This is a genomic window from Thioalkalivibrio sp. ALJ7 (assembly GCF_000376865.1).
In the GTDB taxonomy this organism is placed as follows: Bacteria; Pseudomonadota; Gammaproteobacteria; order Ectothiorhodospirales; family Ectothiorhodospiraceae; genus Thioalkalivibrio.
This window is the reverse complement of the sequence record NZ_AQXQ01000012.1, coordinates 571,343-615,000: the sequence shown is the minus strand read 5'-3', so window position 1 is coordinate 615,000 and position 43,658 is coordinate 571,343. Positions and strand designations below refer to the sequence as shown.

The 43,658-nt window shown below is 63.0% G+C and carries 48 protein-coding genes and 2 rRNA genes (2 of these 50 running past the window's edge); 36 read left to right on the top strand and 14 right to left on the bottom strand.

Annotation, left to right across the window (positions count from 1 at the left end; translation table 11 throughout):
• The 3 genes from D002_RS0111545 to D002_RS0111535 all read left to right on the top strand — a co-directional run.
• Positions 1-2,178, top strand: a 23S ribosomal RNA gene (locus D002_RS0111545) (it extends 701 nt beyond the left edge of the window).
• 111 nt (positions 2,179-2,289) lie between these two features.
• Positions 2,290-2,405 (top strand): 5S ribosomal RNA (gene rrf, locus D002_RS0111540).
• 146 nt (positions 2,406-2,551) lie between these two features.
• On the top strand, positions 2,552-2,758 hold the full coding sequence (locus tag D002_RS0111535) for a hypothetical protein (protein WP_018142083.1): 207 nt from the start codon (positions 2,552-2,554) through the stop codon (positions 2,756-2,758).
• 30 nt (positions 2,759-2,788) lie between these two features.
• Here D002_RS0111535 and D002_RS0111530 read toward each other — a convergent pair whose 3' ends face one another.
• Genes D002_RS0111530 through dapA form a run of 3 tightly spaced genes read right to left on the bottom strand, consistent with a single transcriptional unit; the run spans position 2,789 to position 5,637 of the window.
• Complete coding sequence (locus tag D002_RS0111530) at positions 2,789-3,559, bottom strand: MBL fold metallo-hydrolase (protein ID WP_018142082.1); 771 nt, start codon at positions 3,557-3,559, stop codon at positions 2,789-2,791.
• 24 nt (positions 3,560-3,583) lie between these two features.
• Positions 3,584-4,750 (bottom strand): outer membrane protein assembly factor BamC, encoded by a 1,167-nt coding sequence (gene bamC, locus D002_RS0111525; protein ID WP_026181685.1) that lies wholly within the window; start codon positions 4,748-4,750, stop codon positions 3,584-3,586.
• Between the two features lie 8 nt (positions 4,751-4,758).
• Positions 4,759-5,637 (bottom strand): 4-hydroxy-tetrahydrodipicolinate synthase, encoded by an 879-nt coding sequence (dapA, locus tag D002_RS0111520; protein WP_018142080.1) that lies wholly within the window; start codon positions 5,635-5,637, stop codon positions 4,759-4,761.
• A gap of 250 nt (positions 5,638-5,887) precedes the next feature.
• Between dapA and D002_RS0111515 the strand changes: the two genes are divergently transcribed.
• From D002_RS0111515 to D002_RS0111505, 3 genes are read left to right on the top strand one after another with little or no spacing between them, the layout of a single operon-like run.
• The gene (locus tag D002_RS0111515) at positions 5,888-6,442 is read left to right on the top strand and encodes a glycine cleavage system protein R (protein WP_018142079.1); all 555 of its coding nucleotides are present in this window, start codon (positions 5,888-5,890) and stop codon (positions 6,440-6,442) included.
• A gap of 54 nt (positions 6,443-6,496) precedes the next feature.
• Positions 6,497-6,973, top strand: coding sequence for a peroxiredoxin (locus tag D002_RS0111510; RefSeq protein WP_018142078.1), 477 nt, complete (start codon positions 6,497-6,499; stop codon positions 6,971-6,973).
• Positions 6,974-7,011: 38 nt separating this feature from the next.
• The gene (locus tag D002_RS0111505) at positions 7,012-8,430 is read left to right on the top strand and encodes a PhoH family protein (RefSeq protein WP_018142077.1); all 1,419 of its coding nucleotides are present in this window, start codon (positions 7,012-7,014) and stop codon (positions 8,428-8,430) included.
• Positions 8,431-8,745: 315 nt separating this feature from the next.
• On the opposite strand, the gene queD is transcribed toward D002_RS0111505, so the two are convergent.
• The 4 genes from queD to D002_RS0111485 are packed head-to-tail and all read right to left on the bottom strand — an operon-like array spanning position 8,746 to position 12,297.
• On the bottom strand, positions 8,746-9,129 hold the full coding sequence (gene queD / locus D002_RS0111500; RefSeq protein WP_018142076.1) for a 6-carboxytetrahydropterin synthase QueD: 384 nt from the start codon (positions 9,127-9,129) through the stop codon (positions 8,746-8,748).
• A gap of 42 nt (positions 9,130-9,171) precedes the next feature.
• Positions 9,172-11,073, bottom strand: a complete 1,902-nt coding sequence (gene dxs / locus D002_RS0111495) for a 1-deoxy-D-xylulose-5-phosphate synthase (RefSeq protein ID WP_018142075.1) — start codon at positions 11,071-11,073, stop codon at positions 9,172-9,174.
• 14 nt (positions 11,074-11,087) lie between these two features.
• Complete coding sequence (gene ispA / locus D002_RS0111490) at positions 11,088-12,005, bottom strand: (2E,6E)-farnesyl diphosphate synthase (protein WP_196800124.1); 918 nt, start codon at positions 12,003-12,005, stop codon at positions 11,088-11,090.
• Positions 11,992-12,297: an exodeoxyribonuclease VII small subunit gene (locus D002_RS0111485; protein WP_018142073.1), complete on the bottom strand. Its 306-nt coding sequence runs from the start codon at positions 12,295-12,297 to the stop codon at positions 11,992-11,994. Before D002_RS0111485 ends, ispA begins: the two co-directional genes overlap by 14 nt.
• Before the next feature lie 236 nt (positions 12,298-12,533).
• On the opposite strand from D002_RS0111485, the gene D002_RS0111480 reads away from it, so the two are divergent.
• The 6 genes from D002_RS0111480 (at position 12,534) to D002_RS0111455 (ending at position 17,906) form a co-directional block, all read left to right on the top strand.
• Positions 12,534-12,953 carry a rubrerythrin family protein gene (locus D002_RS0111480; protein WP_017940769.1) on the top strand — a complete coding sequence of 140 codons (420 nt, stop codon included), beginning with the start codon at positions 12,534-12,536 and terminating at the stop codon, positions 12,951-12,953.
• A 156-nt stretch (positions 12,954-13,109) separates the two neighbouring features.
• A complete protein-coding gene (locus D002_RS0111475; RefSeq protein WP_018142072.1) occupies positions 13,110-14,462 on the top strand; it encodes a heterodisulfide reductase-related iron-sulfur binding cluster in 1,353 nt (450 codons plus the stop codon).
• Between the two features lie 58 nt (positions 14,463-14,520).
• Positions 14,521-14,826, top strand: a complete 306-nt coding sequence (locus D002_RS0111470) for an encapsulin-associated ferritin-like protein (RefSeq protein WP_018142071.1) — start codon at positions 14,521-14,523, stop codon at positions 14,824-14,826.
• Between the two features lie 47 nt (positions 14,827-14,873).
• Positions 14,874-15,485, top strand: a complete 612-nt coding sequence (locus D002_RS0111465; RefSeq protein ID WP_018142070.1) for a DUF3501 family protein — start codon at positions 14,874-14,876, stop codon at positions 15,483-15,485.
• A 750-nt stretch (positions 15,486-16,235) separates the two neighbouring features.
• A complete protein-coding gene (locus D002_RS13810) occupies positions 16,236-16,865 on the top strand; it encodes a hypothetical protein (RefSeq protein WP_196800123.1) in 630 nt (209 codons plus the stop codon).
• Between the two features lie 249 nt (positions 16,866-17,114).
• Positions 17,115-17,906, top strand: a complete 792-nt coding sequence (locus D002_RS0111455) for a HEPN domain-containing protein (protein ID WP_018142068.1) — start codon at positions 17,115-17,117, stop codon at positions 17,904-17,906.
• A 206-nt stretch (positions 17,907-18,112) separates the two neighbouring features.
• Here D002_RS0111455 and radA read toward each other — a convergent pair whose 3' ends face one another.
• The 3 genes from radA to D002_RS0111440 form a co-directional block, all read right to left on the bottom strand.
• Positions 18,113-19,459, bottom strand: a complete 1,347-nt coding sequence (gene radA, locus D002_RS0111450) for a DNA repair protein RadA (protein ID WP_018142067.1) — start codon at positions 19,457-19,459, stop codon at positions 18,113-18,115.
• Positions 19,459-20,745 carry an HlyC/CorC family transporter gene (locus D002_RS0111445; protein WP_018142066.1) on the bottom strand — a complete coding sequence of 429 codons (1,287 nt, stop codon included), beginning with the start codon at positions 20,743-20,745 and terminating at the stop codon, positions 19,459-19,461. The genes radA and D002_RS0111445 overlap by 1 nt, the downstream gene beginning before the upstream one ends.
• 99 nt (positions 20,746-20,844) lie before the next feature.
• Complete coding sequence (locus tag D002_RS0111440) at positions 20,845-21,645, bottom strand: inner membrane protein YpjD (RefSeq protein WP_018142065.1); 801 nt, start codon at positions 21,643-21,645, stop codon at positions 20,845-20,847.
• Between the two features lie 173 nt (positions 21,646-21,818).
• Between D002_RS0111440 and ffh the strand changes: the two genes are divergently transcribed.
• From ffh to D002_RS0111325, 23 genes are all read left to right on the top strand, one after another.
• Positions 21,819-23,207 carry a signal recognition particle protein gene (gene ffh / locus D002_RS0111435; protein ID WP_018142064.1) on the top strand — a complete coding sequence of 463 codons (1,389 nt, stop codon included), beginning with the start codon at positions 21,819-21,821 and terminating at the stop codon, positions 23,205-23,207.
• Positions 23,208-23,344: 137 nt separating this feature from the next.
• Positions 23,345-23,605, top strand: a complete 261-nt coding sequence (rpsP, locus tag D002_RS0111430) for a 30S ribosomal protein S16 (RefSeq protein WP_018142063.1) — start codon at positions 23,345-23,347, stop codon at positions 23,603-23,605.
• Positions 23,606-23,642: 37 nt separating this feature from the next.
• Complete coding sequence (rimM, locus tag D002_RS0111425; protein WP_018142062.1) at positions 23,643-24,152, top strand: ribosome maturation factor RimM; 510 nt, start codon at positions 23,643-23,645, stop codon at positions 24,150-24,152.
• Positions 24,153-24,162: 10 nt separating this feature from the next.
• Positions 24,163-24,930, top strand: a complete 768-nt coding sequence (gene trmD, locus D002_RS0111420) for a tRNA (guanosine(37)-N1)-methyltransferase TrmD (protein ID WP_018142061.1) — start codon at positions 24,163-24,165, stop codon at positions 24,928-24,930.
• A gap of 9 nt (positions 24,931-24,939) precedes the next feature.
• Positions 24,940-25,296, top strand: coding sequence for a 50S ribosomal protein L19 (gene rplS / locus D002_RS0111415; RefSeq protein ID WP_018142060.1), 357 nt, complete (start codon positions 24,940-24,942; stop codon positions 25,294-25,296).
• Positions 25,297-25,319: 23 nt separating this feature from the next.
• Positions 25,320-25,886 carry a methylated-DNA--[protein]-cysteine S-methyltransferase gene (locus D002_RS0111410; RefSeq protein WP_026181684.1) on the top strand — a complete coding sequence of 189 codons (567 nt, stop codon included), beginning with the start codon at positions 25,320-25,322 and terminating at the stop codon, positions 25,884-25,886.
• A gap of 447 nt (positions 25,887-26,333) precedes the next feature.
• A complete protein-coding gene (soxA, locus tag D002_RS0111405; RefSeq protein ID WP_026181683.1) occupies positions 26,334-27,143 on the top strand; it encodes a sulfur oxidation c-type cytochrome SoxA in 810 nt (269 codons plus the stop codon).
• 28 nt (positions 27,144-27,171) lie between these two features.
• On the top strand, positions 27,172-27,870 hold the full coding sequence (soxX, locus tag D002_RS0111400; RefSeq protein WP_018142057.1) for a sulfur oxidation c-type cytochrome SoxX: 699 nt from the start codon (positions 27,172-27,174) through the stop codon (positions 27,868-27,870).
• 242 nt (positions 27,871-28,112) lie between these two features.
• Positions 28,113-28,829 carry a sulfur oxidation c-type cytochrome SoxX gene (gene soxX, locus D002_RS0111395; protein ID WP_026181682.1) on the top strand — a complete coding sequence of 239 codons (717 nt, stop codon included), beginning with the start codon at positions 28,113-28,115 and terminating at the stop codon, positions 28,827-28,829.
• 91 nt (positions 28,830-28,920) lie between these two features.
• Positions 28,921-29,832 carry a 23S rRNA (adenine(2030)-N(6))-methyltransferase RlmJ gene (locus D002_RS0111390; protein ID WP_018142055.1) on the top strand — a complete coding sequence of 304 codons (912 nt, stop codon included), beginning with the start codon at positions 28,921-28,923 and terminating at the stop codon, positions 29,830-29,832.
• Complete coding sequence (gene htpG / locus D002_RS0111385; protein ID WP_018142054.1) at positions 29,829-31,739, top strand: molecular chaperone HtpG; 1,911 nt, start codon at positions 29,829-29,831, stop codon at positions 31,737-31,739. The genes D002_RS0111390 and htpG overlap by 4 nt, the downstream gene beginning before the upstream one ends.
• 117 nt (positions 31,740-31,856) lie before the next feature.
• On the top strand, positions 31,857-32,339 hold the full coding sequence (locus D002_RS0111380; protein WP_018142053.1) for a peptidylprolyl isomerase: 483 nt from the start codon (positions 31,857-31,859) through the stop codon (positions 32,337-32,339).
• 178 nt (positions 32,340-32,517) lie between these two features.
• A complete protein-coding gene (locus D002_RS13630; RefSeq protein ID WP_081610852.1) occupies positions 32,518-32,781 on the top strand; it encodes a bacterioferritin-associated ferredoxin in 264 nt (87 codons plus the stop codon).
• Between the two features lie 186 nt (positions 32,782-32,967).
• A complete protein-coding gene (locus D002_RS0111370) occupies positions 32,968-33,699 on the top strand; it encodes a MotA/TolQ/ExbB proton channel family protein (RefSeq protein ID WP_018142052.1) in 732 nt (243 codons plus the stop codon).
• Positions 33,686-34,084 (top strand): biopolymer transporter ExbD, encoded by a 399-nt coding sequence (locus tag D002_RS0111365; RefSeq protein ID WP_018142051.1) that lies wholly within the window; start codon positions 33,686-33,688, stop codon positions 34,082-34,084. Before D002_RS0111370 ends, D002_RS0111365 begins: the two co-directional genes overlap by 14 nt.
• Entirely contained in the window at positions 34,081-34,503 is a 423-nt protein-coding gene (locus D002_RS0111360) for a biopolymer transporter ExbD (RefSeq protein WP_018142050.1), read from the top strand. Before D002_RS0111365 ends, D002_RS0111360 begins: the two co-directional genes overlap by 4 nt.
• Positions 34,503-35,489, top strand: coding sequence for an energy transducer TonB (locus D002_RS0111355; protein ID WP_018142049.1), 987 nt, complete (start codon positions 34,503-34,505; stop codon positions 35,487-35,489). The genes D002_RS0111360 and D002_RS0111355 overlap by 1 nt, the downstream gene beginning before the upstream one ends.
• A gap of 21 nt (positions 35,490-35,510) precedes the next feature.
• Positions 35,511-35,960, top strand: coding sequence for a hypothetical protein (locus D002_RS0111350; RefSeq protein WP_018142048.1), 450 nt, complete (start codon positions 35,511-35,513; stop codon positions 35,958-35,960).
• Positions 35,961-36,193: 233 nt separating this feature from the next.
• The gene (gene bfr / locus D002_RS0111345) at positions 36,194-36,670 is read left to right on the top strand and encodes a bacterioferritin (protein WP_018142047.1); all 477 of its coding nucleotides are present in this window, start codon (positions 36,194-36,196) and stop codon (positions 36,668-36,670) included.
• Positions 36,671-36,715: 45 nt separating this feature from the next.
• On the top strand, positions 36,716-36,922 hold the full coding sequence (gene hemP, locus D002_RS0111340) for a hemin uptake protein HemP (protein WP_018142046.1): 207 nt from the start codon (positions 36,716-36,718) through the stop codon (positions 36,920-36,922).
• Between the two features lie 149 nt (positions 36,923-37,071).
• Positions 37,072-39,408, top strand: a complete 2,337-nt coding sequence (locus D002_RS0111335; protein WP_231362942.1) for a TonB-dependent siderophore receptor — start codon at positions 37,072-37,074, stop codon at positions 39,406-39,408.
• 153 nt (positions 39,409-39,561) lie between these two features.
• Positions 39,562-40,242 carry a Fe2+-dependent dioxygenase gene (locus tag D002_RS0111330; RefSeq protein ID WP_018142044.1) on the top strand — a complete coding sequence of 227 codons (681 nt, stop codon included), beginning with the start codon at positions 39,562-39,564 and terminating at the stop codon, positions 40,240-40,242.
• Positions 40,243-40,449: 207 nt separating this feature from the next.
• Entirely contained in the window at positions 40,450-40,641 is a 192-nt protein-coding gene (locus D002_RS0111325; RefSeq protein WP_018142043.1) for a hypothetical protein, read from the top strand.
• A 70-nt stretch (positions 40,642-40,711) separates the two neighbouring features.
• On the opposite strand, the gene D002_RS0111320 is transcribed toward D002_RS0111325, so the two are convergent.
• Positions 40,712-40,990, bottom strand: a complete 279-nt coding sequence (locus tag D002_RS0111320; RefSeq protein WP_018142042.1) for a hypothetical protein — start codon at positions 40,988-40,990, stop codon at positions 40,712-40,714.
• A 211-nt stretch (positions 40,991-41,201) separates the two neighbouring features.
• Here D002_RS0111320 and D002_RS0111315 point away from each other — a divergent pair, with 211 nt between their 5' ends.
• Positions 41,202-41,882: a tetratricopeptide repeat protein gene (locus D002_RS0111315; RefSeq protein ID WP_026181681.1), complete on the top strand. Its 681-nt coding sequence runs from the start codon at positions 41,202-41,204 to the stop codon at positions 41,880-41,882.
• A gap of 317 nt (positions 41,883-42,199) precedes the next feature.
• Here D002_RS0111315 and D002_RS0111310 read toward each other — a convergent pair whose 3' ends face one another.
• The 3 genes from D002_RS0111310 to D002_RS0111300 all read right to left on the bottom strand — a co-directional run.
• Positions 42,200-42,628: a hypothetical protein gene (locus D002_RS0111310; RefSeq protein WP_018142040.1), complete on the bottom strand. Its 429-nt coding sequence runs from the start codon at positions 42,626-42,628 to the stop codon at positions 42,200-42,202.
• Positions 42,629-42,659: 31 nt separating this feature from the next.
• Complete coding sequence (locus D002_RS0111305) at positions 42,660-42,875, bottom strand: hypothetical protein (RefSeq protein WP_018142039.1); 216 nt, start codon at positions 42,873-42,875, stop codon at positions 42,660-42,662.
• Between the two features lie 91 nt (positions 42,876-42,966).
• Positions 42,967-43,658: the 3' portion of a hypothetical protein gene (locus D002_RS0111300; RefSeq protein ID WP_018142038.1), read on the bottom strand. Its footprint extends 439 nt past the window's final position; 692 of the gene's 1,131 nt are visible here — the last part of the coding sequence; its start codon lies beyond the right edge, outside the window; it ends in the stop codon at positions 42,967-42,969.

Genomic DNA, 43,658 nt, shown 5'->3' with positions numbered 1-43,658 from the left:
ACACCTACTGGAGGCCCGAACCCACTAATGTTGAAAAATTAGGGGATGAGCTGTGGATCGGAGTGAAAGGCTAATCAAGCTCGGAGATAGCTGGTTCTCCTCGAAAGCTATTTAGGTAGCGCCTCATGTATCACTCTCGGGGGTAGAGCACTGTTATGGCTAGGGGGTCATCCCGACTTACCAAACCATTGCAAACTCCGAATACCGAGAAGTGCGAGCATGGGAGACACACGGCGGGTGCTAACGTCCGTCGTGGAAAGGGAAACAACCCAGACCGCCAGCTAAGGTCCCAAAATCATGGCTCAGTGGGAAACGATGTGGGAAGGCAGAGACAGCCAGGAGGTTGGCTTAGAAGCAGCCATCCTTTAAAGAAAGCGTAATAGCTCACTGGTCGAGTCGGCCTGCGCGGAAGATTTAACGGGGCTAAAGCCATGTACCGAAGCTGCGGACCTGCTTTGCAGGTGGTAGAGGAGCGTTCTGTAAGCCTGTGAAGGTGTGCCGAGAGGCATGCTGGAGGTATCAGAAGTGCGAATGCTGACATGAGTAACGATAAGATGGGTGAAAAACCCATCCGCCGAAAGCCCAAGGTTTCCTGCGCAACGCTAATCGGCGCAGGGTTAGTCGGCCCCTAAGGCGAGGCAGAAATGCGTAGTCGATGGGAAACAGGTTAATATTCCTGTACCGACTGTTAATGCGATGGGGGGACGGAGAAGGCTAAGTGATCCGGCAGTTGGTGCCCGGTTCAAGTATGTAGGGAGTGTCCTTAGGCAAATCCGGGGACACAATCCTGAGGTACGATGACGAGCCTCCACGGAGGCGAAGTCACTGATGCCCTGCTTCCAGGAAAAGCCTCTAAGCTTCAGTTAACAGTTGACCGTACTCCAAACCGACACAGGTGGGCAGGGTGAGAATCCCAAGGCGCTTGAGAGAACTCGGGTGAAGGAACTAGGCAAAATGGTACCGTAACTTCGGGAGAAGGTACGCCTCGGCTGGTGATGGGACTTGCTCCCTGAGCTGGCTGAGGTCGCAGAGACCAGGCCGCTGCGACTGTTTATTAAAAACACAGCACTCTGCAAACTCGTAAGAGGACGTATAGGGTGTGACGCCTGCCCGGTGCCGGAAGGTTAATTGATGGGGTTAGCTTCGGCGAAGCTCTTGATCGAAGCCCCGGTAAACGGCGGCCGTAACTATAACGGTCCTAAGGTAGCGAAATTCCTTGTCGGGTAAGTTCCGACCTGCACGAATGGCGTAACGATGGCGGCGCTGTCTCCACCCGAGACTCAGTGAAATTGAAATCGCAGTGAAGATGCTGTGTACCCGCGGCTAGACGGAAAGACCCCGTGAACCTTTACTACAGCTTCACACTGAACTTTGAACTTGTTTGTGTAGGATAGGTGGGAGGCTTTGAAGCCGGGACGCCAGTCTCGGTGGAGCCAACCTTGAAATACCACCCTGGCAAGTTTGGAGTTCTAACCCAGGCCTGTAATCCAGGTCGGGGACCGTGTGTGGTGGGTAGTTTGACTGGGGCGGTCTCCTCCCAAAGAGTAACGGAGGAGTGCGAAGGTACCCTCAGCGCGGTCGGAAATCGCGCGACGAGTGCAAAGGCATAAGGGTGCTTAACTGCGAGACAGACACGTCGAGCAGGTGCGAAAGCAGGTCTTAGTGATCCGGTGGTTCTGTATGGAAGGGCCATCGCTCAACGGATAAAAGGTACTCCGGGGATAACAGGCTGATACTGCCCAAGAGTCCATATCGACGGCAGTGTTTGGCACCTCGATGTCGGCTCATCACATCCTGGGGCTGAAGCAGGTCCCAAGGGTATGGCTGTTCGCCATTTAAAGTGGTACGCGAGCTGGGTTTAGAACGTCGTGAGACAGTTCGGTCCCTATCTGCCGTGGGCGTCGGAGATTTGACAGGATCTGTCCTTAGTACGAGAGGACCGGGATGGACGCACCTCTGGTGTTCCGGTTGTCACGCCAGTGGCACTGCCGGGTAGCTAAGTGCGGAAGGGATAACCGCTGAAAGCATCTAAGCGGGAAACCCACCTGAAGATGAGATCTCCCTGGACCCTTGAGGTCCCTGTAGGGCCGTTGAAGACTACAACGTTGATAGGCTGGGTGTGGAAGCGCGGTAACGCGTGTAGCTAACCAGTACTAATTGCCCGTGCGGCTTGACCATATAACACCCAAAGTGTTGGTGGTCTCGTCTGACACATCACGAAGTACACAAGCCTAGAATGCATTCCGAATTCAGATGATGCGGCAGCAGCCGTGTGATCTGGCCAGTTTGTCTGGCGGCAATAGCGAGTAGGAACCACCCGATCCCATCCCGAACTCGGAAGTGAAACTGCTCTGCGCCGATGGTAGTGTGGGGTCTCCCCATGTGAGAGTAGGTCACCGCCAGGCATTAATCCGAAGGCCCGGTCCCCTTTTAGGGGGCCGGGCTTTTTTTATGCGCGAAATTCTGCAGGCAGACTTTAGACCGGTGGGTTTCACACATGAGGATGCAAGCGCAGGCGGTTGGACGAGATCCGGGGATAGAGGAGGGATGCATGGCGCGAAAACGAACCGATGGGGGGCTGGTACTGGTAGGGCTGGTCCTGCTGGGAGTTGGCCTCTATGCGATCTTCGGGGGCGAAGTGGCATTCACCCCGATTGCGCCGCGGGAAGGGGCAGGTTTTGGCGGTTTCTGGGCGATGTTGATTGGGGTCGCGTTCGTACTGGGTGGGCTGTATTTCCTGCGCGAGTCCAGACGGTAACGGCGCCGCGTGGAGCGGACGTACAACCGTTCAGATGGCGGCGGTGGTGCGCCAAGAAAACCCGTCGTCCTGAGTCGCGATGTCGATGTCGTCCCTTAGGCACCCGAGGCCTGCTGCGAGTGCATCGCGGGCGAGTGACTCACGATTGTTGTCGCTCGACAGGTGCATGCCGACCACGTGCCTCAGTCGTGAGCGATCCATGCGCTGAAGAAGCTCGGTGGCCGCGTGATTCGGGAGGTGGCCGTAGCCCCCGCCGATGCGTCGCTTCAGGGACGGCGGATAACGCCCGGCCTGAAGGAGTTCAGGGTCGTGGTTGCATTCGAGTAACAGGGCGTGGGCACCGTTCGCCATTTCGACCATGTGGGGTGAGATGTGTCCGGCATCGGTCATCAGGACCAGGCGGTGGTCGCCATTCGAAATGGCGAATTGCGTGGGCTCACGACAGTCGTGGGGGACGGTGAATGGGTGCACCCACGCCTCCTCGATTTCCACGGGGGTATCCGCCTGGACCTCCTGGACGCTGGCGAAGCGGTCGTCGCGGGCTGCGAGCTGCGTCCCGGGGCTGGTGTACACCGTCAGACCATAGCGCCGCGATAGGGGCGCGGCGGCTCCGATGTGGTCGGTGTGTTCGTGGGTAACGAGTACGGCGGTGAGGTCGTTCGGACTGAGGTCGATGCGAGCCAGGCGCCGCTCCAGTTCCTGGACCGAGAAGCCGCAGTCCACCAACAGCCGGGTTTCCCCGATCTCGACGACCAGGGCATTGCCCGAGCTGCCGCTGCCGAGGGAGCAGAAGCGGATCATCTAGCCTGGTACTCTGCCGTCGGTTTAGCGCAGAATCTGTTGTTCAATGCGTTCCAGGACGAATTCGGCGTCGCGACGGCTGAGTGATTCGCCGTCAATATCGCGGGCTTCGATGCGCAGGTCGCCGTCACCGGTCTCGCTTAGGCGGATCTGGTAGCGTTCGTTCTCGCGGCGATCACCGCCGCGGCCGAAGATTCGGCTGAAGAAGCCGCCGCGCTCGCCTTCGCCAACCATGTCGGGTCGGTAGGTAACCTCGAACGTACGCGTATTGCGATCCTGTTCATCGACCAGGAGTCCGGCGCGGTCGAGGTAGGTGCCCATTTGTGACCACAGGCGGTCCATTTCGCCAGCGGTCACCAGTACCGGTTGGCCTTCGTGTTCGGCTTGATGCAGCTCGGTGGGGCGGTCCGCGATCGTTTCGGCGACCCGGATCCCGCCTTCTGGGATCTCGCCGGTCGTCAGGAACACCCGCAAACGGTTCAGCATCTGGGCTTCGAGCTCGGGATCCGCAGGGCGCAGGGCCCAGCGCCAGGTTTCACCCTCGGGCTCTTCGGAAGCGCCCCGGTGAGCGATGTAGATCGCCGACCGACCGTTGTCGCGTTCCAGGCGCAGGCGGTACTTGTCCCGCGTGTTGGCGTCGTAGACGTTGCCGAGCGCGCGCGCGAAGATATTCTGGCTCCCACGGAGCGGGATGCCCGCGCGGTCTTCGGCCCACTCGGTCTCCATGATGCCGACCTGTGGTTCGTTGCGCTCCAGGCGGAGGTTCTGGCTGTCCCAGAATGCGGTCAGCTGGTCCCACAGTTCTTCCGGAGGCGTTTCAACGCTGAGCCAGCGGACGCTCCCTTCGCGCCGCATCTCGACCTCGGTGGATTCCGGGAGAACGCGTGCATCACCGCGCACGGCGGGCGCGGTATCCGTTGGCTGGCGCTGTTGCTGCCGCGCCGCGGAATCCTGCTGCATTTCGCGGGCGCTCACGCGCTTGCCCGGCGCATCCGGGATGCGATAAGCACGTTCGCTGTCGGGGGCAATGAGGTCGGGCGGGACCTCAAGATTCTCCATCTGCCGGCTCATTTCATATTCGGGGCCGCTCTGGCGGTCGCCCGAAGTAGAGCACCCGGCGATTGCCAGGCCCGTGGCCAGGGCAAGGGCAGTGTGCGTCGCGCGGCGATGAAGCTTGGCAGACTGTTTCATGTCAGGGATCAGACCTCTATGCCAGCCTGGCGCATGGCGTCCAGGACCGGCGCATGGAAGGGTTCGGACAACGGTGTCAGCGGCAGGCGAATACCTGCCTCCATGAGCCCCATGCGATGCAGGGCCCATTTGACGGGGATCGGGTTCGCCTCAAGGAACAGGGACGAGTGCAGGCCATCCAGATGGCGATTGATCTCGCGCGCCTCGTCGGCGCGCCCTTCACGTACGGCACGACACATGGCTGCCATCATCCGCGGCGCGACGTTGGCCGTCACGGAGATGATCCCGTGGCCGCCGGCGAGCAGGAAAGCCAGCCCGTTGCCGTCATCCCCGCTGTAGAGATCCATGCGGTTGCCGACCCGCGCGACCAGCTCGGCGGTACGCTCGTTGCTGGCGGTGGCCTCCTTGATTCCGATGATGTTCGGGATGTCGGCCAGCCGTTCCACTGTTTCCGGCAGCAGGTCAACCGCCGTGCGGCCGGGTACGTTGTACAGGATCTGCGGGATGTCCACCGCCTCGGCAATGGCCTTGTGGTGCAAATACAGGCCTTCCTGAGTCGGTTTGTTGTAGTAGGGCGATACCAACAGGCAGGCGTCCGCGCCGGCTTCTTTGGCGCAACGGGTCAGCGCGATGGCCTCGCGCGTGGAATTCGCACCGGTACCCGCGATCACCGGCAGGCGCCCGTTGACGGTCTTCACCGTATGGGCGATGGCTTCGCAGTGTTCGTCGAAATCGAGGGTCGCGGATTCGCCGGTGGTGCCGACGGCGACGATGGCATCAGTGCCGGCCTCGATGTGGAATTCCAGGAGCCGATCCAGGGCCGGCCAGTCCAGGCTGCCGTCCGCGTGCATCGGGGTCGCCAGTGCGACCATGCTGCCTTGAAACATCGACTCCTCCAACAACGGGAATGGTGCAGTCTAACGGGCGGGTGACAAGGCATTCAAGATTCCCTTGGCCGGGGTGCCATGGACCTCGCATGAAGGATGGGTCAGGTGGGCCCCGTTGCCTCGCTTTCGCCGTTGGCGCCACCGGGGCAAGGTGGTATGTTGCGAACCATCATGCCTGTTGCCGCTTTCACGCAGAGAACCCCCGAGTGGTCCCCCGTTCCTGGCCCCGGGTGGAGCCGGCAGGTGCCGCATGGCTGAAGTCGCCGGCGCCGGAGCGCACACCCACCTGATCCTCAACCTGATCGGGCCGGATCAGCCCGGCCTGGTATCCAGCGTGACCCGCGTGATCGTCGATACTGGCTGCAACCTCGAGTCCAGCCGCATTACGGTTGTCGGTGGCTACTGTTGCATGGCCCTTAGCACCAGTGGCAACTGGAAGACCCTGGGCACCCTGGAGTCCCGTCTGGAACGCCTCGAGGCCGAGATGGAGCTGGTGGTGGTGGCGCGGCGCGGTCCACTGGACGAGCGGGCCGAGGCCGCCATGCCCTATGCCGTAGACGCAGTGGCGCTGGATGCGCCCGGGCTGCTGAATGCGCTTGCGGATTTTTTTACCAGTCGCGGCGTGAACCTGCGCGATGTCCAAACCCGCGTCTACATTGCCCAGCAGACCGGTGCCCGCATGTTCGCGGCCAACATGATCGTAGATATCCCCGCAGGGCAGCACCTGGCCAGCCTGCGAGGCGAATTCATGGACTTTTGTGACGAACTGAACGTGGACGGCGTGCTGGATCCGATCAAGGCCTGACGAGCTTAGGGCGTACGCCGTTCAAGGCATTCGAATGCAACGGAGAAACGCGTGATGAGTATCGCAATCGACCAGCCCGTACCCGAAGACCTGCGTGTACCGGCCACTGGTGACCAGACGCTGGGCCCGGCCGATTTCCGCGGCAAGATCGTGGTCCTGTACTTCTATCCCAAGGACAGCACCCCGGGCTGCACCAATGAAAGTCGTGACTTTGCGGCCAACAAGGCTGCCTTCGATGCCGCCGGTGCCGTGATCCTGGGGGTCTCGCGCGACAGTGTGAAAAGCCACGAGAATTTCCGCACCAAGCAGGAGCTCCCGTTCGACTTGTTGAGCGATGCTGATGAGCAGCTGTGTGAAGCGTTCGACGTGATCAAGATGAAAAACATGTATGGCAAGCAGGTGCGCGGCATCGAGCGTTCCACCTTTCTGATTGATGCCGACGGGGTCCTGCGCAAGGAATGGCGCAAGGTGAAGGTCCCGGGGCATGTCGACGAGGTGCTGGAGGCGGTGCGCGAAATGGCAGGCAGTTAGACCCGCAGTCTTCGATTCATCCCGGCCCAGGAGGCGCCATGAGCGCAGCACCCGCAGACCCGAAACGCCTGTTCGTGCTGGATACCAACGTGCTGATGCACGACCCGACTGCGCTGTTCCGTTTCAAGGAACACGACATCTTCCTGCCCATGGTTGTGCTCGAGGAACTCGACCGTGGCAAGAAAGGGGTCTCCGAGGTGGCCCGCAACGTGCGGCAGGTGTCGCGTTTCATCGACGAGCTGATGAGCGACGCAACCCACGAGCAGATCGCCGCCGGGTTGCCGTTGCAGGCCGAGTCGCTGAGCGAGTCCACCTTTGCCCCCTCTGGGCGGTTGTTCTTTCAGACCCGCAACCTCGCCTCAAGCCTGCCGGATTCGCTGCCGGGCACGACACCTGACAACGACATCCTGGCCACCGCCCAGGCTCTGAAGACCGAATGGCCGGGTATTCCGGTCACCCTGGTCTCCAAAGACATCAACCTGCGCATCAAGGCCGCGGTCATCGGTCTGCATGCGGAGGACTACTACAACGACCAGGTGCTGGACGACGTCAGCCTGTTGTTCTCCGGCATGACCGAGCTGCCCGCGGACTTCTGGGACACCCACGGCCAGACGATGGATTCCTGGCAGGAGTCCGGCCGTACCTACTACCGCGTGACCGGGCCTTTGGTCTCCGAGTGGCAGCCCAACCAGTTCGTCTACCGCGAGGGCGAGAACCCGCTGTCCGCGATCGTGCTGGAGATCGACCAGCCGAACGAGTCGGCGGTCATCGAGCTGGTGGACGACTACATGACCCCGCGCCACAGCGTCTGGGGCATCAACGCCCGTAACCGCGAGCAGAACTACGCCTTGAACCTGCTGATGGACCCGGAGGTGGACTTCGTCTCCCTGCTGGGCGCCGCGGGTACCGGCAAGACCCTGTTGGCCCTGGCCGCGGGGTTGGCACAGACGCTGGAGGACAACACCTACAAGGAAATCATCATGACCCGGGTCACGGTCCCGGTGGGCGAAGACATCGGCTTCCTGCCCGGGACCGAGGAAGAGAAGATGACGCCGTGGATGGGCGCGCTGATGGACAACCTGGAGGTGCTGGCCAAGTCCGAGGGCGCGGGCGACTGGGGTCGGGCGGCCACCAACGACGTCCTGACCAGCCGTATCAAGATCCGCTCGCTGAACTTCATGCGTGGGCGTACCTTCCTCAGCCGCTACATCATCCTGGACGAGGCGCAGAACCTGACCTCCAAGCAGATGAAGACGCTGATTACCCGCGCGGGTCCGGGGACCAAAGTCGTCGCGCTGGGCAACATCGCGCAGATCGATACCCCATATCTGACCGAGACCTCATCCGGGCTGACCTACGTGGTGGATCGTTTCCGCAACTGGACCCACAGCGGCCATATCACGCTCACCCGCGGTGAGCGTTCGCGCCTGGCGGACTACGCCTCGAATCACCTGTAGACGGCGGGAAGAAAGCCTGGGGGCGGCAATGGAGCGGGAAACGGGCACCGTCATTGCGAGGCCCCGCAAGGGCCGCGGCAACCTCCGGAAGCTGGTGCTGAGCCAGCTATGGAAGCAGATGGTTTCGGACGCAGTTCGCCACGTCGCTTCGCTCCTCGCGAAGACGATACGAGTCCGTGTCGTTGCGAGGCCGAGACAGGGGCTGCGGCAATCTCTGGTGGATGGCGCGGTGACGGGATCTGCTGGTTTCGGACGGAGGTTGCCGCCTTCGGCTCCTCGCAATGACGGTGCCTGTGCTGGCGCCAATGGGTCGGCTCAGCCGTCCTCGCTGTAGCGGACGCAGGCGCGTTCGGTCTCCCACAGGGTCAGTGCGTGCATGCGCAGGCCCGGACGGTTCAGACGTTCGGCCATCTGGCGATAGAACCACTGTGCGATGTTCTCGGCCGTTGGGTTGACCGTGTCGAACGGGGGGACGTCGTTCAGGTAGCGGTGGTCCAGCTGCCCGGCGATCTCGCGGGCGGCGCTCTTGACCACCTTGAAATCCACCGCCATGCCAGCGTTGTCCAGGGTCTCGGCCTCGACCTCGGCTTCCACCTTCCAGTTGTGACCATGCATATTCGCGCACTGCCCCGGGTAGTCGCGCAGGGTGTGCGCGGAGGCGAAGTCGGTCAGGACGCGGAGGGTGTAACGGGCACTCATGGATCGATTCCGGCTAGCGCGACATTCGGGTCGCGGGGATACTCAGCCAGCGAAGCCTAGCCGGCCGCTGCCGTCCGCGCAATTCTCCTGCCCGAAGGCGTGGCGAATCGCGGCCAGTACGCCCTCGGTATCGAGGCCGCAATCCGCCAGGATCTGTTCGCGCGAGCCGTGTTCGGTGAAGTGGTCTGGGATGCCCAGTACCAGGCAGGGCCGGTTCAGGCCCTCGGCGGAGAGCCACTCCAGGACCGCGCTGCCGGCGCCGCCGGCGCGCGCGTGATCCTCCAGTGTGACGAAGCCCTGGTAACTGGCGGCCAGTTGACCAAGGAGATCCGTATCCAGCGGCTTGATGAAGCGCATGTTGACCACCGTCGCGTCCAGCGCCTCGCCGGCCGCCAGGGCCATGTCCAGTAGTACACCAAAGCTGAGGATCGCCAGTCCCTGCCCCTTGCGCACGACCTCGGCGCGTCCGATTGGCAGGGTCTCCAGATGGGTGCTGCCGCCTTCCGGCAGTTCACCGGGCCCGCCGCCACGCGGATAGCGCACCGCCGCCGGGCCGTCGTGGGCGTAACCGGTGGACAGCATCTGGCGGCATTCGCGCTCGTTGGCGGGCGCCATCAGCAGCATATTGGGGACGGCGCGCAGCAAGGCGGTATCGAAGGTGCCGGCGTGGGTGGGGCCATCGGCACCGACGATCCCGGCGCGATCCACCGCAAACAGCACCGGCAGGTTCTGCAGGGCGACATCGTGGATCACCTGGTCCATTGCCCGCTGCAGGAAGGTCGAGTAGATCGCGACCACCGGCTTTTGCCCCTCGCAGGCCATGCCCGCCGCAAGGGTTACCGCGTGCTGTTCGGCAATGCCGACATCGAAGTATCGCTGCGGGAACTGTTCCGAGAATGCCACCAGTCCCGAGCCCTCGCGCATCGCTGGGGTGATCCCGAGCAGACGCTCATCCGCCGTGGCCTGGTCGCACAGCCACTGGCTGAAGATATCGGTATAGCTGGGGGCCTTGGGGCCAGACGGGGCCAGGCCGTTTTCCGGCTCGAACTTGGATACCCCGTGATAGCGGCAGGGGTCTTCCTCCGCCGGCGCGTAGCCCTGGCCCTTGCGTGTGACCACGTGTAGCAATTGCGGCCCCTGGGTCCCGCGCAGGTTCTTCAGGATGGAGACCAGGCCGTTCACGTCGTGGCCGTCCACCGGTCCGAAGTAGCGAAAGCCGAGCTCCTCGAACAGGGTGCCGGGCACGAACATGCCCTTCATGTGTTCCTCGGCACGCTGGGCGAAGGCCTTCATCGGTGGCACGAACTCCAGCATGCGCTTGGAGCCCTCGCGTACCGAGCTGTACAGCGGGCCGGACAGCAGGCGGGTGAAATACTGGTTGAGCGCGCCGACATTGGGCGAGATCGACATGTCGTTGTCGTTCAGGATGACCAGCAGGTTGCAGTCGAGATCGCCAATGTGGTTCAGCGCCTCGAAGGCCATGCCCGCGGTCATCGCGCCATCGCCAATCACCGCCACGTGCCGGCGATCGAGACCGGCGTGCTTCGCCGCCAGGGCCATACCGGCCGCGGCGCTGATCGAGGTGCTGGAGTGCCCGGCGCCAAAGGCGTCGTACTCACTCTCCGCACGTTTGGGGAAGCCGGCCAGGCCGCCATACTGGCGCAGGCTGGCCATGCCCGCGCGGCGCCCGGTCAGGATCTTGTGCGCATAGGCCTGATGCCCGACATCCCACACGATACGGTCATCGGGCGTGTTAAAGGCGTAGTGCAGTGCGATCGCGAGCTCGACCGTGCCGAGGTTGGCTGCCAGGTGCCCGCCAGTGCGGGAGACGCTCTCGATCAGGAACTGGCGCAACTCGTCGGCGACCCCGGAAAGATCCGAGGTCGGGTGTTCCCGCAGGTCGGCGGGCCATTCGATTGCATCCAGCAGAGGGGTAGGCGTCATCGAGGCGACCGTGTTCAGTTCATGCGGTCGACGATGTAGCGCGCGAGGAAGCGAAGCAAGTCCGCCTCCTGACCGAAGGGTTGCAGTTCGTCCAGGGCCTCGTCGACGAGTGCGACCGCACGCTCGCGCGACGCCTCCAGCCCCTGCAGCGAGGGGAAGGTCGGTTTCTGCAGGCGCGCATCGGCGCCACAGGCCTTGCCCAGGACCTCGGGATCGCCCTCCACGTCGAGGACATCGTCGCGGATCTGGAAGGCCAGACCGATGCACTCGGCGTAGCGTGTCAGCCGCTCCAGCGTATCGGGTTCGGGGCTGCCGGCCAGCGCGCCCAGGCGCACCGAGGCGCGGATCAGGGCGCCGGTCTTCAACCGATGCATGCGCTCCAGTTCCGGCAGGTCGATCGGTTGTCCGCAGGCCCCCAGATCGATCGCCTGGCCACCGGCCATGCCGTGCAGCCCAGCCGCCGTGGCCAGCTCGCGCACCGCGTGCAGGCCGCTTGCGCCCGGCAGGTCGGAGACGCCACCGGTGAGGACGTCGAAGGCCAGGGCCTGGAGGGCGTCGCCAGCGAGAATGGCGGTCGCCTCGTCGAAGGCCTTGTGACAGGTCGGACGGCCGCGGCGCAATTCATCATCGTCCATTGCCGGCAGGTCGTCGTGGATCAGTGAGTAGACGTGGATCATTTCCACCGCGGCGGCCATGGCGTCCAGCGCGGCTTCCGGGGCGCCCGTGGTGCGCCCGGCGGCGTAGACCAGCACCGGCCGCAGGCGCTTGCCACCGGACAGCGTCGCGTAGCGCATCGCGTCGATCAGGCGCGCGTCGGGGGCCCCATCCGCGCTCAGATGGCGGTCGAGGACAGACTCGATGCGGTGCTGGTAGTCGGTCAGGGCCTGGGTGGGGTCGGCGGAGATCAACGGCGACTCGCTAGAACGGGACATCGGGGTCCGTGGTGCCGGACGCGGCCGGCGAGCGGGGAACGTTCGCGGTGGCGTCGTGGTCACTCTCGGCAGAGGCGCCGGGTGAGGTCTCCGCAGTGAGGGCCTCCATCCGGCGCTGGGCATCGTCCAGGGCTTGCTGGCAGCGATTGACCAGTTCCATGCCGCGCTGGAATTCGCCCAGGGACTGCTCCAGGCCCAGTTCGCCGGACTCCATCCGCGCGACCAGGGCCTCCAGGGCCTCCAGGCTGGCTTCGAATTCCGCCGGGCTGTCGGCGCTGGGTGAGTCGGTCATGATGGATTACCGGGTCGAAAAGGTGAGAAAGTATCCGATCCGCCGCGGCGAGGAAAGACGTACCGCCGGTCCGCCCTTGATTATGGGGGCGACACCCCCATGATGGGCAGGGCTTCCGGTTGACACTGAATCGGGCGCGGACTAGAGTTTCCAAACGGTTTAGACCGAGTCTAAACAGCCGTCTGCACAGGCATTCCTGTGGTTGTGTAGCACCCATAAGAGAGAAGGAGAGCACCATGGATCTGAAAGGCAGCAAGACCGAAGAAGCCCTGAAAGAGGCCTTTGCCGGCGAATCAATGGCCAACCGTCGCTACCTGTACTTCGCTTCCAAGGCGGACGTCGAAGGCTACAACGACGTGGCCACCGTGTTCCGTTCCACCGCGGAAGGTGAAACCGGTCACGCCCACGGCCACCTCGAGTACCTCGAGAGCTGCGGCGACCCGGCCACCGGCCTGGAGTTTGGCTCCACCTCGGCGAACCTGAAGACCGCCGTCGCGGGCGAGACCCACGAGTACACCGACATGTACCCGGGCATGGCCAAGACCGCCCGTGACGAAGGCTTCGACGAAGTCGCCGACTGGTTCGAAACTCTGGCCAAGGCGGAGCGTTCCCACGCCAACCGTTTCCAGAAGGCGCTGGATCAGCTGGACGACTAAACGTCCCGCATTGCTGGAAGTACGCGGGACCGGTACGCCGGTCCCGTTTCCGGGAAACACGGAACAGCCTGTGAAACGGGCCCTCAAGGCTTGCCCGCATGCTGTTCCGTGTTTCCCCCCCGAAGCATCGAACTGATACGGATACCGGAGGGATGCATGTCTGCGCCGACGCACCAACGTGAAGGAAGTCTCGAAGCCCCGACCCGTCATCCGCTGGACTGGAAGAACCCCGAGTTCTACAACGAGGAATCGCTGTTCGGCGAACTCGAGCGGGTCTTCGATATCTGTCACGGCTGCCGTCGCTGCGTGAGCCTGTGCAACTCCTTCCCAACCCTGTTCGACTTGGTCGACGAGTCCGAGACCATGGAAGTCGATGGGGTCGACAAGAAGGATTACTGGCAGGTGGTCGATCACTGCTACCTGTGTGATCTGTGCTACTTGACCAAGTGCCCCTACGTGCCCCCGCACGAATGGAATGTGGACTTCCCACACCTGATGCTCCGGGCCAAGGCCTTCCGCTACCAGAACGAAGGTGCGAAGGCCTCCCACAAGTTTATGTCCAGCACCGACACCGTAGGCAAGCTGGCGGGTATCCCGGTGGTGGCCGGCGCAGTCAATGCCGCCAACAAGAACGGTGCCGTGCGCAAGATGCTGGACAAGACCATGGGCGTGCACCCGGATGCCCCGGTCCCCGAATACCATTCCAACAAGGGCCGCTCGCGCCTGAGCAAGGTGGCGCAGGGCGTCTCCAACCCCGAGCCGTCCGGTGCGACTCAGGGCAAGGTCGCGCTGTACGCGACCTGCTACGGCAACTACAACGAGCCGCACCTGGTCGAGGACCTGGTCAAGGTCTTCGAGCACAACGGCATCGAGGTGACCCTGGTCGAGAAGGAACAGTGCTGCGGCATGCCCAAGCTGGAGCTGGGCGACCTGAAGTCGGTGGAGGCGTCGAAGGACGCCAACATCCCGGCGATGAAGCGCATGATCGACCAGGGCTACGACATCGTTGCCCCGGTGCCCTCTTGCGTGTTGATGTTCAAGCAGGAACTGCCGCTGATGTTCCCGGATGATGCCGACGTGATCGCGGTTCGCGATCGCATCTTCGACCCGTTCGAATACCTGATGGAGCGGCACAAGGACGGCAAGCTGAACACCGACTTCCCCGAGAAGCTCGGCAAGATCGCCTACCACGCCGCCTGCCACCTGCGGGTGCAGAACATGGGGCTGAAGACCCGCGACCTGCTGAAGCTGGTCCCGGACACCGAGATCGACGTGATCGAGCGCTGCTCCGGGCACGACGGTACCTACGGGGTGAAGAGCGAGTTCTACGAGACCGCCAGCAAGATCTGTCGCCCGGTGGTCAGTCGCGTACAGAAGGCCGAGTCGGACCACTATTCGAGCGACTGCCCGATGGCCGGCCACATGATCGAGAACGGGTTACAGGGCAAGGGCGAGGACAAGGCGCCCGAGCATCCGCTGACCCTGCTACGCCAGGCCTACGGGCTGTAACGGCACCTCACAAGGAACCACTCGCGCCGTAGACGGCGCGGGCGAACGGAGAGAGAGCATGGCAAGTGACAGCTACCACGAACCGGTCGAGGAACTGAGCGACGAGTCGCGCGAGATGCATCGCGCGATCGTCTCGCTGATGGAAGAGCTTGAGGCGGTGGACTGGTATCAGCAGCGCATCGACGGCTGCAAGGACGAAGAACTCAAGGCGATCCTCGCGCACAACCGCGACGAAGAGATCGAGCACGCCGCGATGGTGCTGGAGTGGATCCGGCGCCATAACCCGGTGTTTGACCACGAACTGAAAGACAACCTCTGGTCCGACAAGGACTACACGAAGACGGGGCACCACCACGATCACTGAGGGGTGCCGGTCCTGGCGGGCCAGTCCGACGAGACGGAGGTATCGAGATGCAGATGGAGGCAAGTGTGGACAAGCTGAGTCGTGAAGACCTGTTTTCGCTGGAGAAGTATCACGAGGTGCGGCCACAGTTCCGCAACGAGGTGATGCAGCACAAGCGCAATCGCGTGGTGCAGGTGGGGCCGGCGGTCACGCTGCATTTCGAGGATCGCAAGACGATGCAGTATCAGATCCAGGAGATGCTGCGGGTGGAGAAGATCTTCGACGCCGAGGGGATCCAGGACGAGCTGGATGCCTACAACCCGTTGATCCCGGATGGTTCCAACTGGAAGGCGACGATGATGGTCGAGTATCCGGACATCGACGAGCGCAAGGTGCAGCTCTCGAAGCTGATCGGGATCGAGCGCAAGACCTATGTGCAGGTCGAGGGCCATGACAAGGTCTACCCGATCGCCAACGAGGATCTGGACCGCGAGACCGACGACAAGACCTCCTCGGTGCATTTCCTGCGCTTCGAGCTGACGCCGGAGATGGTCTCCGCGGCCAAGTCCGGGGCGGCCATTGCCATGGGGGTGGAGCACGAGAACTACAACCACCGGCTGGACGCCGTCGCCGAGGGCTCCCGTGAGTCGCTGGCGGCCGACCTCGACGCCGTCAACTGACGCAGTCCCTATGCCCGCTTCACGAAAGGCGCCTCCGGGCGCCTTTTTTGTGTCCAGACACGGTGGATCCGGCTCGCGGCGGGTTCCGGTTCCTCCTCAGGCGCTTGCCTCCCTTCGGCCGTCGCGCTCACTCGAAGGCGCGTGCAGCTGAGCGGCGGGAGCCGCGTTGCACCGGCCCCTTGGGCCTAATCGTCCGACGAAACCGCCGCAAACGCCCGGCCATGGTGGCATGCTGCGCCTCAAGCGCGCGTGCCAAAGCCCGCCAGCACTTCGAGCCGGACGGTGCAATCCATTCTGGCTTCACGGCGTTAAACAGAATCCGTATAGCATCGCCGGCCTGCCAGCACTGCCAACCCTGTACCGACGATTTCTGTCCCGCGCTGATCCGGTGCTGAGCCATGATCTCTGCCCCGAGTTCCGCCACGCAACGCCCTGGGAACGCAGCGATAAACCATTCCGCCCGGTCGCTTACCGACGAGCAATCTCTCGCTGAACTCCCTGAAAAAAACGAACGATCCGGTCCCACTCTCGGAATCAGCGTCCCTTTCCGGCACCTCTTCCTGTCGCCATCAGTTTCCGTACCTGTTTAGCCATGATCCGATCATGGCTAAACTGTCCGAGCAGAAGTCACCAGAGAAAGGGACGGCGCCACGAGGATCAGGTGATATACAGATTCTGTCTATCGCCAATATGACAGATTCTGTCTAATCTACTGTTAGAAGTCGCCAAGGAACAATTGTGGAAATATTCGTGAGCCGACCAACGTGGGTAGCGCCAGAATTTGAATCTGGCCTATCTACGTTTCTCACGCAGCTAGATAATCTAGATCTAGTTCCTAGGACTTTAGGCGTAAGTGATTACCCAAGCAAAGCACCTCTTGATGAAGTGATCGAGATTATGGCCACCTGTCAAGGTGCTATTGTCCTTGGTTACCCTCAACTGGAAGTAGAGGCGGGTTTCCTGAAGGGTGGCGAAATAAACTGGCCCATGTCTCTTGGTACCGAATGGAATCATTTAGAAGCAGGCCTTGCTTATGCAGCCGGGCTCCCTTTGCTTGTAATTCATCACACAACTGTTTCTCGCGGCATATTTGATCGGGGCGTTCTTAATGCGTTCCTGCACTCTGTAGACCTTTCTGAGCCTAATTGGTCAATGCAGGAATCGATGAATGGCGCCATTAAGAGATGGAAGAAGGCATGTATTGACGGCGAATCCAATTACCGTACCCCAAATAAGCAAGCTGTAGCTAAAAAAGACAAACCAATATGCCCAAACTGCTCAAACAACCAAAAGCAAATGTATATGAAGCCGATTCCGCCGCCATTTTCCGAGCTCGCGGGAGGTGAATGGGAATGCCCTCAATGCAGTTATGTAGAGTGACTTCTAACACGGCGCGCAACCCGGACGGCTTCGCCGTCGGTTCGCTTGGCCGTTAGCGTTCATTTATAGGACTTTGCGCCAGTGTCGAACCGAACTTTCCACTTTCCCGTACTATTCTGGCGTCCCGCGGAAGAGTTCGATTGCGTCGTAGCCCCTCCATTTGCCCTAACCCGTAGAAAGTGGGGGACAAGTGTTTTTGACTTGGCCACGCTAGCCTCACGGCACCGCTTACATCTTCCATATCAGTTGATGGATGTTCTGCTTTCGCACTGCAACCTTGAGCTTAGCGTGGAAGCTGAAGAACTGTCCCAGGCCTTGGAATATATCAATTCTCTGTTCTTGGGCGCCTACCTAGCGGATGCCTCCCCAAGCCTTGCGCCTTTTGCTACCAGCCATTCCATAAACGACTACTCGGGCATCAACAGCCGCGACTCGGGTAGTTTGCGAAAGGACTTGCCGCCCGACCTGCAGATAGGTCCGTCGAGCGATGACATAGCGCTTGAGGCTTGGCCGGTTCAGCTTTCCCTGCACTGCAGGACGCTTCCTAATGCGCTCGGAATCACCGTCAACCAATTCAAATTAGCGGGCGAAAAGGCAAAGCAGTGGATGGCACTAGAGGCAAGGCAGCCTGCACTGAATGTTGTTCGCGATGCGGCGCTCGCCGCACCGCTGCTCCCGTCCCTGGACCAGTCCCTCCTCCACCTGTGGTGTGCACTTGAGGCATTATTTCCGGAGGTCAACTCGGAAGTGAGCTTCCGTTTGGCGCTTCACTTGGCTCAACTCATTGGTCCGCCTGATGAGCGAGAAGCTGTTTTCCAGCGCGCACGGAAGGAGTACAAAATTCGAAGTAAGGTCGCACATGGCTCCCGCCGAGGGATCGTTCAAGGGGACTGGGAAAGAGCCTGGCAACTTCTTCTCGATGCCGGAAACGCCATAGTCGATCGAGGTGATCTTCCGGCTGAGGATGACCTACTGAGCGAGCTTCTCAGATCGGAGGGCGGCCAAATGTTCGCTAACAAAGCCATAGAGTCGACGCGCTGACGCGCGCGACTCATGCCCGGCGTTAGCTGCTCATGAACCGGCATCGCTGGACACAACAGTCACATGATCGGGCCCAGGTCCCAACCTGCATAGAGTGGTGAGCTCTAGATATCGGATGAGGTTGGAAGTGGGGGCTTACGACGCCACAAGGGCCACCAGCGGTAGGGCTGGTGGAAGTCTTTGCACGGCAGGCGGCCGGGGCTCGGCTACAGTGCGTCAAGGACCTCGCCCAGGCGCGAGACGGCGACTACCTCCATGCCCTTGATCGGCTTGCGCGGGGCGTTGGCGGCGGGGGCGATGGCGCGCGTGTAGCCATGCTTGGCCGCCTCGCGCAGGCGTTCCTCGCCATTCGGCACCGGCCGGATCTCGCCGGCCAGCCCGACCTCGCCAAAGGCGAGCATCTCCTGCGGCAGCGGCCGGTCGCGAAAGCTCGACAGCGCGGCCGCGAGCATCGGTAGGTCGGCGGCCGTCTCGGTCACGCGCACGCCGCCGACCACATTGATGAAGACATCCTGGTCGAACAGGGCTACGCCCCCGTGCCGGTGAAGCACGGCGAGCAGCATGGTCAGGCGGTTCTGCTCTAGGCCCACGGTGATGCGCCGCGGTTGCGAGGCATGGCTCTCTGCGACCAGGGCCTGAACCTCGACCAGCAGGGGCCGCGTGCCCTCCCGGGTGACCATGACCACACTGCCGGGCACCGGCCCCTGGTGGCGCGAGAGGAAGATCGCGGAGGGGTTGGAGACCGCCTTCAGGCCGTTCTCCAACATGGCGAACACACCCAGTTCGTTGACGGCGCCGAAGCGGTTCTTGACCGCGCGGAGCATACGGTAGCGCCCGTCCGGGTCGCCCTCGAAATACAGCACGGTGTCGACCATGTGTTCCAGCACGCGCGGGCCGGCGAGCTGGCCGTCCTTGGTCACGTGGCCGACCAGGATCACGGTAATGCCGCGTTGCTTGGCCATGCGCACCAGTGCTGCGGCACTCTCGCGCACCTGGCCGACGGAGCCGGGCGCGGACTGCAGGGCGGCGGTGTAGAGGGTCTGAATGGAGTCGATCACCAGGACCCGCGGGCGTTCGCGCTCGCAGGTGGCGATCACGTTCTCCACCTGGGTCTCGGTCAACAGGCGCAGGCCATCGACCTCCAGGCCCAGGCGTTGCGCGCGCATGCCGATCTGTTGGGCCGATTCCTCGCCGGTGACGTAGAGTGTTTCACCGACCGGGAGCATGGCCAGCGTCTGCAGCAGCAGGGTGGATTTTCCGATCCCTGGATCGCCACCCAGGAGGACGACCGAACCGTGGACCAACCCCCCGCCCAGCGCCCGGTCCAGTTCGGACAGGCCGGTGCCGGTCCGCGGCACTTCGGTCATCTCGACCTCGCCCAGGCGGGTGATGCCCGCAACCTCGCCCGCGTACCCGCCGCGCGGCCCGGCGCTGGCGGTGGGGGTGGCGGCCTCCAGGGTGTTCCAGGCGCCGCAGTCGCCACATTGGCCGGCCCACTTGGGGCTGATTGCGCCGCAGGACTGGCATACGTACTGGGTCTTGCTCTTCGCCATCAGGGGGCCTTCTGTTCCGGGTTTTCCGGCAGATCGGGGGCGACCACGCGCACGGTGCGGATGGTGTTGTTCTTGATCTGGGCGATGTCCATCACCACGCCGTTGATCTTCACGCTCACGGGTGCCTCGGGGATGCTCTCCAGATGTTCGACGATCAGGCCGCTCAGGGTCTTGGGGCCGTCCTGTGGCAGGTCCAGCCCAAGGGCGCGGTTCAGCTCGCGTAGGTGGATGCCGCCGTCAACCATTGCCGAGCCGTCTTCCTGACGCAGGACGTCGTCGCTCATCGCCGGGGAATCGGTGGTGAACTCGCCGACGATCTCCTCCAGCAGGTCTTCCAGCGTGATCAGGCCCTCGATGTCGCCGTACTCGTCCACCACCAGGCCAATGCGCTTCTTTTGTTGCTGGAAGTTGATCAACTGGCGGTTGAGTGCGGTCCCTTCGGGGATAAAGTAGGGCGGCGTCAGCACCTGGCGCAGGTCGTCGGCGTCGAATTCATCGCGCTCCACCAGTGGCAGGACATCGCGGCGGTGGACGAAGCCGACGATGTGGTCCAGCTCGCCCTCGACGACCGGCAGTCGCGTGAAGCTGCCGTGGATCAACTGGTCCTCGACCTCGTTCCAGGGGTCGTTAAGGTCGATCACCACGATCTCGCTGCGGGGGATCATGATGTCCTCGACCGTGGTGCGTTCGAGATCGAGCAGGTTCAGCAGCATGCGCTGGTGATTGGCCGGGATCAGTGCGCCGGCCTCGGAAACCACGCTGCGCAGTTCGTCGGTGTTCAGTGCGGCGCGCTGGCCAGCATTCATGTGCACGCCGAACAGGCGCAGCACGCCATTGGCCATCACGTTGATCATCCAGACCACGGGCCACATCACCTTGATCAGTCCCGAGTAGACCCAGGCGGCGGGGTAGGCCACCCGCTCGCTGTGCAGGGCGGCGAGGGTTTTGGGTGCCGTCTCGGCGAAGATCAGCAGGGTGAGGGTCAGTACACCTGTGGCGATCGCTACGCCGGTGTCACCGAACAGGCGCCAGCCGATGAAGGTGGCGATCTGTGCGATCAGGATGTTGACGAAGTTGTTGCCCAGCAGGATCAGTCCGATCAGGCGGTCCGGCTTGTCCAGCAAGCGAGCGGCGAGCTGGGCACCGCGGTGACCGGTCTGTGCGCGATGGCGCATGCGGTAGCGGTTCAGCGCCATCAATGCCGTTTCCGAGCCGGAGAAGAACGCCGACAGCAGGAACAGCACCACCAGGGCGCCGAACAGGAAAGACAGCGGGATCTCTTGCAACGAGGTGGCCTGCGGTCAGGGGTGGGCGGGCTGGCGGGGTGGCATGGTCGGGATCATTTCAGGCAAGGCGCGTGGGGGTGTCAAGCCGCCCCACTACGCTCAAACACGCCCGAGGATGATCTCCAGTACCAGCTTGGAGCCGAAATAGGCCAGCACCAGCACCACGAAACCACCGGTAGTCCAGGCCAGGGCGCGTGTTCCACGCCAGCCCAGGCGCCAGCGCCCGACCAGCAGAATCGAGAAGATCAGCCAGGCCAGGATCGACAGCGTGGTCTTGTGGACCAGGTGCTGGGCGAACAGGTTGTCCACGAACACCAGGCCGGACAGCAGGCTGAGTCCGAGGAACAGCCAGCCGATGAAGATCATCCGGAACAGCCAGACCTCCATGGAGAACAGGGGTGGCAGGGCGCGCACGAAACCGGATGCGTGGTGGTTATGCAGCGCACGGTGCTGGGCGGCCATGACCGCGGCCTGGGCGGTGGACAGCGCGAGAAAGGCCCAGCCCAGCGCCGAGAACAGGATGTGCAGATCGATCCCGGCCGAGGTGGTATAGCGCGTATCGCCGTCGCACAGCAGGGCGGTCAGAACGGCCAGGGCCGTCAGTGGCAGGATGACCACCCCGAGGATGGCCAGGGGATGCCGCCAGCTGGTGGCCCAAAGCAGGGCGGCGACTAGCCAAAGCGAGGCCGAAAGGGCATTGCCCAGGCACAGGTTGAGCCCGGCATCGGTCAGGACCATCGGCAGCAGAGCACCCAGGTGGGTGATCAGGGCAAGCCCCCACAGGGCCAGCGCCAAGCGCGGCTGGCCGGGTGTCAGCGGCTGTTGGCGCGCTGTAACGATCAGGTAGCCCGCAGTGGCCAGATACAGGGCGACGGCGAGGAGTCCGGTGGCAATGATCATGACGCCGGATTATCGCTGCAACGCTTGCGGATTGCACATGCGAGCGTTGCTGCGGGGCGATTCCCGGTGTCGGAGGGACGCCTCTGCATTCAGGAAGGTGAGAGCGGTATACTATGCGGTCCCGTGATCGGCCAAGATCCGCCGATCATCGACGATTGCTACGAGGACGCGCGATGTTCGACGGCCTTTCCAGCCGCCTGCAGGAGACGATGAAGCGCCTGAAGGGTCAGGCGCGGCTCACCGAGGACAATATCCAGGACGCCCTGCGCGAGGTGCGCATGGCGCTGCTGGAGGCCGACGTGGCGCTCCCGGTGGTGCGCGAGTTCATCAAGGACGTCAAGGAAAAGGCGCTGGGCAAGGAGGTCATCGGCAGCCTGACGCCGGGCCAGGCCCTGATCAAGGTCGTCCATGACGAGCTGGTCGCGACTATGGGTGGCGAAAACGCCACGCTGAACCTGGCTCATCAGCCACCGGCTGTGGTGCTGGTGGCGGGCTTGCAGGGTGCCGGTAAGACCACCAGCATCGGCAAGCTCGCCCGCCTGTTGCGCGAGCGCGAGAAGAAAAAGGTCGCGGTGGTGAGCTGTGACGTCTATCGTCCCGCCGCGATCCAGCAGCTGGAGACCCTGGCCGGCCAGGTCGAGGTCACGTTCTACCCCAGTGATACCAGCCAGAAGCCCGAGGCGATCGCCAGCGACGCGGTGGCGCGCGCGCGCCGCGAGGGGGTCGAGGTCCTGCTGGTCGACACCGCGGGGCGCCTGCATGTCGACGCGGACATGATGGCCGAGGTCAAGGCGCTGCATCAGGCTATTGACCCGATCGAGACGCTGTTCGTGGTTGACTCCATGACCGGTCAGGATGCGGCGAACACCGCCCGCGCCTTTGGTGAGGCGTTGCCTCTGACCGGCGTGGTGCTCACCAAGGCGGATGGCGATGCCCGCGGTGGTGCGGCGTTGTCGGTGCGCCAGATTACCGGCGTTCCGATCAAGTTCATCGGCATGGGCGAGCGCCCGGATGCGCTGGAGCCGTTCCATCCGGAACGCATCGCCTCGCGCATTCTCGGCAAGGGCGATGTGCTGTCGCTGGTGGAAGAGGCCAGCCGGCAGGTTGACCAGGATCAGGCCGAAAAGCTGACCCGCAAGCTGAAGAAGGGTCGCGGGTTCAACCTGAACGACCTGCGTGACCAGCTAACGCAGATGCAAAAAATGGGGGGCATGAGCTCCATGCTCGAGAAGCTCCCCGGCGGCGGCAAGCTCCCGGATGCGGTGAAGAACCAGGCCAATGACAAGGAGATCGGTCGCATGATGGCGGTGATCTCGTCGATGACGGAGCACGAGCGTCGCCACCCGGATGTGATCAAGGGATCGCGCAAGCGGCGCATCGCGGCGGGTTCCGGTACCCAGATTCAGGATGTGAATCGTCTGCTCAAGCAACACACCCAAATGAGCAAGGCGATGAAGAAGTTCTCCAAGGGCGGTGCATCGAAGATGATGCGGGCCCTGGGGAGCAAGATGGGCGGCATGGGGGGGATGGGTGGCCCCGGCGGCGGGATGCCATTCCGCTAGGCCGCCACATAATCAATGCGCGGGCGAACGTTGGCCGGACACGCGCGGGAGACCTGGCTTCTCCCTTGTGTTGTCGGCCGAATTCGTTATAATCGCGCGTTTTCTCGAGAAAACGGACTCACGGGGTTCAACACTACATGGTTACGATTCGCCTGTTACGCCGCGGTGCCAAGAAGCGCCCGTTCTACTCGATCGTGGTTACCGATTCGCGCAAGCGTCGGGACAGCGGTTACAAAGAGCAGATCGGTTTCTTCAACCCGGTCGCCCGCGGTCAGGAAGAACCGCTGCGCATTGACCTGGAGCGCGTGGATTACTGGCTGGGTCACGGCGCCGGCATGTCCGAGCGCGTGAACCACCTGGTCAAGGGTTACCGCAAGCAGCAGTCTGCGGCGGCCTAAGGTCGTCGGGCGACTGTACTGACACTTGGCTGCGGTCATGAACGAGGCGGGTGAGCGCATCCGTGTCGGGCGTGTCTCCGGGGTCTATGGTGTCAAGGGCTGGGTCCGGGTCTTTTCCGAGACCGAGCCGCGCGCGGCGATAGCCGAGTTTCCGCAGCTGTGGATGCACTGCGGGAATGAATGGCGCCTGGTCGATATCGAGGGCGGACGTGCCCACGGGCCGGGTGTGGTGATGAAATTTCGCGAGGCCGTGGACCGCGATGCGGCCTACGGGCTGATCGGGTCCGAGCTCGCGATCGAGCGCGACTGGCTGCCGCCGGCCGGGGATGGTGCCTACTACTGGGCCGACCTGCTGGGGATGGCCGTCGAGACGCACGATGGCACCACGCTGGGTACGATCTCGGGTTTCATCGAGACCGGTGCCAACGACGTACTGGTCGTCAAGGGGGACAGGGAACGCCTGATCCCCTGGGTGCGTGAACAGTACGTGCTGGACGTGGACCTGGAGGCTCGCCGCGTGCGGGTCGACTGGGACCCGGATTTCTGAAGCGGCGCGGATGCGTTTCGACGTCATCTCGCTGTTCCCGGAACTGGTTGCGGCGGTTTGCGAATCCGGCGTAACCGGACGGGCCGTGGAGCGTGGCCAGCTGGAACTGGAATACTGGAATCCGCGCGCCTGGGGCGTCGGCTTCCACCAGGCTGTGGACGACCGGCCGTATGGCGGGGGTCCGGGCATGGTGATGCAGTACGCGCCGCTGGCGTCCGCGCTGGATGCGGCGCGGGCGGATGCCGAAGCACCGCCGTATGTGATCGCGCTGACCCCTCAGGGCCGGCCGATCCGGCAGGCGATGTTGCAGGAGCTGGCCGGACGGCCGCGTGTGGCGCTGGTCTGTGGCCGTTACGAGGGCATCGACGAGCGTTTCATCGAGGCGCAGGTCGATGCGGAGTGGTCGCTGGGCGACTTCGTATTGTCTGGCGGCGAACTCGCGGCCATGGCGGTGATTGACGGTTGTGCCCGTTTGCTGCCCGGCGTGCTGGGGCATGCGGACTCCGCCGAGCAGGACTCGTTTAGTGCTGGGCTGCTGGATTGCCCGCACTACACGCGCCCGGAGACGGTCGCCGGGCGGTCCGTGCCCCCGGTTCTGTTGGGAGGCGACCATGGCGCGATTCGGCGCTGGCGCCGCCGCGAGGCGCTGGGCCGGACCTGGAAACGGCGGCCGGACCTGCTGGCCCGGCTGGAACTCGGGGCCGAAGATGCGGCCCTGTTGGACGAATACCGCGTGAGTGGCCATGCCGGCGGCTCGCGCACCGAAAGCGATGATTGAGGTCGAGCAATGAATAACGTCATTCAGGAACTGGAAGCCGCGCAGATGAAGTCGGATGTGCCCGACTTCGGGCCCGGCGATACCTTGGTGGTTCAGGTCAAGGTCCGCGAGGGCGACCGTGAGCGTCTGCAGGCCTTCGAGGGTGCGGTAATCGCCGTGCGCAATCGCGGCCTCAACTCCGCCTTCACCCTGCGCAAAGTCTCCTACGGCAATGGCGTGGAGCGGACCTTCCAGACCCACAGCCCGCAGATCGCCGAGATCAAGGTGAAGCGTCGCGGTAAGGTGCGTCGCTCCAAGCTGTACTACCTGCGTGATCGTACCGGCAAGGCGGCCCGCATCAAGGAAGATATCAAGGCCGCGAAATAATGCGACAGGGCGGGGCGCGGTCGATGGCCGGGTCCCCGTCGCCCCTCGCATTTCGCTACCTGATGTCGGCTGGATCGACGCCTCAGAGCCAGCGCTGTCTCCTCCCCGGAGTCGCGCTGGCTTTTGTGTGGCTGGAGTCCGTCAGGGGCGAGCTACTGGCTTGTGAATGGCAGGACCCGGACGAGCCTGATGAGCTGACCATGCTGGTGGATATCCCGGGCGCCGACTTGCAGGCCCCCCGGTTCGAGCCGAGCGCTTACGGCCGCGATGCGTCCGCCTGGCGACCGACATCCGCGGTCCCGCCCGGCAGTGCCCATTCCCGGCGGGTCTGGGCGGCGTTGTCGAAGATCCCGGTTGGGGAGGTGCGCACCTACGCCGAGATTGCGGCCCAGGTCGGCTCCGCCCCGCGTGCGGTGGGGCAGGCCTGCCGAGCCAATCCCTGGCCGTTGTTTATTCCCTGCCATCGTGTGGTGTCCTCGCGCTTTCGCGTCTCGCGTGATGTGGGTGGTTATGCCGGCGACCAGGTGGGCGAGTTGGCGCAGGTGAAACGCCTGCTGCTCGTGCATGAGGGCGTCCTCAGCCGCGACTGAGCGCAACTTTCTAACGGCTAGTACCAGACCGTTATTTTCCCTCTCCTTGATTCTTTGCGACCGCCGGGCGAGGTCGATCTTGGGGCACCCAATTTTCAAAGTGCCGACATGGCTGGACGTGTCTCTGGGCAATTCCCTCACCGCATCAGCCAGTTGCTCCCGCATTCCACGCTTTTCGACACCTGAATGAAACCTGAAAAAAAGTTCGAAAAACCGGGAATAGAATTAGGGCTACCTCCGTCTGCCTCCCGGTGTTGAAGCCCAAGAACCTTTGAAAAACAGACTTTTAGGAAACGCTAATATAGTCTTTTGTGTTGACAGCACGGACTCGGGTTCAGCACTCTGCTACACAGGTCCGGGCCAGATCAGTCCCGGGCTCAATCGAAAAAAACCCGTGTGATGGAGGTTTCCATGTTCAAGAAAGCATTGCTTGCGTTGCCCGTAGCAATGGCTGTTGGGGCTGCGGCTCAGGCCGGTGAATGGCAGGACCCCAACGATGTCCTGCAGGGACTGCTGGAGGCGCAGCCTGACTCCAGGTACCTGCACCAGAGTGAAATGAACATCATGATGATGCCGGATAACCCCGCCCTCTGGCTGATCGACGAAGGCGAAGAACTGTTCTACGCCGAGCGCGGCCCGAACAACGTCTCGCTGGAAGGCTGCGACTTTGGTAAGGGCCCGGGCGTGCTGGAAGGCGCCTACGTAGAATTGCCGCGCTACTTCGAAGACACCGGAAAGGTGATGGACTTCGAACACCGCCTGGTGCACTGCATGAAGGAACTGCAGGGCTTCACCAGCGATGACTCCGAAGTCGGCCAGCGTCATGGCAGCGGTTCGGACATCATGCGTCTGACCACTTACATTGCGCACCAGTCTTCCGGCTATGCCTGGAACCCGCCGCTGGACCACCCGCAAGAGCAGGCCATGCGTGACGCGGGCGAGAAGCTGTTCTTCCGTCGTGGTGGTGCGATGGACTTTAACTGCGCCTCCTGCCATGGCGATACCGGTAAGCAGATCCGTGCCTCTGTGCTCCCCGAGATGCGCAATTCGCAGGAATGGACCAAGGCTGTCTCCTGGCCCGCCCACCGCGCTGGACAGGACAACGTGCGTAGCCAGAACCACCGTATTCGCGGTTGCGTATGGCAGATGCGTCACGCCGGTATCCTGCCGGATTCCCCGGTGAACACCGCCCTGATTTCCTACTGGAATGACGCGGCGCGTGGCGAACCGGCCATCCTGCCCGACCTGAAGCGGTAACCTACGGACGCAATAGGAGACACCAAGTATGTTTAAAAAGAATGCTGTTGCGGCCGGTATGGCCGCGTTCGCATCCGTCGCCCTGGCCGCAGGCTGTGCCGTCGCCGACGGAAGCAAAGGTTCGGACGTCGACATCACCGCGATGAGCGCCGAGGAGCTTGCCGAGCACCTCATCTTCGAAACGAATAGTTTCCGTGATCAGGAGATGCAGGAAGGCGGCAACTGGGCCGATCGCATGACCCAGGACGAGCTGCAGAAGGCCTGTTCCTTCGATAACACCCGCGAAGACCTCGATGGCGAAACCGCCGGTCAGGTCGTGGCCATGGCGCGTGCGGGCTACGAAGCCCCGGAGAGCATCGAGCTGGGTGACTGGCGCAAGGGTGCCGAGCTGGCGGATTCCGGCTTCGGCTATCGCATGGGCCACAACAACGATGACCACGGTCAGCGCGAGCAGGGTGGCAATTGCTACAACTGCCACGTGTTTGATCCGCGCGTATCCACCCAGGGTACGATCGGGCCGAGCCTGGAGAACTATGGCGCCCAGCGTGGCACCAGCGAAGCCGTTCTGCGGTACGTGCACGAGGTGATTTCCAATCCTCATCAGTACTTCCCGTGCACCCAGATGCCGCGGTTCAACTCCGACCGTCACCAGCTCCTGACCGACGAGCAGATCAGCCATATCATGGCTTACCTGCTGGATCCGGAGTCCCCGGTGAACAACCAGTAAGCAGTTAGCTGGTTTAGAGGCAGCCTTCCTGGGCTGCCTTTTTTTTGAAGCCCCGCAGGATGGCCTGCGGGGCCTCTTTCCACCGACCCTTCCCAGGGGTCCCCTGCGATAAGAGTCGCGGGTTGTCCGCCGGGGTCCCGCGCTCCATTGGGCTTGGAGAACCACAGGCCACGGTTGATGAATGTCCGGGCGACATGTTCGGAAAGAAGCGGCAGCAGCCGACGCAAGAGGAGATTTCAGGGATGCTCAACAAGACGAGACTTGGGGCAGGCTTGGCCATTCTGGCTTCCGCCGTTCTAGTTACGGGTTGCGACGGACTGGGCGATGGATGGGACCGATTGACCGGCTGGATGGGTGATTCCGACCGTGAGGTCGACATAACGGCGATGAGCGCCGAAGAATTAGCAGACTACCTCGTGCTTGAGACGAATAGTTACCGTTTCGAGCAGGAGGCACAGGAAGGTGGGACGGCACGCGACCGCATGACGCAAGACGGCATTCAGGCCGCTTGCTCGTTCGAGGGCGCACCGGATTCCGATACCGCGGGCGAGGTAATCGCCATGGCCCGCGAAAGCTATCAGGAACCCCCAGGTGGCCCGCGACTAGGTAACTGGCGCCGCGGCGCCGAGCTGGCACGGTCTGGATTTGGGTACCGACTCGGCCACAACAACGATGACCACAGTCAGCGCGAGGTGGGCGGCAACTGTTATGCCTGTCACCAGATGGATCCGTCCGAAGAGCTCTACGGCACGCTGGGCCCAAGTCTCGCGGGCTATGGTTCGACGCGAGGTTCGGATAGTGCGGTGGTGAATTACGTACACCAGGTGGTGTCGAACCCGCACCAGTATTTCCCGTGCACGATCATGCCCCGGTTCGGGCGCAATAACTTCCTGGACGAGGAACAGATCGCGCACATCATGGCGTATCTGCTGGACCCGGAATCGCCGGTTAACCAGTAAACCAGTCACACGGTCGAGGGCGGTCCAGATGGGCTACCCTTCTTCAGCCACCACGGGTCCGTTCGTGGTGGCTTTTTGTTTCTGAGGGCCCATGTCCACCAGATATCAACACGACGTTCACGCCGGCAACTTTGCCGACGTACACAAGCACTTGCTGCTGTGGCAGGTCCTGGACTCGTTGCGGGGTCGCGACAAACCCTTTGTCGCGATCGATTTGCATGCTGGCGCCGGGGGCTACAGCCTGAGCAGTGCACGGGCCCGGCAGACGGACGAGGCCGCATCGGGGATTGGCCGGTTGTGGTCATGCGCCGGATCGTTGCCGCCCATCGTTGAGGATTATTTGTCGGCCCTGCGGGATTTGCAGCCGAATCCGCCGCAGCTGGCCGAATACTTCGGTTCACCGTTGTTGATTCAGGCACGTCTACGGGAGCGGGATCAGCTCATTGCCTGCGAGCAGAATCCGGAAACGCAGGCGCGTCTAAAGGGCCGATTGACCGAGGACGCTCGCTGCCACGTGCACCGACGCGATGCCCGCGAGGCCGCGACTGCGCTCTTCCCTCCGGAGCCACGGCGCGGCCTCGTTCTGCTGGATCCACCCTACCAGCGCAAGACGGAATATCGCGAGGTGGTGGCGATGGTCCAGTCCATTCGCCAGCGCTGGAATACCGGAACGATCCTCATCTGGTACCCCGTCGTCGCCGGGCGTCCGGATCACGCGATGCGCGAACAGCTGCGCGCCGAGCTGGACGACCCGTGGTTAGTCAGCGAACTGCGTATCGCCCCGGACCCGGAACGCCATCGCGGGCTGGCTGGCTCGGGGATGCTCGTGCTGCGGCCACCGTGGCAACTGGAGACCCTCCTTGCGGAGACGCTATTGCCGGTCTGGCGGCTGCTCGACCCCGAGGGAGCGGGTGGGCTGTATCAGGCGAGCGCCCTTGAAAACGGAGCGGGTGACCCTACCTTGCGTCGTGTCGAGACCATTTTAGGGAAGAGCAGGCCATGAGCGAGACCCAGACCGACCCGAAAACCGAGACCCGCCGCTTCGAGACCGAGGTCAGCCAGCTCCTGCAGCTGATGATTCACTCGCTGTACTCGAATCGCGAGATCTTTCTGCGCGAGCTGATCTCCAACGGCGCCGATGCCTGCGACAAGCTGCGCTTCGAGGCCCTGGCCCAGCCCGACGCGATTCCGCAGCCGGCCGAGCTGGCGATCGATGTCGAGGTCGACACGGACGCACGCAGCGTAACCGTGCGCGACAACGGGATCGGCATGTCGCGTGACGAAGTCGTTGAACACATCGGCACCATCGCGCGTTCCGGCACCAAGGCATTCCTCGAAAAATTGACGGGCGATCAGAAAAAGGACTCGCAGCTCATCGGCCAGTTCGGGGTTGGCTTCTACTCGTCGTTTATCGTCGCGGACCATGTGCGCCTGGAGACACGTCGCGCCGGTAGCGAAGCCGACGCAGGCACGCGCTGGGAATCGCGCGGTGATGGCGAATACACCATTACGCCGTGCGAGCGTGCCGCGCCCGGTACCGAGATCACCCTGACGTTGAAGGAAGACGCCGACGAGTTCCTGGAGGCGGTCCGTCTGCGCCACATCATCGGTCGCTATTCCGATCATGTGGCCTTCCCCATCCGCATGCGCAAGCAGGATGACGAGGGTAACCCCACGGATGACTGGGAGACGGTGAACCGCGCCAGCGCCCTGTGGACGCGGTCGAAGAGCGAGGTCAGCGACGAGGAATACCGCGAGTTCTACAAGCATGTCGCACACGACTTCGATGACCCGACTGCCTGGACCCACAACCACGTGGAAGGGCGGCAGGAATACACCACACTTTTTTATATCCCGAAGCGCGCGCCGTTCGACCTGTGGGATCGCGATGCCCGCCACGGGGTAAAGCTCTACGTGAAGCGTGTGTTCATCATGGATGATGCGGAGAAGCTCCTGCCCAACTACCTGCGTTTCGTGCGCGGGGTGGTGGACTCGGCCGACCTGCCACTGAACGTCTCCCGTGAGATCCTGCAGGACAACCGCCTGGTCGACTCGATCCGCTCGGGCTCGGTGAAAAAGATCCTCGGCCTGATGCAGTCGATTGCCGACAATGAGCCGGAGAAATACGCCGAGATCTGGCAGAACTTCGGGCGCGTGCTGAAGGAGGGCCCCGGGGAGGACTACGCCAACCAGGAGGCGATCGCCAAGTTGCTGCGCTTCGCCAGCACCCATAACAGCGATGACACCCAGAATGTCGCCCTGGCGGATTACATCGCGCGCATGAAGGAGGGGCAGGAGGCGATCTATCTGATCACCGCCGACAATGCCTCTGCCGCACGCAACAGCCCGCACCTGGAGATCTTCCGCAAGCACGGGATCGAGGTCCTGCTGCTATCGGATCGGGTGGACGAGTGGTTGCTCTCCCACCTGCGCGAGTTCGACGGCAAGCCGTTGAAGAACGTCGCCAAGGGTGACCTGGACCTCGACAAGATCATCGGCGAGGACGCCGAGCAGAAGAACGAGACCGGGGAATCGGCTGCTGACGAGGACCTGGGCGATCTGCCCGAGCGCCTGCAGCAGGCCCTGGGCGATCGTGTCGACAGCGTGCGCGCGTCGCGGCGGCTGGTGGAATCCCCGGCCTGCATTGTGCTCGGCGAGCACGAGATGGCGCTGTACCTGCAGGAGTTGCTCAAGCAGGCTGGCCAGGACACCTTCTCAAGCAAGCCCGTCCTGGAGGTCAACCCGGGGCATCCGCTGGTGGAGCGCCTGAAAGTGGCCGAGGGCGATGATTTCAACGACCTTGCCTCGTTGCTGTTCGATCAGTCCCTGCTGGCTGAGGGTGGGCAGCTGGAAGATCCGAGCGGCTTCGTGGCCCGCCTGAACCGGCTTTTGCTGCAAAAGGCCGCCTGACAAGCGACATCCCTCCGTCGGTGCGCGGTTGAAACCGCGTGCGCGGCGGGGCAGACCTGACGTGGGGTCACGTTCCGCGTTACCCTTGTATGTTCATGTATTAAGAGGGCGAAGCCCATGCAAGTCGCGCAAAACGCCGTGGTGGCCATCCACTACACCCTGACCAACGACGCTGGCGAGAAGATCGACAGCTCCGAAGGCCGCGAGCCGTTGGCCTACCTGCACGGGAATGGTCAGCTCGTCCCGGGTCTGGAGCGAGAGCTCGAAGGCAAGGCCGCGGGTGACAAGGTCCAGGCCAAGGTTGCCCCGGCAGAAGGCTATGGCGAGAAGATCGATGCCATGGTCCAGGAAATCCCGATGGATGCGTTCCAGGGGGTCGAATCCGTGGAGCCGGGGATGCAGTTCCAGGCGCAGACCGAGAATGGCCCGCTGACTGTCACCGTGACCAAGGTTGAGGGCGACACCGCGACGGTGGATGGCAACCATCCGCTGGCGGGCGAGACCCTGAACTTCGACGTCGAGATCGTCGAAGTCCGCGAGGCCTCCGCCGAAGAGCTGGAGCACGGCCACGCCCATGGCGAAGGCGGTCACCAGCACTAGGACGGGTTGTGGGCGGGCATGCCGCCTGCCACGCCGTTCTTCCAGGCCCCGCTTCTGCGGGGCCTTTTTATTGTCGGTACGAGAGTTCGTACAGGCCTAAGAGTGCTAATGGTGTTGCAAACCATTCTCAATCACCGTATCGTCCTTTCCCAACATACGAGTCAGGTTGAGGAAGGCGATGATCGTCTGCATCTGCAAGTCTGTACGCGAACGGGACATCCGGGAACTGGTCGATTCCAGTCAGGAAGGTCTCCGCATGCGGGATCTACGTGAGCGCTTGGGCGTGAGCTCGGAATGCGGCAAGTGCGCCCGGCGTGCGCATTGCCTGTTGCAGGGGTGCGCGAACGAAGCGGCTCGGCACACTCGAGAGGATGCCCCTGGTGGTAATCTCGCGGTCAGTCTTGACCCTGCGTCACTGCCCGAGTCGGCGGTGGGGTTGTAAGCTACGGCGCTTGCGCACGGGTTACGTGCGGCGGGTGGGGCCGCTTGTTTGCGGGCGTCAGTTGCCCAATCCATCGAGAAACTCGTAAAGACTATCCAGCTACTGCGCTGCTCTCCACGTGAGCGCGTGGATGTCCGCTCTGGCGCGACACTGGGTGCAATTGTTGAGTGCTTTCGGAGTTAATACATGAATTTCGAAGAATGGGTCCCATCGGAGCGTCTGGCAGGGTTTCTGGACGCCGGCGGGCCTGTCGTCCTGATTTTGTTGGGCGCGTCCGTGGTCGCGTTGGCCTTCGTGTTGGTCAAGGTCTGGCAGCTATGGCGATTGCAAGTAACCAACGTGCGCCCGGCCGAGGAAGCGCTGGAGCGCTTTCACCAGGGCGATATCGAAGGCGCGATTCAGTGCGCGGACGCCTCGCCGAATCCGGCCGCGGGAGCCGTGTCCCTAGGCATCCGAGGGCTCCACAACGGGGTGCCAGAGGCCGTCGTGCGCGAGGAAGTCGTGCGTTATGGCAATGGCATGATCCAGTCTCTGCGCCAGGGTTTGCGACCCCTCGAGGTGATCGGCGCACTGGCGCCTCTGCTGGGTCTTCTGGGGACAGTTATGGGCATGATTCGGGCATTTCAGGCATTGGAAGAGGCCGGCAGCCAGGTGGATCCCGCAGTGCTTTCCGGGGGTATATGGGAGGCGTTGCTGACCACGGCGGTTGGACTTGCGGTGGCGATCCCGGTGGTCGCGGCCCTCAACTGGCTGGAGACCCGCGTCGAGCGCGTGGCCCATCGCATGGATGATGCGGTCACCCGGCTGTTCACGGGCGGGCTTTATCCCTCGGTCGGCTCGTCCGCGTCGGCTCGCAAACCCTCGGCCAAGGATGCCGGAGAGGGCAGCCAGCCCCGAACGGCCGATGCTGGACACTAATCGTCCCCGCCGGCGTAACTTGATCAGCCTGACTCCGCTGATCGACGTCGTCTTCATCCTGCTCATCTTCTTCATGCTGGCCTCGAGCTTTCTGGATTGGCGTGCAGTGCAGCTTGAGGCCCCCGCCGAGGCTGGGGGGGCTGGCTCGATGGAGGGCGCGATGCTGGTCGAGATCCGCCCGGAAGGCTTGCGGATGGGTGGCCAGGTGATCGCGGAGGGTGAGCTAGGTGACCAGATTCGAGCGCGCGTGCGGGAAGACGCCGATACGCGTGTGCTGGTAATGCCTGCAGCCGGCGTGAGCATGCAGGACACGGTCAATGTGCTGGAAGGACTCTCCGCCGTTGGTGCGCGCAATCTCTCCGTGATTCGGGATGGGCGCCCATGATCGGACAACGCCGCCACTTTCATGTCGCGCATCGCCCGCGCAACGATGACGAGAGCATCCTGCCGCTGATCAACATCGTCTTCCTGCTGTTGATTTTTTTCATGGTGGCCGGTCAGTTGAGCGCGATCGATCCGTTCGAGGTCGAGCCGGTGGAATCGGCGGTTGATGGTCAGCCTGGGCCGGATCAGTTCATGGTCATTGTCGGTACCGATGGCCGTCTTGCGGTTAATCAGGACGAGACCGACATCGACGGCATGATGGCCCTGGTGCGCGAACATCTGGAACGTCATGGCGAATCGGCGCGCGTGAGGGTCAAGGCGGATGGGCGTGCGGAGGCGGTTGAGGTGGTGGGCGTACTGGAGCGCCTGCGCGAGGTCGGGGTCGAGCGGATTGACCTGCTGACGGTGCCGGAGGCCTGATGCAGCCCACGTTCCGACATTGGGTGGCCGCCCTCGTGCTGGCCGTCGCGCTGCACATGCTGGTTGCTGCGGCATTGCTGCTGCGCGAGCCACCCGCGGGCGCCGAGGATGCCGGTGTAGGCGGCCTGGAGATCTCCATGGCTGCGGCTGGGGGTGCTCCCGAGGTCATGCCCGCAGAGGCGGCGGAAACCGCTGAAGAAGCCGAACCGGTGGAGCCGGAGGTGCCCGAGGCGGTGGAGGCCGAGCCCGTGGAACCGGAAACGGCCGAGCCGGTAGAGCCGGAACAACAGCCGGTGGAAGAGGCCGAGGTCGTCGAACCCGAACCCGAACCCGAACCCGAACCCGAACCCGAACCCGAACCCGAACCCGAACCCGAACCCGAACCCGAACCCGAACCCGAACCCGAGCCCGAACCCGAACCCGAACCCGAACCCGAACCCGAACCCGAACCCGAACCCGAACCCGAACCCGAGCCTGAGCCTGAGCCTGAGCCGGAACCGGAACCGGAACCGGAACCGGAACCGGAACCGGAACCGGAACCGGAGGTGGCCGAGTCCGAAGCCGATCCTTCCGACGAGACGGATGAGGCTGCGGAGCCCGGCGACAGCGCCGACGTCGAGACACCGGCCGATGAACAAGGCGCCGCCGATGCCGAAGCCGGCGACAGCCCATCCGACGCAGCGGGTGGTGGGGCGCCAGGCGCGGATCCGGACTATCTGGCCGAATTGCAGGCGTGGATCGAACGCCACAAGAGTTATCCGCGGCAGGCCCAGCGGCGGCGACTGGAGGGAACGGCCTCGGTCTGGCTGCATCTGGACCGCGACGGGAACGTAATCGAATATCGGATCGACGACAGTTCCGGCAGCCGCATTCTCGACCGCGCGGTCGAGGACATGGTCGAGCGGGCAGATCCGTTCCCGGCCCCGAGTACGATCGGCCGTGATGAGTTCGAGCTCGTGGTGCCGGTTACATTTTCCGTGCGTTAAGGATGTATTGAAGGAGGTCTCATGCGTATGCGGGACAAAGCTCTCGGCACTTTGACAGTGCTTCTGCTGATGCTCGGTCTACCAGGCGCAGCCGGTGCGGACGACCCCGCTCCCGACGATTCTGTCGCGATCGGCGTGCAACTGAACAAGCTCGAAACCGACGGGGACGACTGCCGCGCAAACCTGGTGCTGGAGAACGGTCTGGATGATGCCCTGGAGTCGTTCCAGCTGGACCTGGTGGTGTTCGACGAGGACGGGATTATTCATCGACGCACCGTGGTCGAGATGGCCCCGTTGCGGGCGGGAAGTACCGCGGTTCGGGCCTTTCGCATGACGGACACGGCCTGCGATCGTGTCGGACGCATCCTGGTCAACGACATCGCCGCCTGCGAGGGGCCGGAGGGCGCGATCGAGGGCTGCGCCGATCAGGTCCAGGTCGAGAGCCTGGCGGATGTGCCGCTGATCCGATAGTGCCTACCCCGCCCGACTGCCCGGCCGGTTCGGCGTTCGCCGCTAATTTTATGGCAAACGGGGTTGCAAATCGTTCGCATTACCGATATCGTTTGGATCGCGTTGAGGGCGTTCTTGCATCCCGGCGGAGTCGGGCGGGATAGTGGGGTGGTCCCCTGGGTGCGGCGGGGGGCCACCGTCAATCAACCCGTTGATCCAAAAAAAGATCAAGGACTTATTCCAGGAGAGTCGAGATGCAAGGCGATAAGGACGTAATCCGTTTCCTCAACCAGGCCCTCAAGGGCGAACTGACCGCGATCAACCAGTACTTCCTCCACTCCCGCATGTTCAAGGACTGGGGGTTGGAGAAGCTGGCCGCGGCCGAATACGAAGAATCGATCGACGAGATGAAGCACGCGGACGAACTGATCAACCGCATCCTGTTTCTCGAAGGTCTGCCCAATTTGCAGGATCTGGGCACCCTGAATATTGGGGAGAACACTCGCGAGATTCTCGAGGCCGACCTGGCGCTCGAGCATGAGGGGGCCCCTGTTTATCGCGAGGCGATCGCTCATTGCGAGAAGGTCCGGGACTACGTGACCCGGGATCTGCTCCAGAAAATCCTCGACAGCGAGGAAAGCCATATCGACTGGCTGGAGACCCAGTTGCAGCTTATCGATCGTATCGGTTTGCAGAACTACGAACAGAGCCAGGCGAGCTCCGCGTCGTAATCGTTTCGAGTGCGACCGCCCCTCGGGGCGGTCGGGGAGGCAAGCATGAATTCCAGCGAAGGCGGGCGCATCCCGGCATCTACCGAGTCTTCTTCGGTGCGCCCGGGGCGGCATGACTGTCCTGTCGGCACGCCGCGGGAGGTTGCCTCGAGTGAGTTGCTACGCGATGCCGACCGCCTGTTCATCCGCCATGAAGGGCAGTGCTACACCCTTCGGGTGACCTCCAGCAAGAAGTTGATCCTTACCAAGTAAGACCAGCATCACATCGGCCGTGGTCAACGCCACGGCGCTCGCCAGCCAGGGGAGCCGCTCCCTCAGCCAGCCATTTTGTTGTCATTCGAACTACGGCATCTCACCGGTCGTAACGGTGTGTTTGTCGTGCAAACTGAGGGGAGATAGTAATGGCTCGAAAGAACGCAGTGGGGCGCAGCGGCGCGGTTTCACAAGGATCCGCAAGCGGTGCGGGTGTATGGCAACGGCGGGCGATTGTGCTGGCGATACTGGGCATGGCCGGCGCGCCCGTCGCCCATGCCGATGAGCCAGAAGAAACCGGCGCCGCGGAACTGGATCCGGTGCTGATCGATTTTCGTGGCGAGCGGATGAGCAGCCCGAAATACAGCCGGGATCTGCAGGATACCCCCCGGATTATTACGATCCTCTCCAGCGATCTGCTGGAAGAACAGAACGTGACCGAGCTGCGTGATGCCATGCGCAACGTGTCCGGAATCAGTCTGCAGGCCGGGGAGGGGAACCCGCCGGGTGGGGATCAGTTGAAGATCCGTGGCTTCAATGCGCGTGACGACATCAACGTCGACGGGTTCCGGGATCTGGGCAATTACTTCCGCGATCCGTTCTATGTCGACCAGATCGAGGTTATCAAGGGGCCGAACTCGGCCTTTTCCGGGCGTGGCTCCGCGGGTGGGACAATCAATTTCGTCACCAAGAAACCCATGCTGGAGGACCGAAATCGCATCGAGACCTCGGTGGGGACCGACTCCTACTTCCGTTCCACCGGCGATTTCAACAAGGTCATCGACGACAACAGCGCCTTTCGTATCAACCTGATGACGCACTCCCAGGATGTCCCGGGACGCGATGTCGTGGACCAGCGTCGTCACGGATTCTTCGGTGCCTACACCTGGGGCTTCCAGAGCGACACCATGGTGGAGGTCAACTATCTGCATACGCGACAGAACAACACCCCGGACCAGGGGATTCCCCTGGACCGCGAAGGTTTTTCGGGTGATACATCCGAGCTGACCGAGAACAACAATTCGCGGACGCCGGGCGGCCAGCGCGCGGGTGATGGCTATTACACCGGCAAGTTGCCCCCGGGGCTGGACTATTCCAACTACTACGGCCACACGGACGACCACCAGAAGATCGACGTCGATCAGATTGGCGTGGTGGTCGACCATATGTTCAGCGACCAGGTCAGCTGGCGTAACCAAGTCCGCTACAGCCGGGTCTCCAACGATTCCATTACGTCCTCGCCGCGCATCAAGATCCCGGAAGATGTCTGGGGCAGTGGAGATTGGGACGCGGCCGAGGTTCAGGGCGATTTGAAACCCCGTGACCAAAGGGATGAATCCATCTTCGTGCAGTCGGACCTGCTGCTGAATTTCGATACGGGCCCGCTGACGCATGACCTGGTGCTGGGGACCGAGTTTGGCTACGTAGATATCGAGAACCGGCGCCGACCGGACGTCAGCGGGCCGCGCACGGATCTGTACAACCCGAGCCGACGGACGCGCCCGAACGTGCCGTACGACGGTACGCGCCATCGCCTGGAATCCGAGCAGGCCGCGGTGTATGCGCTCAACACCATTGCGCTTTCGCCGCAATGGGATCTGCACGGTGGGTTGCGTTACGACCACGTAAAATCCACGGCCACCGACTACGGCTGGGATGACCCGATTGGCCCGATCTCGCGGACCGATCGCGAGTGGAGCTACAACCTCGGGGTGGTCTACAAGCCGGTCCCGGAGGGTTCGATCTACGCGTCCTACGGCAACTCGTTCGACGTGACCGGGACCTTCGATCGTGGTCTGGTCCAGTTGGCGGGGGGTGGCACCGGTCAGCCGCGCGGCGAGGACATCGTCGATCTCGATGCCTTCGACACCGATCCCGAAGAGACCCGTGCCTTCGAGATCGGCACCAAGTGGCAGGTGCTGGACGGCCTGAGTGTGAATGCGGCGGTCTTCCAGACGGAAAAGACCAACGCGCGTACCCCGGCCCAGGGCGGAGGGGATCTGCTGGATGTCCTGGAAGGCCGGCAGCGGATCCGCGGGTTCGAGCTCAACGCGGTGGGCCGTCTCACCCCGGAATGGAACCTGTACGGCAGCTACACTTACCTGGGTGAAGCCAAGGTCCTGCGTTCCAACAACCCCTGGGAAGAGGGTGAACGTCTGGGTGGTACGCCGAAGAACTCGTTGGCGCTCTACACGACCTATGACATTACGCCTCGCTGGACCGTTGGCGGGGGGCTGGAGTACGTCTCAGGTCAGGTCAACAATGTGCCCAACGAGCCGGGTTCGCGCAGGCGCCAGGTCGAGATCGACTCGTACACGATCTTTAACGCTTCGGCGTCCTATCGCATCACCAACAACGCCCAGATCCGCATGAACGTGTACAACCTGACCGACGAGGACTACATCTCGCAGCTGGCCGAGGGTGGTGCACAGGGGATCCCCGGCGCCGGCCGCCAGGCCATCGCGACCTTCCGCTACGACTTCTAGTGGCGCAGGGTCCGGAGGCAGGGGCCATGATCGGGGTTTGCCTGGTATGGCCACTGCTTCGGGATTGTCATCAGGCCGCTCGATTCGGAAGCGGCCAGCAAGCCGGCGCCATCAATGCGCCGGCGTTTTTGTCGTTCGAGGGGAGGGACTAATGTGCTGGTGACCATCGACAACGTGCTGCAGCAAGATGAACTGGATGCGCTACGCGAGGGCCTGCGTCAGGCGGACTGGGCCACGGGGGTCAGTGCCGGGCCCCAGGCACGAATGGTGAAGAAAAACTTGCAGATCCCCGAGGGTGACCCGCGTTTGCAGGATATGCGGACCACGGTGATGCGTGCCCTGAACCGCAGCGACACGCTGCTGAGTGCCGCGCTTCCATTCAAGATCCTGCCGCCCAATTTCAATCGTTACACAGGGGAGACCAACCGTTACGGCCTGCACACGGACAGCACACTGCGCCCGCTGCCGGATGGCAGTTACCTGCGCACCGACATCTCGGCCACGCTGTTCCTGTCGGATCCCGACGAGTACGAAGGCGGCGAGCTGACGATCGAGGACCTCTACGGCGTTCACCAGGTCAAGCTGGCTGCAGGCAGCCTGGTCGTCTATCCCTCCGGTTCCATTCACGAAGTGCGACCGGTCACCCGCGGCGAGCGCCTGGCCTGTTACATGTTTATGCAGAGCCTGGTGAAGGATACGGAGCAGCGTCGGCACCTGTACGAGATGGACACTGCGTTGCGGGGTTTGCGCGGGCGTCATGGGGAGGAAGACACGGATCTGGTTCGATTGACCGGGCTGTACAACAACCTCCTGCGCCGCTGGTCCGAATGCTGACCGAACACCGAAGCCATTGAGTAGGCCTACTCGTGATTGCGGGATTCAAAATACGTCACAAAACCGGGGCCCGGTCGCCGATTAGCGTGATCGTTCGGGGCCGTTGCCGGTCCAAGTGCCCGAGTCCAGTAAGCGGCGGTCCTCGACAGAGGTCGCCGAATGGGCTATTTGCGAGAAGGATCCATTTTCCGGTAAAGGAGCGAACCGATGCTCAATAAATCTCGACTGACGATCTTCCTGATGGCGTTGTTGTTGGCGCTGGGTGGTGCAAGCCTCGCTGGCTGCGACAACCAAGGCCCGGCCGAAGAGGCGGGCGAAGATATCGATGACGCCATGGACGATGCGGGTGATTCGATGGAAGATGCGGGTGAAGAGATGGAAGACACCTTCAGCGACTGATAGGTCTCTCCCAGGAAAGCCCCGGCACGCAACGCGTGTCGGGGCTTTTTTTTACGCGTCTGGGCGGGGCTCAGAGGTTATCGTCACCCTCGGGTTCCAGGGAGCCGCCCTGTTCGTCCATGCCGTCGTCTGTTGGGGGTTGTTGCTGCATCCCGCCTTCTTCCGGCGGCTGTTGCATGTCACCTTCCGGAGGCGGGGTGCTCTGCATGCCGCCTTCACCACCCTCGGGCTGTTCCTGCATCTGTTGTTCCTCGAACTCTTCCATGCCCATGTCGCCATCGGAACAGCCCATCAGGAATACGAAGGGGGCAATGGCCATGGCGGCCAGGATCTTGGTGGAATGCTTCATGGAAACTCCTGTCCATTTGGGTAAAGGTGAACGGTATAGAGGCGTTCACTCCTCGGGACAGAACTAACGGCGCCAGAGTTTCCGGTACTTCGTCACAGTTTTTTCGGAGACGCCCGCTGTTCGTGCGACGCATCACGCCTCGGCGTGCGGTTTGTCGACGCCCTTGGGATGCCTCGCTAAAGTGAAGCCGGACAATCTCGGACCGGACATGATGGCGCAACCTTCCTCAATCGATTCCTTGCTTGATCAGGCGCGAGATGCCTGGAACCAGGGTCAACATGACACCGCGATGACGCTTTGGCGTCAGGGCGCAGAGGGCGGTGACCCCCAGTGCGCCTATAACCTGGGGGTGCTGCTGGACGAGGGCCAGTTTCTCCCGCGCGATCCGGTGGAGGCTGCTCAGTGGTACCAGCGCGCGGCCGAGGAAGGCTTTCCGGATGCGGCCTTCAACCTGGCCGTGTTGTTCGAGCAGGGCGATGGTGTACCGGCGAATCCCAACGAGGCCGCGCGTTGGTTCCATATCGCGGCGGAACGCGGCAATGCCCAGGCGATGTTCAACCTCGGTGTCAAATACGACGAAGGACAAGGCCTGCCTCAGGACTCCGAACAGGCCGCGCAGTGGTACCTGGTCGCGGCCGAGGCGGGTGAAGGCCGGGGCGCGGCCAACCTCGGGCGTTTGTTCGCGATGGGCGAGGGCGTCGAGCGTTCCGATGTCTCGGCGTTCAAGTGGTATGCCATTGCCGCCGAGATGGGCGTGGCCAGCGCCGCCCGCCACCGCGAGCGCGTCGCCCGCGAATTGAGCCCTGATGAACGTCTGCATGCGGGCGAGCGCGCCCAGGAATGGCTGCAAAACCAGGCACAGGCAAAGCCGCCCGCACCGCGTCTGCAGTAGCCGCCACTCAAGCCAGATGGTCAAACGCCTCGGACGCGGCTACAAGGGCTATGCTCCGATACGGAAACACTCAAGGTTTTCGCGCAGATCGCCGCGGCGCGCCTCGCGATGACGGGGTTGTTCGGCGCCGAGGGGTGTTCGGCATTGCGGCGACGGGGATGTGGCCCGGGCCCCCGGGATTCAGGGCGATGCGCCACACACCTCCCAATGCCCTTCTTCTAATCTCTCCGCCTTCCTGTAATCCGCTCTTTCTTGCCCTTCTTCGTGCCTTCGTGAGCTTCGTGGTGAACAAGCCCTTGACCTTGATCAGCCGAGGGCTAGATCACCACGTTCAGTTCGCGGCGGGGCTCTTCCGTGGGGCCGGCCAGGCTGACGGCTAGCTCGACACGGCGGCGCAGGGCTTCGACCCCGCCGCCGCCCAGCACCCCACCATCGGAGGGTGCGGCCGGCTCGTCGCCGTTGCGGAAGGCTTCGATCTGGGCCGCGACGCGGGCGCGCGAGGCCATTTCTTGTTCCGAGCGGGGCGGGAAACTCAGGCCCTGGTCTTGTTCGGCATCCCCGCCGCGGTTTTCTTCCTGTTCGGCGCGATCCTCGATCGGCCGCCGGGCCTCGCCGGCCTCGGGGTCGTTCAGTGGGCGCTCGAATTCTGCCGGGGTGGACAGCTGCCCCAGGCCCAGCCGATCGCTGCCGGTCGGGCGCGTGCCGATCGGTACCGCAGCTGAGGGGTTGCTAACCGGGACTTCCATCGTATGCCTCGACGAGCCTCCTGGTGGGGGGTTAGGCGCGCACGTCCAAAAGCGAGCCGATCATGCGGTCTTCGGCCTGCAGGGTCTTCACCGAGGCCTCGACCTGGTTTTGGCTCGCGATCATGCCAACCTGGGCGCCTGTGCTTTCCCGGCTGCCGGCCTGTTCGGTCGCAACCGTATGGGCCTGTTGGCGCAGGCTGGTCACACCATTCTGGATGCCCTTCAGGGCGGCGCTGCCGTCGATCATGGATCCATACTCGCTTGTGCGTCGCTCGAATCGTATGACCCGATTATAGATCAATTAGTTGCATTTCACCTGCGGCGAAGGGCGGGGCGCCTCAGGTGCGTCGGAGGCAGGACTCCAGGTGCTCGCGAACGGCTGCGCGCGCATGCGCCTGGCGAGCCTGCCATTCGTCGAGGCGTTGGCGGCGGGCCTCATGGTCGATGCCTTCGTCCAGGCGCGCCAGCACTTCGGCGGCCACCGCCTCGGGGTCTTCGCCGCGCGCCACCAGCCCAGTGTGCTCGGCGGCCATACGCAGGCGAGTGGCTGCATCCGGATGCCGCTCATGGGCCGCCGGGCCACAGATTACGGCGCTGCCGCAGGCGAGTGGAAGACCCAGGTCTGGCGGCGTCTCGCTGGCGGCCAGGGTCCCGCCGGGCAGCGTGATATCGGCGCAGGTGTAGGCTGCACGCAGGGTCTCGGGGTCTTCGATGTAGTACACCCGGTTCTTGCGCGGGACGAAGGAGGTCATGAAGCGGTTGTGACGGATGATCGGCAGTGAGTACTTGATTGCATCGCGATACACCGGTTCGTGCCGTTCGGGGTCGGCGGGAGCGAGCAACAGGATGGCCGCCGTCTTGCGCAGCACCGCGAACAGCACGGCGAAGGCGAATGCCTCCTCACCCGGCCCGGTGTTCGGGGCCAGCAGGATGGGATGGCCCTTCTCGTGGTATTCGCGGAAGCGTTCGCAAAAGGCGTCATCTCCCCCCGGGGCTGCGGGAAGGTCCACGGCGCCGGCAATTGGGTCCC

Coding starts and splice junctions, on each gene's coding strand:
- D002_RS0111535 (WP_018142083.1), top strand. CDS start 2,552: ATGGCGCGAAAACGAACCGATGGGGGGCTGGTACTGGTAGGGCTGGTC.
- D002_RS0111530 (WP_018142082.1), bottom strand. CDS start 3,559: ATGATCCGCTTCTGCTCCCTCGGCAGCGGCAGCTCGGGCAATGCCCTG.
- bamC (WP_026181685.1), bottom strand. CDS start 4,750: ATGAAACAGTCTGCCAAGCTTCATCGCCGCGCGACGCACACTGCCCTT.
- dapA (WP_018142080.1), bottom strand. CDS start 5,637: ATGTTTCAAGGCAGCATGGTCGCACTGGCGACCCCGATGCACGCGGAC.
- D002_RS0111515 (WP_018142079.1), top strand. CDS start 5,888: ATGGCTGAAGTCGCCGGCGCCGGAGCGCACACCCACCTGATCCTCAAC.
- D002_RS0111510 (WP_018142078.1), top strand. CDS start 6,497: ATGAGTATCGCAATCGACCAGCCCGTACCCGAAGACCTGCGTGTACCG.
- D002_RS0111505 (WP_018142077.1), top strand. CDS start 7,012: ATGAGCGCAGCACCCGCAGACCCGAAACGCCTGTTCGTGCTGGATACC.
- queD (WP_018142076.1), bottom strand. CDS start 9,129: ATGAGTGCCCGTTACACCCTCCGCGTCCTGACCGACTTCGCCTCCGCG.
- dxs (WP_018142075.1), bottom strand. CDS start 11,073: ATGACGCCTACCCCTCTGCTGGATGCAATCGAATGGCCCGCCGACCTG.
- ispA (WP_196800124.1), bottom strand. CDS start 12,005: ATGTCCCGTTCTAGCGAGTCGCCGTTGATCTCCGCCGACCCCACCCAG.
- D002_RS0111485 (WP_018142073.1), bottom strand. CDS start 12,297: ATGACCGACTCACCCAGCGCCGACAGCCCGGCGGAATTCGAAGCCAGC.
- D002_RS0111480 (WP_017940769.1), top strand. CDS start 12,534: ATGGATCTGAAAGGCAGCAAGACCGAAGAAGCCCTGAAAGAGGCCTTT.
- D002_RS0111475 (WP_018142072.1), top strand. CDS start 13,110: ATGTCTGCGCCGACGCACCAACGTGAAGGAAGTCTCGAAGCCCCGACC.
- D002_RS0111470 (WP_018142071.1), top strand. CDS start 14,521: ATGGCAAGTGACAGCTACCACGAACCGGTCGAGGAACTGAGCGACGAG.
- D002_RS0111465 (WP_018142070.1), top strand. CDS start 14,874: ATGCAGATGGAGGCAAGTGTGGACAAGCTGAGTCGTGAAGACCTGTTT.
- D002_RS0111455 (WP_018142068.1), top strand. CDS start 17,115: ATGGATGTTCTGCTTTCGCACTGCAACCTTGAGCTTAGCGTGGAAGCT.
- radA (WP_018142067.1), bottom strand. CDS start 19,459: ATGGCGAAGAGCAAGACCCAGTACGTATGCCAGTCCTGCGGCGCAATC.
- D002_RS0111440 (WP_018142065.1), bottom strand. CDS start 21,645: ATGATCATTGCCACCGGACTCCTCGCCGTCGCCCTGTATCTGGCCACT.
- ffh (WP_018142064.1), top strand. CDS start 21,819: ATGTTCGACGGCCTTTCCAGCCGCCTGCAGGAGACGATGAAGCGCCTG.
- rpsP (WP_018142063.1), top strand. CDS start 23,345: ATGGTTACGATTCGCCTGTTACGCCGCGGTGCCAAGAAGCGCCCGTTC.
- rimM (WP_018142062.1), top strand. CDS start 23,643: ATGAACGAGGCGGGTGAGCGCATCCGTGTCGGGCGTGTCTCCGGGGTC.
- trmD (WP_018142061.1), top strand. CDS start 24,163: ATGCGTTTCGACGTCATCTCGCTGTTCCCGGAACTGGTTGCGGCGGTT.
- rplS (WP_018142060.1), top strand. CDS start 24,940: ATGAATAACGTCATTCAGGAACTGGAAGCCGCGCAGATGAAGTCGGAT.
- D002_RS0111410 (WP_026181684.1), top strand. CDS start 25,320: ATGGCCGGGTCCCCGTCGCCCCTCGCATTTCGCTACCTGATGTCGGCT.
- soxA (WP_026181683.1), top strand. CDS start 26,334: ATGGCTGTTGGGGCTGCGGCTCAGGCCGGTGAATGGCAGGACCCCAAC.
- soxX (WP_018142057.1), top strand. CDS start 27,172: ATGTTTAAAAAGAATGCTGTTGCGGCCGGTATGGCCGCGTTCGCATCC.
- soxX (WP_026181682.1), top strand. CDS start 28,113: ATGCTCAACAAGACGAGACTTGGGGCAGGCTTGGCCATTCTGGCTTCC.
- D002_RS0111390 (WP_018142055.1), top strand. CDS start 28,921: ATGTCCACCAGATATCAACACGACGTTCACGCCGGCAACTTTGCCGAC.
- htpG (WP_018142054.1), top strand. CDS start 29,829: ATGAGCGAGACCCAGACCGACCCGAAAACCGAGACCCGCCGCTTCGAG.
- D002_RS0111380 (WP_018142053.1), top strand. CDS start 31,857: ATGCAAGTCGCGCAAAACGCCGTGGTGGCCATCCACTACACCCTGACC.
- D002_RS13630 (WP_081610852.1), top strand. CDS start 32,518: ATGATCGTCTGCATCTGCAAGTCTGTACGCGAACGGGACATCCGGGAA.
- D002_RS0111370 (WP_018142052.1), top strand. CDS start 32,968: ATGAATTTCGAAGAATGGGTCCCATCGGAGCGTCTGGCAGGGTTTCTG.
- D002_RS0111365 (WP_018142051.1), top strand. CDS start 33,686: ATGCTGGACACTAATCGTCCCCGCCGGCGTAACTTGATCAGCCTGACT.
- D002_RS0111360 (WP_018142050.1), top strand. CDS start 34,081: ATGATCGGACAACGCCGCCACTTTCATGTCGCGCATCGCCCGCGCAAC.
- D002_RS0111355 (WP_018142049.1), top strand. CDS start 34,503: ATGCAGCCCACGTTCCGACATTGGGTGGCCGCCCTCGTGCTGGCCGTC.
- D002_RS0111350 (WP_018142048.1), top strand. CDS start 35,511: ATGCGTATGCGGGACAAAGCTCTCGGCACTTTGACAGTGCTTCTGCTG.
- bfr (WP_018142047.1), top strand. CDS start 36,194: ATGCAAGGCGATAAGGACGTAATCCGTTTCCTCAACCAGGCCCTCAAG.
- hemP (WP_018142046.1), top strand. CDS start 36,716: ATGAATTCCAGCGAAGGCGGGCGCATCCCGGCATCTACCGAGTCTTCT.
- D002_RS0111335 (WP_231362942.1), top strand. CDS start 37,072: ATGGCTCGAAAGAACGCAGTGGGGCGCAGCGGCGCGGTTTCACAAGGA.
- D002_RS0111325 (WP_018142043.1), top strand. CDS start 40,450: ATGCTCAATAAATCTCGACTGACGATCTTCCTGATGGCGTTGTTGTTG.
- D002_RS0111320 (WP_018142042.1), bottom strand. CDS start 40,990: ATGAAGCATTCCACCAAGATCCTGGCCGCCATGGCCATTGCCCCCTTC.
- D002_RS0111315 (WP_026181681.1), top strand. CDS start 41,202: ATGGCGCAACCTTCCTCAATCGATTCCTTGCTTGATCAGGCGCGAGAT.
- D002_RS0111310 (WP_018142040.1), bottom strand. CDS start 42,628: ATGGAAGTCCCGGTTAGCAACCCCTCAGCTGCGGTACCGATCGGCACG.
- D002_RS0111305 (WP_018142039.1), bottom strand. CDS start 42,875: ATGATCGACGGCAGCGCCGCCCTGAAGGGCATCCAGAATGGTGTGACC.